The following is a 57,671-nucleotide window of genomic DNA, read 5'->3' as shown; positions in this document are numbered from 1 at the left end:
GATCACCATCGTGACTACGATCGGTTTCATCGACCTAACGGATTCCACCAGCTATAGCTACTTGGTATTGATGTCAACAGGCCGCCGAATTGGCATGGCCTTGCTTATGATGCCGATCCAAACTGCAGGCTTGAACCAACTGCCACCAAGGCTTGGTCCACATGGTACAGCAATATCCAACACGGTCAGACAAGTTGCTGGCGCTGTAGGTACTTCATTGCTCGTGAGTGTAATGACCAGTCGTACAACGACCCATGTGCAAGATATGATAACGACTGGTGCAGCCAAAGGCTTAACCCAGCAACAGCTTGCAACGGAGTCCATGATTCAGGGAATCAATGATGCTTATGTGGTCATTATCGGTATCGCTGTCCTCGGATTGGCACTTTCCTTCTTTATTAAACGTACGAAACAAGCCAAAGAGGAAGAATCCAAACAAGCTGTGAGACAAAAAGTTTCAATGAATTCGAATTAAGCGTGAATTACAGTGAGCAGATGATAGTTAGTCTTTCACATACCATACAAACAGCGGCAGAACGGTCGTCCAAGAAACGTCCGTTCTGCCGCTGTTTTTTGGTTTTCACTTTCCCTTATGCGGGATGAATAACATGAGCTGTTTCATTTGGTTTGACCCATCGTCATCAGCATCCCTATTCAATCCCCGAGCTTCGCCAAATCATCCTGCAGGTTGGCAAGCCGGGTGTGAAGGGTTTCAATCCATGCCTCTACCCGATCCAAATCCGACTGGGATTGAAGCCGCTCCTCATTCGCCTTTTTCAACTCTTCTTCTGTAACACTGATCTGGTACTCCAGATAGATGATATCCGACGAACTTATATCATCGTTTAAACGCTGTGAATACGTCATAGTTCACCTCTCTACAATTCATCCATTGCTTTACCAATATCATATGGAAGGATATCGATGTCCAGCTCCAACCCAAGTGCCAATTTTGCTAACTGACTGCCTATGAAAGGACCCATTGTTAAGCCGGAGGCTCCAAGCCCATTCGCCGTTATAAGGCCATGCCAACCTGGAACAGCACCCATCACCGGCAGAAAACCGGGTGTGAACGGGCGGAAGCCGACCCTAACCTCCTGAAAAGTGCTGTCTGCCAGACCTGGTGCCAATTCTAATCCCTTGTTGAGAACTTCCTGCATGCCACCCGCAGTTATTCTTGTATCGTAGCCTTCAACATCATTTTCATGCGTCGCTCCTATAACGATCTTCTGACGGTCAAAGGCTAAGAGATATTGATCAGAAGGCGGTGTGACTACAGGCCATGTGCCTGTATTTTGATGTTCAGATACCTGTAAATGCATGATTTGCGCTTTTTGATAATGAACCTTAAAGTCTATACCGAGAGGCTTCAGCAATTCATTGGCCCATGCCCCGGCACACACAATAACTTTGTCAGCCAGCATGCTTGTACCATCAACAACGACTCCAGTTATACGGTTGGAATTCAAATCATATTGAAGCGCAGCATCTCCGTGGATGAGTACGGCCCCATTTCTTTGTGCTGATCGGATCAAGGCATCACGCAACGCACGTCCATCTATACGGGCGGCACCGCTAATATATACAGCGTGATAACCCTCTACCAGCAGTGGGAACTGCGCAAGGGTTTCCTCTTCATTCAGCCGGGTAATTTCACCGATCTCTGGTGCATCCGTTCTTCGTAGATGTGCCCGTTCCTCCATCTTGTCGATTTTCTCCATATCATTATGAATACTTAGGGCACCGACTTGAGCATATCCTGTTTCTGTTTCCCCTTCGCTTTCAAGCTCTTCAATCAACCCTGGGTAAAAACGTGCGCCAGCCTTAGCCAACTGATACCATGCCTGATTACGTCGCTGTGATAACCACGGGCAGATAATGCCTGCGGCAGCATCCGTAGCCTGACCTTGATCTTTGCGGTCCACCAGGATAACCTCTGCATCCATTTTAGCTAATTGATAGGCTGTCGATGCCCCGAGAATTCCTGATCCAATAATGATGACTTTCTTCATGATTACATCCCTTTCCTAAACACTGTATCCATTATAGCGAATACTTCAGGAAAGTATAAAGCTTCACAATTTCACAATGTAGTCGAGTGGCCTTGAGTCTGTTAGACAAGCTGAAACGTGTAGGGTTCAAACCAAAAAAAGTCGCCCGATGGCGACTTCTTATATGTTATTTACTTTTTTTCCATTACAGCAAAGTAATTTTCTTCGTGATCTGCAAAGTTAAATACTCGGCCAGAAGGCAAATCTACAATATCTCCGACCTTGATATTTTTATTGGATAAATCACTACGCAGTTTATCGAAATTTTCCGAGAAAAACATTAACGAAGGTGTACCCAGATTTACTCCAGGAGACATTTGAGCAACCCAATCTTTATTGTGCAAAATCAGGCTTGTTTCTGCGTTCTTGGTTGGAGCAACTTCAATCCATCTCATGCCTTGCCCGTTATCTTCTTCAGAAATCACACTAAATCCAACTTTTTCGGTCCAGAAATTCACTGCTTCATCCTGGTTGTTTACATACAACATAATTTGTCCGACTTTACTAATCATAGACTTGTCCACTCCCTTTTGAGCATGTCTTCCTTAATTCTTATATGATAGCACCTTTTAACCATTTAAATTCGACGAATTTCACATAAGGGGTAATTTCATCCTGATATAATCTCGTTCCTTGGTTAGACCAATATGGAGATGAGAATAGGCAGTGAAATGAGAGACAATACAGAACTCAGGACAAAGGAAGATGCTGTCTCAACCTCCAGCGTATCAAACCTTGAAGCGATCATGGCGGCTACCGCAGACCCCGGGAAGGATACGAGTAAGATTACCATGGTGACATCCGTAGATGACAGACCCATCAGCAAAGCAAACATATACGTAAACAAAGGCAGGGCAATCACTTTTAGCAGCGAAATACTGATTGCATTTTTACTGAGTTTGATTCGATTAATCCCTACGGTTACTCCAATGGCAAACAAGGCTGCACCTGAGGTAATACTCCCGATCTGGTCGAATGAACTTTGCAGTAACTGAGGTGACTGGAAACCAAAGAGTGTCAGAACCACACCCAGCAAGGGTACACAGGCAAGTGGCTCTTTCAAACCATGAAAGATCGAATACATCGTGAGTTTGAACAAACTTTCTCCATCCTCCCCGTTCGTGTCTGCTTCCGTTTTCTTGCCAATCGAACTGACGATTGTAGCAATTGGATCAAGCAGTGCGTTAACCACAATCCCGGTAATCGCAATGGGAATGGTTACTTCCGCGGCACCAAACAGATTGCCCAATACCGGGATTCCCATAAAAGCAAACGAAGGCTGTGTGGCATTTAACGAAAAAATCGAAGATTGGCTTAGATTCACTTTGAAAATGAAACGCATGACCAGTAACAAAACCACATAAAATCCGATGATTCCGAGAAAAATGGTCATGAAGAAGGGCCACTTATCGATCAGCGTCTCTTTCTTCGTTGTGGTGATACCGATGAACAAATGCGCAGGCAAGGCAAACTTGGTGACCATTGTATTTAGACCTTTGGAAGAGGCCGAATTGAATATTTTAAAGTACCCTCCAAAAAAACCAAGTAAAATGACGAAAAAAATCGGAATAAGAATAATGAAAATGTCACTCACTGACATGTTGACCAAGCCTCCATTTATTATCTGGGCATTTGCAACAATTCAACGAATGGTGGATGAATGTTATTCTGCAAAATGCTGATCTGCATATTTTAGGCACAGGCAAGGAACACCTTGTACAATAGGACAGGTATTCTTTGCTTGTGATGTATGTTGTTCCATTCAATGAGTATAGTTAAACTGCTGCGTGGAGCGGTCTGTATACAGGATGCCACATCGCATCGTTGACGGCCTCTTCGATATTGGTCAGTTCTTGAAGAGCTACGCCATCTTCCACTGCAGCTTTCGCGACGGCTACCGCGACTTTATATGAAACAGCTTGCAGATCCTTAACTCTTGGCAGCAGGGGGGCACCTGGCTCTGAAGAATCAACCGAACTCGCTACCGCATTTGCAGCAGCAGTGAACATGTTCTTGGTAAATTTCGAAGCTTTGGACACGATCGCACCAAGCCCAAGACCAGGAAATACAAAAGCATTATTCGATTGACCAATTTCATATGTCGTGTCCTTATATGTCACAGGTTCAAATGGACTGCCAGTGGCAATTAGCGCTTTTCCATCAGTCCATTCAATCAGACTTCTTGGAGCTGCCTCGGCAAGAGATGTTGGATTGGACATCGGCATGATGATCGGGCGATCCACATGTTTTGCCATCTCTTTGACGACTTGTTCATTAAAGGCTCCTGTTACCCCTGAAGTTCCAATAAGGATCGTTGGTTTAATCTGTTTCACAGCTTCCAGTAGGGAAATCTGCCCCTGTTCACCCAAGACCCAGTCCGCAATTTCCGCAGCTTCACGAACAAACGGTTTCTGGAATTCAAATAATCCCTCTGTCTCGTCCGTAAGAATGCCACGATAATCAAATGCCCAGAACCGTTTCTCCGCTTCTCTCTGATCCAGACCTTCTTCCATCATGGCATCACGTATCTGATCCGCGTTACCGATCCCGGCAGCCCCTGGTCCAAATACCAGCACACGCTGTTCCCGAAGAGGTACACCCGTCACTCGAACACCAGACATGACAGCTGCTAGCGTGACGGCTCCGGTCCCTTGAATATCATCATTAAATGTAAGGATATCTTCTCCGTACTTCTGAATAATATTTCTGGCATTCACACTGCCCATGTCTTCCCAGTGAAGCAGAACATTCGGGAACCAATTCATCGTTTCTGTAACAAAAGCTTCTATAAATTGATCATATCTCTCACCGCGAATGCGTTCATGGCGATTACCGACATATAACGGATCATTCAGTAATGTGGGATTATTGGTTCCAACATCCAATACCACCGGAAGTACACGGCTAGGATCAACACCAACGGCAGCAGTATACACCGCAAGTTTACCGATTGCGATATTGATACCTCCTACACCCCAGTCTCCGATACCCAGAATGCTTTCCGAGTCAGTCACTACAATCAGATCAATGTCTCCGGCATGCAAACCGCTGTTACGGAAGGCCTCTTCCAGCCCGTCCATATCATTAATGGTGAGATATACTCCGCCTGGTCTGTGATACTGATGGCTATATTCCTGAATCGCCTGGCCAACCGTAGGTGTATATACAATCGGCAGCATTTCACTAAGATGATCTTTCAATAAACGGTAGAACAGTACAATATTTCGGTTAAACAGATCATTAAGCATAATGCTTTTGCGCAAATTATCAGATTCGTTTTGCAACTGCTGATATACTCGGCTCACCTGTTCTTCAATATTTAAAACCATTGGCGGCAAAATGCCGTTCAGGTTAAGCTCTCTTCTTTCTTCTTCGGTAAAAGCGACACCCTTGTTCAAAATCGGGTTGGCTAAGACTTCTTTACCTTTCAAAGCGGTTTTCAACTGTCCATTGGGATCAACAAAAAATGTGTTCATAACAAGTAGCCTTCTTTCATGATATCTCTTTGGTGTATTTTTATCACTATATATAATTTAGTAAGTGAATTGCCTTCCGGTGACAAGTATATGACAATTTATATATAATGTAAATGTGTATTCTGAAACTTTCATGAAAGAAGTTTGATTTTTATTCGATAAATAAAATTGATCGCTTCAATATTTTCCAAGAAAATCATTTTATCAGCACTCCGTACGATCACTCAGTATAGATAGCCCAAAAAATCGAGTTCACCCTCATTCCATTCCATTGATCCTACTTCCTTAATCATTAATCCCTCAACGTTTTGCGTCCCAATCCCAATCGTAGTTAAGGTTACGTTATCCATTTTCAACCACTTACATATGTTGTTTACAGATCTGAATCCACCTCTTACATAGAGATCTGTTTGATCTGCAAATAAGAGTACAAAATCAACATTTCCCTTGGACAGCTTGTCCACTTCACCAAGCAAACTGGAAGCGATTCCTTGAGAGCGGTATGTAGCCGAGACACACAGGTCGATTATGCCTAATACTCTTATGGCTTTACCATCTAAATTCATTATTCTATAATCTAATCCTATATGCCCTACCAATTGATGATCTGGGGTGAATGCCAATAATCTGCAGTGTGGGACTTGTTTGAAAAACATCCTGTCTTTGGGATATATATCAGGAAAACTGGTAACAAGCAATTCTTGCAGACGCGCTGAGCATCCTTCATTCAGTTCCATATCATAAGTTCTCATTAATTTCAAGATGATTCCCCCTGCTTAAATCTATTCTTTTCCTAATTTCCTGTACACTAGCCTGACACACCTCTACGTAGATTTTAATTATGTACGTGTCCGGATTATTTTCGGCAAAATAACTGAGTAGTTCGATTGCATACGCATGTCCACATATCATCAGCCCTTCCTCTTCGATGTATTGTTTGAGAAGAGAGTAAGTCTGGGGCATACTTTCATATGATCCTCGATGGTTCATGACGGCATACTTTCCCTGCGGTTTGATGAATATCGATTCCCCTTCAATTGGACCTTCTATTTTATTGCAAAAGTATTCCGGATAATACTGCCCTGCCTCAAAACACTCTTGAGATACTATGGTCCACAGTGGGAACTCGTAGTCAATCCGTTGTTCTTCGCAATGGTTGCGATGTTTGATCAATTTGTGGGAGAACTCCTTGTCGCCATCACCCTGCTCCAGTTGCACCACAATAAAATACTCTTCCTCACATTCTTCAATCTGCGGACCTTCAGATGAGACAGTCATGGCTTGCTGCGTCATTACAATGGCGCCGTTCAAGAGTTTCTGCATGTGTTTGATTCGAAGTCGCTCCACCTCAAGATCCTTCAATTTCTGTTCAAATAGCTCGATCAAGAGTGGCGTATTCTGATTTTGAATAAATGTCTTAATTTCCTGTAGTGAACTGCCTGCCTTCTTCAATACATGGATGATATCAAGCACATAAAATTGCTGAACACCGTAGAAACGATAACCTTTGGAATTCGTATATTCCGGCTTTAACAGCCCAATCTCGTCATAATGAAACAAAGTATGCTTGGTAACTCCGCACATTCTTGCAAATTCACTGGTTGTAAATTGTTGTGAGTGGTTACTCGACATCATGCATTCCTCCGTTTGGATCTGTGGAAAAAAAGGTTTTGACTATAGGGTTACCCTATAGTTTATGATTTAAAAATGCAAGTTATCTATTTAGATTGTTGGAGGGAAACATGTCAAAGTTAAAACGTTGGATGATTCTTGTTATCGTATCAAGTGCACTATTACTCATTGTGATGGATATGACCATCCTGTACACCGCTTTACCCAGCTTAACCCATGATTTAGGGGCGTCAGCTTCAGAAAAATTATGGATTCTGAATGGTTACTCCCTCGTCATGGCGGGGCTTCTGCCTGCAATGGGAACGCTCGGGGACCGTCTGGGTCATAAAAAAATATTTACCCTGGGATTGCTCGTATTTTCTGTCGCTTCTCTTGCTGCAGCCTTTTCTCCAGTACCAGCTGTGCTGGTCATGAGTAGAATTCTCCTTGCAGTGGGCGCATCCATGATGATGCCAGCAACATTGTCGATCATCAGGGTTACCTTTACGAATGAGCGAGAACTCGCACTCGCGATCGGAATTTGGGGTTCCATTGCATCAGGTGGCGCAGGACTGGGACCGATTGTCGGCGGACTGCTTCTTCAACATTTCTGGTGGGGCTCTGTGTTTCTGATTAACCTGCCCATTGCCATCCTCGCGTTTATATTCGCCTTGAAAATGATTCCTAAACATCAAGGTGATACGTCGAAAAAGTGGGATTTCATCAGCTCTATTCAGATCATGATTGCCATGGTGGGAATCATCTATTCCATTAAGGAATTCACAAGACGCGAAGGATCTCTAGCATTAGCCATCATCGCTGCAATGATAGGTGTTCTGTCCCTTATCATCTTTATTCGCCGTCAGAATAACAGTTCCAACCCGCTTCTGGATCTGTCCTTGTTCAAAATTCCAAGATTCAGCACCGGCTTTATCACCGCACTGGTCGGCTTGTTTGCACAAATGGGTGTGCAATATATGGTCACTCAGCGCCTTCAGCTTGTGGAAGGCATGTCACCGCTTCAAGCTGGGCTGTTCACCGTATCCATACCTGTTGCAGCACTCATTGCCGGTCCCGTTACCGGGTCCATCATGCACCGTGTGGATGTCGTATATATCAAAAGCTTCTCTCTCTTGATCGCCGGTCTTGGCATGGGAATTTATCTGATGCAGTTCAATGCAGGGTTTACCGGGCAGGTTCTCGGTTTGGCACTGCTTGGCGCCGGTCTTGGGTCAGGGATGACAGCTGCATCCCATTCCATTATGAGTTATGCACCTCCTCACAAAGCGGGTATGGCCGCATCGATTGAGGAAGTGGGTTATGAGCTGGGCGGCGCATCAGGTATTGCCATCATCGGAAGCATGTCGACTCTTGTCTACACGCTGGCTATGAAGATTCCTGCGGGGATTAGTGTCCCTGCTAATGTGAAGGACAGTCTGGATGAAGCTCTTCTCGCCGCCGAAAGCTTACCCGCTGAGTCTGCTGAATCGCTCAAAAATGCCGCCTTTGCTGCTTTTGACCAATCCTTCTTTGTCGTCATTGCAGGCGTAACCGTATTTTTGCTTCTTGCTGCTCTAATCATGAGTTGGGTGGCCTTGCGATTGAAACGAGCAAAAAATAAAACGGTTGAAGTATAAATGTAATTTATTTCATCTAATGAATCGAGGTATATACGGTCATGTGGTTTGAAATAACCAATGGAATAATTATATTAATCGGTATCACTCTTATTTATCTGGTCGTTAGAAAAATGTCAAAAGAAGAAGATTGAATGCTTAGCTAATCGACACCAAAAAACCGCTCATAAAGCGGTCTTCTGGTGTCGATTTTTAATTATAGACATGCCCTGTAGCTGTATACTGACTTTTCGCAAGCTCTTTGCGCAGATATTGCCCCGTATAGCTTGGCTCGCACTCAACCACCTGCTCAGGTGTGCCCGTACACAGAATGTTCCCGCCATTGTTGCCGCCCTCGGGTCCCAGATCAATAAGGTAATCTGCATTTTTGATCACATCCAGGTTATGTTCGATGACCACCACGGTATTCCCCTCATCAGCCAACACATGAAGAATATGGATGAGCTGCTGCACATCAGCGACATGAAGCCCTGTCGTGGGTTCATCCATGACATATAACGTCGAGCCTGTGGCTGGCTTCAGCAGTTCGGAGGCAAGTTTGACCCGCTGAGCTTCTCCACCCGATAAAGTGGTTGAGGACTGGCCCAGCTTCACATAACCCAAGCCCACTTTACAGAGCGCTTCAATTTTCTTGCGTATTTTAGGAACATTTCCGAAAAAAACAACGGCTTCGTCCGCAGTCATCTCCAAAATGTCTGCGATGCTTTTTCCTTTGTAATGAACTTCCAGCGTTTCCCGATTATATCGCTTCCCCTTGCAAACATCACAAGGTACGTACACATCAGGCAGGAAATGCATTCCGATCCGCATCAATCCATCACCGGTACAAGCTTCACATCGCCCTCCCCTGATATTAAATGAAAACCGCCCCGGGCCATATGCTCGCACTTTAGCTTCATTGGTCATGGCAAACAAGGAACGAATGTTATCAAAAAGACCGGTGTATGTGGCCGGGTTGGAACGGGGAGTCCGCCCAATAGGACTCTGATCGATATTAATAATTTTATCCAGATGGTGTATCCCATCGATCTGCTCATGTTTGCCTGCACGCGTGTGAGCTCGATGAAGAATCGCTGCCAGCTTTTTATATAATATTTCGTTCACCAGACTGGACTTTCCCGAACCCGACACACCTGTAACACAGGTAATCGTTCCCAGCGGGATCGAGACGGTGATGTCTTTGAGATTATTTTCTGCTGCGCCGGTAATCGTCAGATGGTGTCCATTGCCTGGACGACGATTATCCGGCACTGGAATCCACTTTTGATACGACAAATATTGACCGGTTAACGAACGTTGTTCGGAAGTGATCTGTTCGAGTGTTCCCTGAGCAACAACCTCTCCTCCGTTGATACCTGCGCCCGGACCAATATCAATAATCCAGTCCGCTTGCCGCATCGTATCCTCGTCGTGCTCTACCACGATGACGGTGTTCCCCAAGTCACGCATTTCCTTCAACGCGGATAACAAACGTTCATTGTCTCTCTGATGCAGGCCGATTGATGGTTCATCCAAAATGTACAAGACGCCAGTTAAACGCGATCCGATCTGGGTAGCCAAACGGATACGCTGACTCTCCCCGCCTGAAAGTGTTCCGGCAGTCCGGGATAACGTTAAGTATTCCAGGCCTACATTTTTCAGAAATACGAGTCGATCTACAACCTCGGTTGTAATCGGGGCAGCAATTTTGGCTTTCGCCGAAGATAGATGCATGTTTTCGATAAAATGAATGGCCTCTGTAACCGACAGCTTACAGAAATCTGAAATGTTCAACTCACAGACCGTTACAGCCAGCAGCATCGGTGCCAGTCGATCTCCGTGACAATCGTGGCAAGCCAAGGCTGACATGTAGCCTTCAAGCTCTTTCCGCATCGTATCCGATTGGGTTTCCCGGTAGCGTCGATCCAGATTGTTAACGATGCCTTCGAATGCCTGATGCAACATCTTCTCCCGACGATTGCTTTCCCAACGCAGTTCAAGTTTCTCACCATGAGTACCATAAAAGAGCATATCCATTGCTTCCTCCGAGAACTGATCAAGCGGAGTATCGAGATCGAATCCAGCCCTTTTGCCGATGGCTTCATAATACATTTTGCAATAGGAGTTACTCTCTGCATTTCCCCATCCGGTAGCTTTGATCGCACCTGAATTCAGCGTTCGGCTCAGATCTGGAGCGACTTTGCCCGGGTCCACCTTGAGATGGAATCCAAGTCCTGAGCAGGTAGGACAGGCACCATATTGATTGTTGAACGAGAACATGCTAGGCGATAGCTCCGGAAGTGAGAATCCGCAATGAGGACAAGCGAAGCTCTGGGAGAACAACAGATCCTCACCTCGATCCATTCGTTGAATCACAACCGTATCACCCGACAACGAGATGGCGGTTTCAAGTGAGTCCGTCAGTCTCTGTGAGTCTCCCTCTTTGACAACCAGCCGATCTACCACAATCCCGATGGTATGCTTCCTGTTCTTGTCGAGTTGAATCTCTTCCGACAGATTCATAACAGCACCATCCACACGTACACGTGCATACCCATTCATTCTGGCTTGTTCAAAAACAGGCTGATGCTCCCCTTTTTTATCCTGCACGATGGGTGCCAGCACCATATATTTTGTGCCTTGAGGAAGCTTATTTACCTGATCCACGATCTGGTCGACAGACTGCCGCGTAACTTCACCTTTACACGTTGGACAGTGTGGTGTTCCAACCCTCGCCCACAGTAAGCGCAAATAATCATAAATTTCAGTTACGGTACCAACGGTAGAACGTGGGTTGTTGGATGTCGTCTTTTGTTCGATGGCAATTGCCGGGGACAGGCCCTCGATCGAGTCAACATCCGGTTTGTTGATCTGTCCAAGGAATTGTCTGGCATAGGAAGACAGGGATTCAACATAACGCATCTGCCCTTCGGCATATAACGTATCGAAAGCCAAACTCGATTTTCCCGAACCGCTGACCCCCGTGATCACCACGATTTGATCACGAGGAATTTGAATATCGATATTTTTCAGATTGTGCTCCCGTGCTCCATGAACTTGAATAAAATTGCGCATGCACTGTTCCTCCTACTGTTCCCTTCAATACATACTGAACGTTCAACCTGTATTATTTCAGTATAATCCCCGGATTTTATCTTTATCTATGAGCGTTGAACTCAAGCTGACGCTTCTCGATGTCCTCTTTCACATACGTGGCAGCATCTTCAGCAGATATATTTAACACATGCATCAGCTCATTGATCAGCATCTCTTTAGCCATGCTTAGTATGGATCTGTCATTCGTATTCAGTTTCAAACTGTAGTCTTTCGCGCACAACATATCCCTGATGATGCCAAAATGATCTTGAAGTAGCCCAGACTCCAGTTTCATCTGCAGAAGAGGACGGCGTTGAGATGGGTCCAAAGGAAACTTTGTAGGCTCTCCAAAAAAAAGGGTCCTGGCATTCAACAGGGAATCTGCGTTGGATAACGGACGAATATGTTTTTGCAATGCCCTCTGCTCCGGAATGTACAGGCGAAGTTCCTGCTTCGGAAAATACAGGTTATAGTAACACTGCTGGTTGTCTGGTCCATGGCCCTGCTCTACAGATTCAAGAATACAGACGCCATACAGTGGATAAAATAAACTTTTTTGAGATTGCTCCATGCAAAGCCCCCATTTCCTTCAGTACACTTGCTACAGCCTTGAGGAACGAAGCCCAGTACACGATTCGCGTAACTGAGCTTCACACTGGCATTCCCCATCCATTAGTCTACTTTGGCACCGTAAGAGCGTATAAATAGTATCGCTTGTTCTCGATCCATGCGTGCGCCTTTGATATCCAATGATTTCAGATCTATTCCTTCCAGATTGGCCCCTCGCAGATCTGCTCCCTGCAATTTGGCTCTGCTCAAAACCACTCTCGTCAGGTCACAATCTCTCAAATCCGCTTTAGCGAGATCCGTGTCCGTAAAGTCCGCTTCAAAGAAACGAATTCCACGCAGATCCTGTTTTCCCAATCGAGTATGTCTCAGATTCGTGTAAGACCAGTCGCCCTGGCTCAGAGTGATACCATCCATTTGCGCACCTGAGAAGTCTGAACCTGTCATCTTGCAGGAAGTGAATTTGGAAGCAAAGAGATTTGCACCTCCAAATGAACAGTTTTCAAAAGCAGATTCCCTATGAATGGAACCATTCATGGAAGCACCTTTAAAGTCACATTCGATGAACCGGCAGTTACTTGTTTCGATTTCTTCCATAGAAGCATTCATGAATGTACACTGTTTGAAAATACAGCTTATGAGTTCTCCATATCGCAAATCACGTCCTTCAAAGTGTACTGCTTCATATTCCTGATCCTTATATTGATACACCACGTACACCTCATCTTGTTTGTTTATCAGGTCTTCACCATTAAAAGAACTTTTTATAATATACCACACACCTGTCAAGTACCTGCTTAAACGTCAAGAAAAGTCAAGTCACTTTTTTTCAAAAAAAACATCTGGAATATAAAGAAAAGACGCATCATGCGTCTCTACTTTAAATCGTAATCCACTCTATTGGTCTGCACTTAGACCTATAACTTACGTCTTGATATGCTACCAAGCAGCAATAGGAATGCCAGGCCAGCAGTGATCAGAGAGATGGTATGCAGTCCATTCGAATGAATGGCTCCACCGAAGGTTATGCCCAGTAAACTGGTAGACAAGATGCTCCCAATTGAGCGGAACGTTACATATAATCCTGAAGCCGCTCCGGTTTCTTCCGGTGAAGTAACATCATACAGAGCTGTTTGCAGACCCATGTTGTTGAATCCATTGGGAATGCCCAGTGCGGCATTCACTAGAAGAATCAAAAGAATCGAACTATTTTCACCAAGCAGCAATAACAGAAGTGTACTTGCGACCAATAGAAGGTTTCCCACGATGATGGTTGTGCGATAACCAAAACGTTTATTGCATTTGACAGCTACTGAAGTCATGATCACACCTAACCCTGCCAGAGGAAGCATAAGCAAGCCGGTTGTTTTGGGATCATATCCCTTCACTTGATCAAGCCATAGCGGTATACAGAAAAACAGAGAATAGAAAACAATATTAACTCCGATATATTGAGCATATACAAATCTTAGCCGCCGATTAGAAGCAATCATCTGAATATTAATGAATGGGCTGGTTGCACGTTTTTCCCACCAACCAAGAGCAACCCCTGTAATCAGGGAAACCATGAGCAGCCACCAGGACATGCCATTCGACAAAGACAGCAGGAACAGCACCAGCGTTGTCAGCATGATGATAAAAAGTCCGATTCCCGGAATATCCATACGTCTCCATACAGGTATAACCGTTCTTTCGTTTGCATTCATTATCTCTTGCACAACATGGTCTTTGGGCAGCCATGCACGGGCAATCCACAGCGTAGCCAAGGTGATGGGTATGTTAATCCAGAAAATGGATTGCCAACCAACAGAGCCGACCAGAATCCCCCCCAGTGTGGGACCAAATGCAGCCATGACATTAGCCATAATAGAAACCAGAGCAAGTGCTGAAGCAATTCGGTTAGGATCATCCTTGGCTCCCTGCTGTGTGGCAGCGGATCGCAACATGGACATGCCTGCGGGGAAAGCAACGGCACTGCCCAAAGCTTGTATGATTCGCATGGTCAGGAGCGTACCGAAGTTCGGGGCCCATATGGCCACCAAACTGCTGAGCAGAACAAGGGACAGTCCACCCAGGAAGATTCTTTTAGCTCCAAAGAGATCTGAGAGCTTGCCCGCAAGCGAAGGTCCAATGGCTCCTGCCAGATAGAAACCGGAAAGCAACCAGGTCACCGTAGCAAGATTCACCTGGAATTCTGTTCCGATCCTGAGGAGCGCAACAGAAATCATGGATGAATTCAATGGATTCAGTAGCACACCGAGTGCAACCACCCATGCTATTTTTCGGATAAGCTTATCGGGATTGGCCTTGGGTTGGATCGAAGATTGAGTTGTTATTGGTGTCATCGTAGAGCCTCCGTTTTGAGAATGCTCCAAGTATAATTCAGTTTTTTGATTAGAAAAAATATATATATTCGTATAATATAATAATAAAATCACTATGAATAAAAGGTGGATTAGCAATGGATATCGCCCATTTGAAATATTTTCAAACGGTGGCTCGCACCGAACACATGACGAAGGCTGCCCATGAACTGCATATGGCACAACCGGCACTAAGTATGATCATTTCCCGTTTGGAGGACGAAGTGGGGGTTCCGTTGTTCGATCGTGTCGGCAGAAAAATTCGCTTGAATGCTTACGGCAAAGCCTATCTAAAGCGGGTCAATCAGTCCCTGACCAATCTGGAAGAAGGAAGAAGAGAAGTAATGGAGTTAGCCGGTTATGAACAAGGCAAAATCTCACTGGCTACGACCACATTGAATCGTTTAACGAAATTGTTATCTGCTTACCTGACTCGATATCCGGATGTGAACTTCAAGATCACGCAAGCTTCGACCGTGAAGGAAAAACTGCAATTGCTTGAACAGTCCGAAATTGATTTCTTTCTGACATCCCAGTGCATTGATCGTGCGGATATTAAGCATATCCCCCTAGTAACGGAAGAAATCTTGCTTACAGTTCCGTCAATGCACCCGCTTGCTGGTCGCGACCGGATTTCACTTACAGAGCTGGCCAATGAGGATTTCATTTCCCTTAAACAAGGATATTCATTTCGGGAAATAACGGATATGTATTGCAGACATGCCGGTTTCCTTCCCCATATCATATGTGAAGGAGACGAACCTGCTGCCATTGCAGGTCTCGTGCAAGCCGGATTGGGAATAGCCTTTGCTCCCGCAGCTTCGCAGAGAGAAGACGATACGCTCTCCTACCTTCATATTGATGGTGCTGATTGTCAATTGACGTTCTATCTTGCCTGGGTGGAGGGACGTTATCTGTCGCGCACTGCCCAAAACTTTCGTGATTATGTCATAGCATATTTCGCGGCACTAGGCTCTGTTTGACTATAGATGACTGCAAAGAAGCCCACACCATTGTACTTTTCTAGGGTGAGCTTTAATTACATGAAGTCTCCAGTCTTCTTCTCCTATTCCTAAGAGAATCCGGCTAACGATTGTGGAATGGCTTTTATAATGGGAAGCTTATTCATCTCTGTCACTTCGATAGGTAGCTGAAATTGCACTAAAACCTAGCAGCAGGTTGGTTTAGTGAAATGCCCTCAACGATCACGTTCACAGTATCAATGGTTAACCCGGTCAGATGTTCAACATGCACTCTCACATTATGTTGCAATTCCCTGCATACCTCATGCGCTTTCGTTCCATAATGCACTACAACCTTTAAGTTAATCTCTAGTCTGGATTCTACGTTGCGGATGGCTATGCCATTTTGCAGGCTTTTCCCACTCCACTTTTTGGTAATCGCCTCTACAAGCCCTGTCGACATGGAGGAAATCTCACTGGTGGTACTTACGATTTTGCCGACAATTTTAGAGATGACATCATCCGATATTTGAATGCTTCCCAGAACATTTTGAATTAACATGGGGTATCCTCCTATATACGTCGTGAAAACGATAGACAAATCTATCATTTAATATAAATATAAATCATCTGTGATCTGATTTCAACTTTTCAATTCACTCCACAGATCTCTTACCTCGTAACCAAAAGAGCTTGGATCCGAAGAGGTATATCCTTAAAACTAAAAAAGCTGCGATAATCGCAGCTTTTGATCGGTGTGTACTATTGTTGTCCTACAACTTTTAGTTCATGTGAAAATTGAATTCACGTGTATTTCAATGCAATTTTAATCGGGAAACGTGAAGAGGATTCGCTCCCTATCTCTCTCTTTTCTTCTTGCACAATCCACTGTCTGCCAATCATTGATTGCAACAATTCAATCTCTTGCAAGGTCAAGTGAATATGTTTCAGTGACAGATCTTCCTGTATGAAATCCCGCTCTACCTTTAGGTCAAACCGGAAATCAAGCAGTCTTTTCAAGCCATTAATATGCAAAAACTTGAACTCGTAGCCACTTTGTATCGCTTCATCCCAATGTTCTCCGATATCAGTTGCTGTCTGGAGTCTTTCATCGAAATCCATTGCAGGTTCCTTGACCTTGGATAACAGCAGGGAGTAATCTCTTCGCTGTAAACAATCAATGATCACTTCGCTCGGTTCACCACTTGTCAGTGCATTCTCCACAAGCAGGGCTACAGGAATAGACAGTTGAGTACTACTCATATCTTTCCCTCCTCATCCCTTAAATATCGATTAAACCAGGCGTTAACCTGTTCAAAGCTATCCACGCGAAGCGAAGGTTTACCGCTTTTGAGCAAGCTGTGGTTGGAGCCCGGATAACGAATCAGTTTGGTTTTTTTGCCGTATCGTTTTAACGTGGTGTATAATTCCTCCGCTTGCGCAATCGGTGTCCGATAGTCCTGCTCTCCATGCATGATCAGAAGTGGCGTTTCAATGTGGTGTGCATGGGCAAGAGGTGAGCGGGACCACAGGAACTCAGCGTTTTCGACGGGATTGCCCCCAACGACTCCCTCGACATAGGAGATTCCAATATCGCTCGTTCCATACATGGACAACCAGTTAGAGATGCAACGCTGGGTTACAGCTGCCTTGAAGCGGTTGGTATGAGCCACGATCCAGTTGGTCATTACCCCTCCATAACTGCCACCTGCTACACCCAGACGTGATGCATCAAGGAAATCATAGGTAGCCAGGGCATAATCAACAGCTTCCATCAGATCCCGGTAATCGCCTCCGGCAAAGTCACCACGGCAAGCTCTGGCAAATTCCTGACCGTATCCCATACTTCCGCGAGGATTGACCCATAATACAGCGTAGCCTTGCGCAGCGAGAGTCTGCATCTCATGACTGAATGTTCCTGTGTACATCGCATGAGGTCCGCCATGAATCTGCAATATCAGTGGGATCTTCCCATTGGATTCACGTATTGCCGGAGTGGCTAACCAACCTTGAATCCGCCATCCATCGGAAGACTTAAATTCAATCCGTTCAGGCATATTCACTGTTAATTCGGCCATGAATTCATCATTTCGGCGGGTGAGTCTGAACATTTCACCACTGCCGATATCCACGCGATATAACTCTCCAGGATGTCCATCCGTCAACGCAGCGATAACCAGCGACGTACCATCTGGCGTTAAGGTATACTGATACACATCCTTTTCATCACCGCCTGTCACGGATTGACACTCCCCATCGTCTTGAATGCGGTACACATCCACATTCCCGTTATGCGTCCCGAGTACATATACACCATGTTCCGGTTGATGGACATCCGAGATTGGCGAAGGAGATGGACCTGCTGACTTCATGTCTCCCAGCGCCGCGTTACCAAGCTGCATATCTACTTGTGCTGTGATTGGCCTGGGTACACCTCGATGAACGGGGACTGCGTATAATCTGTTATGGCTCCCGCTTCCGTACTTGCGATCACTGGCGATCAGGATCAGCTGTTGTCCGTCGGGTGAGTAGGAGAACTGGCTCACCAGCAGACTGGAGTCCGTCACTTTGAAGGGATCATTCTCTCCCAATCGAATGCTATATACATCGTTAAAGTACAGCAGATCTGCATCCAGTTCCTCATCCTCCACTTGCTTGGATATGAAGGAAAGGCTCTGGCTATCTGGCGACCAAGCCGGAGCACTGATATTCCATAGCCCGGAAGTCAACTGTGTGATCTCCCCACTTTTGATTTCATATACAAACAAATGGCTGTGCTGACCATCCCACCAGCCGGAACCTTCCGCCTTCGGCGTTGTACGCTCGAAAACCTTACCTCGAAGCACAGATGCAGACTCCTGATGCACGTCTGCTTTCTTCTGTGTGTCCTCCGTATGCACTTTGCTGGCGAATGCAATGTACTGCCCGTTCGGCGACCAGATATAACTCAATATTTTACGTGCGGGAGATATAAGCATGACTGGCTCTTTTTGATCTGATTCGAGCGTCCACAGTCCTTTGCCACCATCAACTGAGCGAATGAATGTAAGCTGTGTCCCATCCGGTGACCACGCAGGCGAGGAATCCTTCGTTCCATCGGTCAGTGCAATGTCTTCAGCACCATCGAGCGAGATTCCCCGAATCTGCGTGTTATATTCGTTTTTATCCCGATCAATGGTTTGCTCCACATAAGCCACTTGTCCGTTCAGACTGATCACTGGCTGGCTTATCCAACGATAGTGAACCAGATCCTCCGGCATAATTGGTCTTTGATTCATAGTCGTGGCTCCCTTCTCCGCTCTCTTATTTACTGGTTGTATCGGTCCGTGGATCAAGCACATCACGCAGCCAATCTCCCAGGAAAATAACGCCAAGTACAGTAAATGTAATGGCTAGTCCCGGGAAAGTAGCGACCCACCAGCTTGTAGCCACATATTGTCTGCCATCACTGAGCATGCCCCCCCAGGATACATCGGGTGGTTTGATACCCAGACCCAGGAAACTGAGTGAAGCTTCCATTATAATTGTAGTGCCGACATTCATACCGCAGATCACGATAAAGGATGACAGGATATTTGGCAAAATGTGCTTCAGAATCAACCTTCCATTCTTGGCACCGATCGATCTGGCCGCATGAACAAAATCTCGCTCCTTGATACTGAGAACCTCACTTCTTACCACACGCGTGAATGGAACCCAGTTCGTCACACCGATTACAAAGATCAGCGTCGTAATACCCGGGCCCACAATCGCCATCACAACCAGCATAAACAGAATGGTCGGAATCGCCATGAATGCATCGCCTACCCGCATGATGACAGCATCGAGCCATTTCCCGTAGAATCCGGATACCAGCCCCAGAATGGCTCCAATCATTCCTGACACAATTACCGAACCCATGCCCACGATTAAGGAGACCCGGGCACCATATACAATTCGGCTCCACATATCTCTGCCGAGATTATCCGTACCCAGCCAGTATTCGGCCGTTCCTCCCTCAAGCCATGCAGGTGGTTTAAGACGGTTCAACGGATTAACCGCTGCGGGATCATGACTCGTCAATAGAGGTGCACCTATGGCGATTAACACAACCAACAATACAAGCACAGCACCAAACATTCCGGTCTTGCTGATGATCAGTTGTCGCCAGATGTAACGAACTCCCGTTGGTACACGTCCATTGTCTTGTTCCTGTTCTGTACCCGGAATTGGCATTTCATTGCTGCCTGTCATCGATTGCACCTCCTTCTAGTCGTATTTGATGCGCGGATCAAGCAGCCTGTAGGCTACATCCGTCAAAACGTTGATTACCACAACGATAACGGCAATGACAAACACCGCTGCCTGTACAATCGCCATATCATGTGTGTTGACTGCAACAACCAGCAACTGACCCAGTCCAGGCCAGGAGAATACCGTTTCCGTAATCAAGGTTCCCCCGATCAGGCTTGTAAATTGCAAACTCATAATCGTCACGACCGGAATCAGTCCATTGCGAAACGCATGTTTTCCAATGACAACCATTCGGCTGAGTCCCTTACTGCGTGCTGTTCGAATATAGTCCTGGTTCAGAATCTCCAGCATGCTCGAACGAATCAGCCGGGTCATCTGTGCTGCCAGTCCGACGCCAAGTGTGAACGCGGGCAGGATTAGATGCGACAATCCTCCGCGGCCAGATACCGGCAATACTCCCAGCATGACGGAGAACAACAGGATGAGCATGATCCCCATCCAGAAGTTTGGCATGGCCTTACCTATTACGGATATTCCTGAAATAATGAGATCGGTAAACGTATTCCGTTTGACAGCTGAAATGACGCCAAGCGGCACAGCCATAAGTACGGCAAAAACCATAGCGGCTACAGCCAGTTCAAAGCTGGCAGGCAATCTCTCCAGCACAAGCTGTAATGCAGGCTGACCATAGCGAAAAGACTGACCAAAATCTCCCTGTACCGCACTGCCCAGAAACTTCAAGTATTGCGTATATAAAGGCTGATCCAATCCGAGTGCCTGCGTCAATACAGCGCGATCTTCAGCAGTAGCCGTTTCGGGTAACATCAGCGCAACCGGATCACCAGTGACCCGTACCAAAATGAACACAATTAATGAAACAATGAATAGCACCGGTATGATCTGCAGTAATGACTTAAGTACGTATTTGCCCATTCCTCGTTCACCTCCCTTGTTAAAAAAGAACGGCAGGAACATGGTTATCCAGTCCCTGCCGTTCACGGCCTATCTTTGCAATGACAGGTCGTTATACTCGATATTACTGTGCAACAGGTGTAATCTCATCAGCATAGAACATCTCGTCACTGCGCGGCGCGAAGTTCACTTTGGCATTCGTTCCGTAGACACCTTCCATCTGATACAGATATACGGCTGGGCGCTCCTCAGCGAAGATTTGCTGTACTTGCTGATACTCTTTCTCACGAGCCGCAGGGTCCATGTTCACCAATGCAGATTGAAGCAATTTCTCTACTTCCGGATTATTGTAATCCGACTCTCCTTTTGCTTCTTCCACCATATAACGATTGTAGTTATTTGAAGCATCGAACAAGGAGTTACCAATACCGATCATGAAGATTTCTTTGAATGATTTGGAACTGTAACGTTCACTGAAGGCACTTGCTTCAAGAACATCCAGGTTAATCTTGAAGCCTACTTGCTCCAGCATGGCTGCGACTACTTCAGCCGGCTCTTTGTACTGTGAGGATACCGAGATGGTCATCTCCGCTTCACCTTCCGCATATCCTGCTTCCTGCAACAGTTGTTTCGCCTTCTCTTGGTCATAAAGCGATGTTTTGTACAATGAAGGATCAGCACCAAAATTACCCGGAGTTACGGACGTACGAGTTACGATACCTGCTCCGCCAGCAATGCTGTCTACAATTCCCTGTTTGTCGATAGCCAGGTCAATCGCTTCACGGACTTTCGGATCAGCCGTGATACTGCCTTCCGTCTGGCGGAAGATCAACTGAAGCACACGCTGAATTGGCGCTTTGACAATCTTCTTGTCCGCTTCGCCTTCGATCCGGGCAATGTCTGTGGACGGAATGGACGCCGCAACATCCACCCCGCCAGCAAGCAATTCGGATACACGTGTGGAAGCTTCAGGGATTACACGGAATACCACTTCATTCCATTTTGGTTCACCGTCGAAGTAGTTCTCGTTTTTCACAAGTTCCACACGATCATCTTTGGTCCATTTGCTGAACTTGTAAGGGCCTGTTCCTACCGGTTGTTTCAGGAATGCATCAAACCCGTTATCTGTAATATATTTGGCGGGCAAAATGCCAGCCCCCATCTTGGACAAACGATTCAAGAGCAGCGGATCGGGTCCGTCCGTAATAATGTCTACGGTATATTCATCCACCGCTTTAACTTCTACGATATTTTTGAAATAACTATATTGTTTGAGTGTCTCGTCCTTGGCTACGCGCTCCAGCGTGTATTTTACATCTGCCGAAGTGAACGGGTCGCCATTGTGGAAGGTAACTCCTTCACGCAGCTTGAATCTCCATGTTGTATCATCTACCTGATCCCATGTAGTCGCAAGTCCAGCAACCTTTTTCTGTTCACTGTCATTTTTGATCAAATAATCGAAAACGTTAACCAGAACCGCTTCACTCGACGTGTTATTGTTGTTGTGCGGATCGAAACTCTCAATATCCGTAGCTGCGGCGATCGTCAAGGTTGTGCTCACATTGCCGCCGTTGCCCGTTCCACCTGCTGCTGAATTGTTATCCGTGCCGGTACTCGTTCCTCCGCAAGCGCACAGTACCAATACTACAGCGAGTAATGTGATCCACATGCTTGTCCATTGTTTCTTTTTCATTGTGCAATCTCCCCCTCAGAAGTTGTATTTCTTGCCAGGAATTCAAGTGCTACTGCTGACAGTAATCCCACACCATAAGGCATCACCGTCTCATCGAGATCAAACATGGGATGGTGGAGCGGATACCTTGTCCGTTCCTCATCATTCCCGGAACCCAGCCGGAAAAAGACACCCGGAATCTGTTCACAATAAAAAGCGAAATCTTCTCCCCCCGTGGATGGTTTAATATAGCTCCATCCCTTTTGCGCATTAACCTGGTCGCAAGTCTCTGTTAACAGGTCGACCATGCCCAGATCATTCACAACGACCGGGTACCCATCCCCATAAGTAACTTCATACCCTGCTCCGAAGGAACTGCACACACCGCTGACAACCTGCTCGATCAGTGCTGGCATCCGTTCACGAATCGCAGGTGAGAGTGTACGAACTGTACCGATCATCTCCACTTCAGGCGCTATGGCTGTTCCCATGTAACCTCCGGTGATTTTGCCAATCGTGACCACAACGGGTTCAAGTGGATCGACCATACGACTGACGAGATTCTGCAAAGCGGTAATGACCTGCGCAGACACGGCAATGGCATCGATTCCTTCATGCGGACGAGCCGCATGTCCGCCCTTGCCAAGCACTCTGATCACTAAAGGGTCAGCAGATGCAAAGGCCACGCCCTGACTCACACCGACTGTTCCTGTGTCCTGTCCAGGGGCCATGTGCAAGCCAGCTATTGCATTGACCTTCGGATTTTCCAGTACACCGTCCTGGATCATGGCTCTTGCACCTGCAAGTCCCTCTTCTGCCGGCTGGAAAATGAATTTGATGTTGCCTGACTTGGGTCTTCCCAGGCCAGTAAGCAACTGGGCTGCCCCCATCAGGATGGAGGTATGCGCGTCATGTCCACACAGATGCGCTTTACCTTCCACTTCCGAGCGGTATTCCACCGCTTTCTGATCCTGGATCGGCAAGGCATCCATGTCTGCGCGCAAGGCAATGGTTGGTCCATCTGTCTCTCCGCGAAGCAGGCCTGTAACCCCGGTCTTTCCGACATGGCGTGTAACTTCCAGTCCCAGGCTTTCCAGGTGCTCGGCTACGATGGAGGATGTGCGAAGCTCCTCGTAACCTATTTCCGGATGGCGATGCAAATCTCTGCGCCATGCACTTAGCTGGTCTTGTAGTGGCTGAGCCAACTGGATTAGTTCTGAACGATTCATTCGCTGTCATTCCCTTCTTTTTCATCTGAATCTGAAACCAATCGGGCATAGATCGCGTCAGCCGAGAATTCAATATGTTTTTTCATCGTCTCCCGGGACTTGAGGCTGTCATGTGCTTTCAGTGCTTCAAGAATCTCCATATGTACACCGTGGTTGACAGAACGTATCCGATCATTATAAGGCATCAAGTCCAGCGCCGGATTAATTTTGGTTCGGATCTGTCTGACGGCTTTCTCGCAATACGGATTGCCCGATGCTTTGGCTATGGTCAGATGAAATTTCACATCCAGCGCCCTGAACCATTCCCTTGTACAGTGAGGCTCTATACTTTGTTCCATATAACCCTCAAGCAGTTCCAGTTCACCTGCGGTGATCCGCTCAGCAGCCAGAAAAGCTCCCTCTGGCTCAATGATGGTTCGGAATTCAAACACCTTCAGCATCTGTGCCCAATCCCGTTTAATTTCTTCTCTCGTGCGTTTATGCGAATTGGCTGTCAGAGGCAGTACAAACGTTCCGCCTTTGGCACCCACCCGTTTCTCAATCAAACCTTTGTCTTCCAGTGAGGAGAGAGCCTCTCGAACCGTAATGCGGCTTACGTTAAAAATCTCTGCCAGATCTCGCTCGGCTGGAAGTTGTTCTTCACTCATTAATTCTTTCAAAATAATGGCTTCTTCCAGTTGTTCTCTAATGAATTCACTGACCTTTTTGGTGGTTACCTTCTCAAAACGAAATGAAAACGTACTGGACATCTAAACACTCCGATCTGTATATGGTCTAGATCTTATACCATTAATATAATTCCGACTAAACTTATATGCAATACTTTTTTTAAACAAATTGATTAATAATTTTTGAACAAGCTTGAAATCGGATCAGTTGGGTAAAAAAAAGACACATCTGCATCAGCAGATGCATCTTATCCGATTCGGGTTTGCGGCACTCAAGCTTGCCATAAATTCAACTAAAAATATTCACACTGGCCACTACGATGACAGAACAACCTTCCGATCGCTGTTATCCCCGAATTTCTTTGATTCCCTTTTCTCAAGGGGAAAATCCAGTGATAAAGGCGAACGCTTCGCTTTTTCAGGTTTTTTCTGTCCTCTCCGTTTCTGTGTAAATGATTAGTTCAACTTATATAGCTCTCTCTTCCTATAGCTTCTTATTGGCAAATGGTCTGAAATCCTCTGTAACCGCTAATCGTTTACTCCCTTGTAGATAAAAGGTATCATCCGCTCTCCAGGTGTGACTTTTTTTGTTCTGTCTCCGGTGATAGACATAATTGAAAGGTGAGGTAGCATACGATTTGAATCCTCTCTTTCGGCATTGCCTCAGGAAGGTTACATCCTCCCCAATCGAGCGGTCCGTAAAGCGGACTTTTTTCAAGACCTCTCTTTTGAACAGCAAAGTGCCCCCTTGTACAAATTCCACCGGTTTATTCTTTTCTGCGGGAGATCTGACCAACAGTGTCTTCGATGCACCCAAATAAACCAGGCACGAATGTTTGCCCACAATATCACTTTTGGTTCGTCTGAGTTCTCTCACCTGTTCTGTCAAATAAAATGGCGAATAGTAGTCATCATCATCAAATTTGGCAATCAACGAAAAACGGGCTCTTGTCATTCCGGCATTCAGGCTTTGTCCTAACGATATGTTCTCCGGAACTTGATATACTTGGACATTGGCGAGGTTTCGAACCCGGTTTTGGTATAAACCGAGATTCATGCTGTCCTGATTCAGGACAATGATCAGTTCTTTGCTTTTGCAACGTTGCCGACTGTAATTCTGCAAGATGTTGTCAAAAAATTGTGGCCGATTGGTACACACAACAATGGAAACGCCGTGATTCACTTTGTTTTTAGTCAAAACATACCCTCTTTTCAGCTCATTTTTCTCTCATCATATGTGCCAAAATAGAGTCTGGTATGGACCAATAGCTAGCAACCAAAACACCAAAAAACCCTCTGTCCCCAAATAACAGGACAAAGGGTTCTGTAATTCATGCTATACTTCGCTGGCGTTATTAAAATACACTGCCTTGCCCGTGCGGGCGGATTCATAGATCGCTTCCAGAATTTGAGATACAACCAGCGCTTGTTTCGGTGTGACGACCGGCTCCTGATCATTCTCGATCGCTTCAATCCACTTTCTCATCTCGACATCCGGTGCGCTTTCTGATTTTCCTTCATAAAAGGCCACTCCATCCGAACTGAGCTCAATCTCGTTGGTATACAAACGACTGAACTTCTCACCGTTGATACGCAGCCCGTTCTTCATGTCCGCTCCCGCTTCGGTCCCGCTCAAACTGCATTTGGCCTCATCCACGTCCAGTGAGTTAAGTGCCCAACTGGATTCCAGCATGATGGTTGCCCCATTTTCCATGACAATCATACCGAAGGCTGAATCCTCTACCGAAAATTGTTTCGGGTCCCACGGCCCCCAGGCATTGGCCGCATTTTCTCGTTGCGAGAGTTCATGATGGGTTGTTCCCAGAACGACTTTGGGCTTGTAGTTATCCATCATCCAGAGGGTCAAATCGAGGGCGTGCGTACCAATGTCAATCAATGGACCGCCGCCTTGTTTCTCCTCATCCAGAAAGACACCCCAAGTTGGTACCGCTCTACGTCTAATCGCATGTGCTTTGGCAAAATAAATGGAACCCAGTTCGCCAGCTTCACACAGCTTCTTCAAATACTGACTGTCTTCTCTAAAACGGTTGTTGTATCCGATTGTCAATTTCTTGCCGGTACGCTCTGCGGCTTCCAGCATTTTTTGCGCTTCAGCGGATGTCTTCGCCATCGGCTTCTCACACATCACATGTTTGCCTGCCTCCAGGGCGGCAATAGAAATTTCGGCATGAGAGATATTCGGTGTAAGCACATGCACAATATCCAGGGACTCATCCTTGAGCAATTCAAGGTAATCGGTGTATACTTCGGATTCCGCAGAACCATATTTCTGTTTGGCTTCGGTTGCACGTTCCTGGACGATATCACAAAAAGCAACCAGTTCAACATTGTCCAATTTACTCAGACTTGGCAGATGTTTACCATTCGCGATTCCACCACAGCCAATAATTCCAATCCGGTACACTTTACTCATATCATTCACCCTCACTTAAGTATTGGTTGTTTCATTTTACGAAAAGCCGACGGGGTCATCCCCAGACGTTTGCGGAATACCGCATGCAAATAATTAGCATTGTTGAACCCTGAAGCGAGAGCGATCTGTTCAATAGAATTATTACTCTCCTCCAGATTGCGGCACACGGCGCGTAGACGAATATCCTCCAGTACGCGGCTGAACGGCATCTCCGGCTGTACTTGATAGAAAATTCGCTGTAACTGCCTGCCGCTGATGTGAAGCTTCTCGGCTACATGCTCCAGCGTGACCACCGTAGGGTGATTCGCCTCCATATACTGCACAGCATAATCATAGCGATACACGGACATATCCCGGACAGGGGCTTCTGGTCGAATGCCCCCGGTATCGTAAGCTCGCACGGTTTTGAGTAATATGCTGATGACCAGTTGCTTGATCGATGTATAATATCCTATTAACTTGTGATCACATGCCTCATAGGCTTCCAAAAAACAGTTCATGGCCCGATGATAATCATTCACTGGTGTGTGCGGAAGCGTTCTCAGCTTCTCGATCATTTCCTCCGATTCAGCGACTTCCCAAGGATCGACATGCTCTCTTGCCTTGTGAACGATATCCACATGAAGACATAATTCATCCATGTCCTCCTCGGCGTCCGCCTCCTGATAATGAACGACACCTGGCCCAGTCAAATACAGCATGCCTTCCGAAAGTGGATAGGTCTGATCATCCATAATGACTTTGCCTTTGCCTCTCGGGATAAAATGAAATTCGAACTCCGCATGATTATGGAAATCCACAACTCGGCCCGCTGGAAAGGAAGTCAGATGAAATCGCATCACGCGAATCTCATAATGTCCCCAAACGATTGAAATATCCAGTCTCTCCAGGAGATCCTGCCGTTCAAGCATTTTCTCATAAGCATACAGGCTCAAGATTGCATACCTCCTTAATGAAACCTAGCCCTTCAACTCATTCAGAGCGATTCTGCGCCCTTCTTTGGCAGAGAGATTCGCAGCTTCCATCAACCGCGTTAACTCCATCGCGATCTGCACGTTTTCGGTTGCATCCGTATCATTTTGTATATGTGCAACCCACTGATTGAATGCGCTTTCTATTTTATCTGCCAAAGGAAGTTCAGTCCACTCTTCATATTGTCCCTGTGTTGCTTTCGTGCGAATCAACAACTTCCCTTCAGGTGTCCCGTACAGAAGGGTGCCTTCCGTACCATGAACCTCAATTGTAAATGGAGAATGGCTGTTCACAAAACCCGCTTCGACAACGCCAATTGCTCCAGAATCCGTAAACAAGGTGGCGACTGCATTATCTTCCACTTCTTTTCCTGTAATATATCCAAAGTTCCCGTTAACCCCAGTGACTTCCTGACCCAGAAACAATTTGGCGAGATACATTGGATGGCAGCCCAGATCAATCAGTGCACCGCCCTGACAATCCTTCAGATCATAGAAGTGTTCAGGTAACCAGTTTGAAATTGCTCCATCATGCGATAAACGCGCTCTAACATAAGTCACTTTACCAAGCAATCCTTGGTTAAGCACATCCTGAATCGCTAATGTGTATCCTTCATTCAGGCGTGGTAAGGAGACTGTCATCTTGACCTGGCTTGCCTTTACCTCATTCAGGATTCGGTTGGATTCTGCCTGTGTCGAAGCAATCACTTTCTCTGTAAAAATGTGTTTACCTGCCTTTGCAGCAGCGGTGATTACCTCTTCATGAATGCGGGTTGGCGCATCTACAATAACGGCATCGATGTCGTCTTTGCCCAGCATATCTTCGAGTGAAGCATAGAATGGTACGTTTAAGCGGTCAGCGGCTTCCTGTCCCCGCTTGGCATCTTCATCCCACACGGCTGCGATGACTGTATCCTCATGTTCCTGTGCCTGCTTGATGTAATCCCAGGCATGAACATGCCATAGGCTAATTTTCCCGATTCGAATGGTCACTATTGTCTTACCTCCATACTATATAATATTCTGACATTTATCTATAAGTTATCACAGACTTGATCTATTTTTAATAGAAACTCACGACAATTAATGTATAAAATTACGACATATTATAGTGTTAGAAGTTAATGCCCAATAACAGGATTTGATTTGAATTTCAGGATTGATCATGCAGATAGTCATTGAAACTCAATTCTCCATCCCTTCAAGTGCTCTTCGCCATAAGCCATGGCAAAGTGTTGAAACAGCCGCTGTAATGTTGTCATCTGCTCCGAAATAACTCCCCTGTTCGTTCTAACTATAAATACGGTACAAGTATCATTGTCTCTCATGTTGTTTATAATCGACGCGCTCTTTACACTCATTTTGTTTATTGGTTTAGGTGTGAAAATGAGCGTCTTTTTTATAGGCTACCCCATTCACCCGACCGACGATGGAAGCATGTGACCATTTCAGAATCATTGTGCTAATCCCAATATGGATGCATGGAAACACAAGCCCATTCAGAAATTGAACAGTCAGGGTGAGCGGAACGCTCGTCGAATACCCTACAATGGCTGTGCAGAAAGCGCCTGCGATCATACCTATCGCAAGAAGAACCTGCGGCGGAACCCGTTTCGCGAAGACAGCTACGATTCCGCCACCAATCAGCATGGCTGCGCCATTCACCATCAGCAGATATTGCAGGAACTCCTTACTCCTGCCCAGCCGCTCCGTTACAATAAACAAGTTGAGAGCTTGGGCGACGCCAACAGCGAGTCCCGCGAGAATAAACGCGAGTCCGAGCATACGCAGCACTTGGCTTTGCCAGACATAGCGGAAGCCTTCAATGAATTCTTTACGGAACTGCCCTTTTACAGCGGCCGTTTGAGCTTCCATATTATCCTCTGGCAGACGAATAAGGACGAGTGCGGAGAGCAAAAAAACCACACCCATGACAGCGATCGATGTTTCAAGACCAAACATGCTGTATATGAAGGTGCCCAGCATCGGCCCAAGCACCATAAAGATGGCCATCAGCGATTGGAACAGAGCCATCCCTTGCTGCAGCTGTTCTTCAGCCACATGATACTTAAACAATCGCATGCTTGAAGGCTGGGAGAACTGCGAAAGAATTGCCGAGATGAATGCGACAAGGTAGACTGATTGCCAAGAACCGTAATGTATGGTCAGTAGTACTACGAATACCGATACCGCGGATAATAAATCGCACCAGATCATCGTTCGCTTCGGCCGCCAGCGGTCGGCGAATGTACCTCCTACGAATGAAAAAACAAAAATAGGTGCGAATTCTGCTACGCTGATTAGTGAAATGGCGTATGGATCATTGTTTGTTCTTTCCGCAACATACAGGAGAATAGCGAAATTATGTACCCAGATGCCGATCTGCAGGAGCACGCTTGATAATAAAATCGTCTGCAGAAACCGATTGCGAAACAGGCTTAATGCATTGGTGCCCTTTTCATGCCTATTCAATCTTTTCAACCTCCAATTTGTCATAAAGATGCCCATCCTAAGTAATGATATGACGTCTCCTTTCAATTCTTAATTATATGGACATCATCGTCGTTCACCTCCTACTAAAGACTGAATTTACAGAGTACATATCCCAAAACTAACCGTTTCCTATAGATTCTTGGTGGACTCCCCTCCTGAGCCAGACTGACATGGTGTGAGTATGACGGATTGAACGTCATTGACCGGGGTCATGCTCCAACGCCACTTGCTCCCATGAAGGTACAATAGACTAAGGGTGAAGTAATCATCCGTAAGGAGGGTGTTTTTTTGAATAGAGGTGGCCTACCAGATATATGAAGTTAGATCCAGTTCTTTTGGTCTACCTTAATTTGTTATAGAAAAATATTCCTGGGTCTGATAGACTATAGTATAATTGACCATCAGGAGGACATTATAAATGAAAATAGTAACAGGCATATTGTTGACCGCTGCATTTCTGACTCTCACGGCATGCTCATCTACGCCAACCACTGCAACAAACGACACGCAATCAGGTAACACAAGTGCTGCAACGACGGCTACGACTACAGAAACACCTAAAGAACCTGTCGAACCAAAAGAAGAAGTTGAAGCCGTTGCGTCTATCAAAAAAGGCGAAACTGTTACAATCGAAGATTTCGCTGACATAACCGTGACTTCGAATAAGATTGCTAAAAAGATAGAGCCATCCAAACCAGGTAGATTTTATACATACTATCAATCAAAAGAAGCGGACTCTAGCTATTTTGCACTGATCCTCAAAGCGAAAAATTTGAGTACGGAAGGTATTACCGCAGACAAAATCGCGGAGGTCAGTCTGAAATACGACAATAAGTATGATTATGATACGTTTAGTACGATTGAAAAACGGGGCGGCGAAGACTTTACCTATACGAACATTACTGATATAGACCCGCTCAAAACCGGAACGATTTACTATCTTGTAGAGATCCCGAATGAAGTGGCCAAAAGCGATAAACCGTTGAAAGCAGAAATTAAAATTCAGGATCAAACGTTTGAATATACAGTAAGATAAATACTTCATTCCAGATTAATCAAGAAGCCTTCGTTTGGTACTCAACTGAACGAAGGCTTCTTGATTATTAAAACGCTCGTTGTCATACAATTCAATGCCAATGGCAGGAAGGTGTTTGAATGGGACTGCTTTTGGTTTTCAATACGAACATTTACCCAAGGCCCTGCTGTTCAACCTGGCTTGAACGTATAGTCCGGTAACAAACTCATGTTGCCGGGTGACATCCTGGAGCTCTGTAAGCGTATCGCCCCATGTTCAACGGGGCTTCACATATCCAAACATGATTTTTTGTAGGTCATGGGAACTGTTTTTGTTACGAGGTCCAAGCCCCTAAAGCCGCAACGTTCTCCCGGTTCCCCCCATCGTAAAGCAACCACAAAAAAAGGCCAACCAGTAATTACTGGCTAACCTGATAATACGAAAAAGCTGCTTGAATAGTGATTTCTAATGAAGAAAAATCTGTTCGTCGACATTACGCTATCATGAAAGAGTGCTCTGCTGTTTGTAATTACACACTCAACTCAGTTTATAACCTTGTGTAACGATCTTGTACCCGGACACCATCTGATTGTGCCCCTCCAGCAGAGGGGCTTTAACACGTTCCAGCACATCACTCTCGTAAACAGAGGCACATTCAAATCCGGGTTGCACGTTTAATTCAACGGGTTCGGAGCTCAAATTATACCAGCGGACAATCAAATCTCCGCTTTCCTCTGCTATTTTCAACGTGGAGAACGCCAGTGTTGAACCTTCCTCATGCCATGCCAGCCATTGCTTCGTCATAGGCAGTTCTACCTTCTGCCCATCTGCTCCGTCATGACCTTCTTGCTCAAATGTATACATAAGTGCCCCTAGCTGCACAGTCGTCCACGGTATCGGATACATATAGGCGGTTGCACAAGCTCCTGACTTTACTGCATCGCCTGCAAATGGAATAATCGCATATTCCACGCTCTGAGGCCCCAGACATTGGGCTTCCGGTGTCTCAAACACACCCCAATCTCCCAGCTCTGAAGAGGCACGAAGTAGCGTAACCGCAATCGTACTGCCCTCATCATTCTGCACTATTTCGTATTCGTTCAGTCCCTTGTTCGCAATCATCAAACCTTGGTCACCATCCGTCACATGTACAAACGCTTGCTGGTGCTGCGCATTGCTCGGATTCACCCATTCCTTGGCCGGTGTATTGGAACGTTTGACCACTTCAAAAATGGAATCCGCATAATGATCCTCCGTCACCAATCCGGATGGAAAGAGTGCGCGCAGTTGATGATCCTTAGCCTGATTGTTAAAGTCAGTCTTTACCTTGACCATATTACTGCCTGCTTCCAACGTATACGTTGTCGTAATCACCAGCGGAACGGTGTTCTTGACTCGCTGCGCCTTCCGTTCTGTAAAAGGAACCATTTGGCGCTTCTCCAGCTCGAACAGTTCATTTGCTCCAGCAGGAATATCCCAGCGTAATACACTTTCCATAACTGCCCGATACGGAGACTGCTCCACGATCCGCAGGTCAGCCTTCAGATGCTCTGTGGTCAGAGTGGTTTCTCCCTCAGGTTGACGATATACGTATTCATTGCCGATATCACCGGTATTCTCATAAGCATTTAATCCCCTGTATACAGCACCGGAGATCTTATCTTCAATCGTTGCCGTTCCATTCTCTTCAATCGTCGCCCGCAAATGACCGTTCTCCATCATCATTCCCTGTACCTGCATGACATCGCGTGCAGCCGGCAAATCAGCAATCTCTGCTTGCTTCTGAACCGGAATGAGCGCATACGTCTGATATCCCAGAGAAGGTACATTCACCGCCTGGAAAATGATCCTTACTTTACGAGCCATATATGGTTGCCGGAAGCGGTCCTTGGGAAGTTCATAGCCGAAATGTGCACCGAGATCCTTGATTTCTGCCGAATACGTACGTCCATCCGAATCGACCAATTGATACGCTGGCAGTGCATTCTGTTCCAGCTTCTGCGCAAGCGCCTGCGGACTGGGGCCTTCCGGGAAAAATGCTTTGTCAACAATCAGGTCCATCTCAATGATCCCGTTGCGATTCCATCCACTCGTGTTGAACACGGTGAAAAGGACGGCATCCTCTCCCCAGACTTCAGATGGCTGCACACGAATAGACTCTGCAATGGCCTGAGCGCTTTGCGAAACCAATTTCTCTGCAAGCTGTCTGCTCTTGGCGAAGCGGGTCACCATCTCACGGTGAACCTCATCTACACTGCATCCGCAGATGCTGTCATGCGGGTGGTTCTGCATCAGCATCTTCCAGGCATGTGTCAACAGATGGTGCGGATAAGCTTTTACCCCGGCGATGTGGGCCATGGCCGCCAAAGGCTCGGCTACTTTTTCCAGCAATGTCTGCCCCTGCTGATTCAACTGCTTCAGATACACCCGGGCGGAGGCCGTATTCACCAGTGTTCCCCAACCATCCGTGTGCTGACTGCGAAGCTCGCCTTCAATCGTCGCCAGATGCTCAGGAACATCCTTCGTAACCACCTCAATGTAATCGTCAAAATTGGAGTGGATAAATTCCACATCAGGATATAAGGCAGCCGCCGTACGTAAAGCTTCAGGCAGATCCGTCTGGATCGGCTGGTGATCACAACCATTCATGAACAACAGATGCGGAGTCGAGGCGAACTTCTCGGCATCCTCCAGATTTTTATCCCAATATGTCCGAGCTTTCTCCGGGTCGACCGGAACTTCCATCCCGTTGCAGTACCAATTCGCGAACAAAATACCGAGCACTTCCGAACCATCCGGCGAACGCCAGATCATCTCGGAATAGGGAGATTCGTAACTGTCTGCATCCACCACGGCATTATTGAATCCGGTAGGCTTCACCCCGCGTCCAAAGATCGCGTTATGAATGTCTGCTTGCTGCAAAATCTGCGGTGCCTGTCCCATATTTCCGAATGAGTCTGGGAAGTATCCGGTTTTGGATATTACACCCAAAGGACGAGCATCCCGGTGACCAATGAGCAGATTACGCAAGTTGGCCTCACTGCTGGTCAGAAACTCATCCTGTAGCACATACCATGGACCAAAATGAATGCGCCCCTCGCGAATGTAACGGTCGAGTCTCTCCTGCTGCTCTGGCCGAACCTGTAAATAGTCCTCACGAATAATCGTCTGCCCATCCAGATGGAAATAACGATATTCCGGGTCCTGATCAAGCGTGTCCAGCAATTTATCCATCAGCTCAATGAGCAATACATGATGGTGTTCATAAGGCATATACCATTCGCGGTCCCAATGGGTATGCGAGATGAGATGTGCTGTTTTTTGGGTTGTCATATTGTTGCGTACCTCCTGTGATTAACCTTTGGTGGCCCCACCCATGCTGAAGCCCTTGGACATGTAACGCTGGGAGAAGATATATAGCACAACCGAAGGCATCGTATAAAGCAGTGAAAATGCAGCCAATCTGCCGTATTCAACCATACCGTGGCTGCCGAAGAATTGATAAATCGTGACCGATGCCGGAAGTTTCTCCGGTGTCTGGAGCAGGATGTATGGAACAAAAAAGTTGCCCCAGCTGCCCGAAAAGGTGAATATCGCTATCGTTGCAATTCCGGGCAGCATCAGCGGTGCCACAATCCTGCGCAAGCCATTCCATACGGATGCGCCATCGATCCATGCCGATTCTTCCAGATCAATCGGCACCGAATCCATGAAATTTTTCATCATCCAGATTCCATATGGAAGGGATGATGCGGTCAGAAACAGCATCGTGGCGATGATGGAGTTTTGCATTTTGAAGAACAGAAACATTTGAAATACCGGAACCATCACGGCAGTAATTGGAAGAGCTGTCATGAACAGAATGGATAGTAGGAAGCTTTTTTTGAACCTCATTTCGTAACGGGATAAAGGATAAGCAGCAAGAACAGATACCAGAACAACCAATAACGCTTGCCCTCCCGACAGAATCAGGCCAACACCGAATGAACGAAGATTGCTCGAATCCCCGAGCACATCCTTGAAATTTTGAATGGTCCAGGTACTGGGCATTTTGATGCCCTGTTGCGCGTTTGGGTCAAATGAAGCCAGAATGATCCATAATAGCGGCAATAAAAAACAGAGTCCTAGAAAGACTAGAATCCCGTACTGGATTTTGCGTTGAAGCCCATGTTTGACCATAGGGATCGAACCTCCTTCATGGTTACACTTTCACTTTCATGGATCGCATGTAGAACAGGCTGGCGATAATACCGATGAACAGTGGCACCAGTGATATGGCTGTGCCGTATCCAAACTGATAGTTTACAAAGGCCTGGTTGTACATGAAGATCGGCAAGGTTTGTGTCGAAGTACCCGGGCCTCCACCTGTCATCGTATAGATCAGTGTGAACACACCCAGCGTCTGTAGAGTGACCAGCATCATGTTGGTGACGATAGACCCTTTTACCATTGGTATAGTAATGTGTCTGACAATCTGGAACCCGGTGGCACTGTCAATAATCGCAGCCTCTTCCACTTCCTTCGGGATATCATCCAGAGCCGACTGATAGACCATCATCGAAAAGGCCGTTCCGTGCCAGATATTCGCAATAATTACGCTGACCATGGGGAAACTGAATAACCAGGAGATCGGACTCGCGCCAAACCAGCCGAGAATCTGATTCAGCGAACCATTGTCACTGAAAAAGGCAACCATACAGAAAGCCACGACAATCTCGGGTGTCACCCAACCCGCAATGACGATGATGCCAATGACCCGGCGGAACGTCACATTTTTTTCCTTCATTAGAAGAGCCAGAATGAACCCCAGCAATACCTGACCAATCACTGCGGAGAAGATGAGAAAGACCAGCGTGCGCCAGACACTAATCCGGAAGTCCGGATCTTGAAACATGTTGATGAAATTCTGGAATCCGACAAACTCCAAACTCTTCGCTGCCGCCCCGGTCAGAGCCATATTCGTAAAGGCAAAACAGATCGTCAGAATGATGGGAACAATGAAAAACACAAGTAATAGCAGTACGGAAGGCATTAGAAACAGAAATGCGCCTGGTGCTTTCCTTTTCATAAGTCACTCTCCATTCGAACCGGAAAAAGGGGAGATTGTCCCTCCCCCTCCGAATATATCGATATCCTTATTTCTCTTCGATGCTGTCCGCGCCAAGGGAACGGGATACATTGTCCTTCAATTGCGTAATTCCCTCTTCCGGTGTCAGCTTGCCAGAGGCGATACTTTCAACAATGCTTTGCAATTGGGCGGATACCGTTGCATATTGATCGTTCGCCGGACGGAAGTGGGCCACATTCAATAGTTCCTGTGCTTCTTTCGTAAATGGACGATCCGTATAACCTTCCACTTCGGTGGAATCATTACGTGGGCTGAGGCTGCCTTCCGCTACTACGCGCGCAGTCGCATTTTCCTTATTCATTAGAAACTCGATAAATTTCCAGGCCGCTTCCTTGTTTTTGGCTTGTGCAGGAACAGACCAGGCCCATCCTCCAGACATCGTAGTTGCTCCAGGCTCTTCCCCATTTTGTGTCGGGAATGGCGCAAAGCCCATTTTCTCTTCCACATTGGCGATTGGAGCAGCGCCGTTCTCGGCCCACGTTGAACCTGCCCAGCTACCATCTACGGCCATCGCCAATTTGCCTTGTGGAAACTGTTGCTGGAACGCGATACTGCCAGCCTGACCATTCAGGGCGACCTGCATGGTAGGACCTGTTTTGTCCGTGTTAAACACCTGGTCTATGAATTTGAAGGAATCCAGCAGTCCCGGGCTGTTAACCACCCATTTCTTGCTGGTGTCGTCATACAGTGTATCCGCCGTGCCATAAAGCAGCATTTCCAGTGTTTGCATCGTTACACCTTCACCGTTTGCTTTGCCCACGATCAGATTAAGCGGCGTCACACCCGGCAGCTTTTGTTTGATGGTACGTGCTGCTTCGAGTACTTCTGCCCAGCTTGCAGGTTTAAAAGGAACTTCAAGTCCTGCTTGTTGAAACAGTTCCTTGTTATACCAGATCCCACGTGTATCCGAGGTAGCCGGAACGCCATACACCTTGCCGTCTTCTCCGGTAACCCCTGCCTTCAGGTTGTCGATGATGTGCTCTTCCCAATCGGACCATCCCTTGACCTGTGTATCCAGCGGCTCCAGATATCCCGCAGCAGCATCGGATTTGATGATGGACGTGTCTTCGGCAATGACATCAGGCGCCGTATCCGGCGATTTCATCTGCAACACCATTTTGGACGTATAATCGCCCTCACTCGCCAGTACAGGTGCAATGTTAATTTGGATATCCGGGTTCTGCTTCTCAAATTCATCCACCAGACCCGAGTTAAAAAATTTCGTCAGGGTGTCTTCCGATCCGGAAGAACGGAACGATACGGTAACTTCCTTCTTCCCGTCACTGGTTGTGCCTGTGCTGGATGAACCGCTGCTTGAACAAGCGGTGGTGAGCAGGAGCAAGGACGTCATAACAACAACGATTGGCATTTTGAATGAAAACTTATTCATGGTTCAGTCTCCTCTGTCGGAATGGTCTGAATTCCGATGGTTATAATGTACTCGCAGGTTTCCTCTTGCTCGCCTATCCTATTTCTGTACGCAATCCTATTTCTCTACGCGAAATCCGCAATAATCCATCATCAGTTCACTAAAGAGCATGTTGGACCATGAAAACCAGGGACGTGTATATTCATGTGGATCATTAGCCGAGAAGCCTTCATGAGTCAGTCCGGTATCAGCATCCGTCTTATGGATGAGTTGGAGCAATCGCAGTTTTTCGTTGCGATCCGCCGTAGTCAGCCCCTGCATTGATAAGGAGATATGCCAGATGTACCCTTCAGGCGTATGTGGACTGCCTATACCGGAGGCTGCTGTTCCCTCATAAAAATACGGGTTGTCCGAGGATAGAATAAAGCGGCGTGTATTCTGATACACCTCGTCGTTCTCATCCACATATCCGAGATAAGGTAAAGACAGCAGACTCGGCACATTGGCATCATCCATCAGATTGTAATTGCCCATACCATCCGTTTCGTACGCATATATGGTTCCGTATTGCGGATGTTCTACGGTACCGTAATCCTGAATCCCTTTGTTGATCTGTTCAGCCAACTGCTGAGCTGTTGCCGCCATGGTTGTATCCTGATAAACGGTTTCCGCAATTTCCTGTAAATAACGAAGCGCCACAACGGCGAACATATTGGCTGGAATCAGATAACCGTATTCGCACCGATCATCGCTGGGGCGGAATCCCGACCAGGTCATGCCTGTATAAGTCGTTTCGGTGCCTCGTCCCTCCCGGCTGAGCGTATCTGTTTCGGGAGCATCCAGACGCTGGAACGTATAGGGTGATTTCGTCTCATGATGCTGCTCCACTTGCCATAATTGCATGATGAGCTTGGCTGCTTTGCGAAATGTATCGTTGAATTGACTTGTTCTGCCCGTGTTCTTCCACAAGAGATAACTAAGCTGAATCGGATAAGCCAGAGAATCGATCTCATACTTCCGTTCCCAGATCCAATCATTCATCTGCGTCAGATCTGCTTGGTGCCCTTTCCCACTTTCCGTCTCATTAAAAGCGTTTGCATAAGGGTCAAGGAGAATATAATTCAGTTGACGTTCGACCAGTCCAGCGATCATGTCGGCGATACCTTCATCCTTTGAAGCGAGAACCAGATAAGGTCTGACCTGAGCAGCAGAATCACGCAACCACATGGCCGGGATATCCCCCGTAATCACAAAAGTAGTTCCATCTTGCTTGCGTTGAATCGTAGTCAGCATCGTATTGGTAAAACAATTTTTGAACATTTGGTTGAGTTCCGGATGATCCGGCATACGTTCGTTAACCTGCTCAATCATGCCGTAGATCGAGGGCGAGATTTCTTGATCAGCTCTGGGTGTCAGCATGTAGTCCTCCTTATGTAATCCAGTTTATTAACCGCTTTCATCATCCTAAAACGAATGTAATGTTATGTCAATATATTTATTTATATATTAGCATGTTATTTGAATCGCCAGCTAACAAATGGTATGTCGTATTTCGAACCTCTCTACATTCGAACAACACAAAAAAGGGACCTCGTTTACACGAAGTCCCTGATTGAAAAAAATGAATATGAACCGCTAGAAATTAGGCTATTGTTTCACAGGACTCGTCGATTTCCCCTTCACCAAGCGGGCAGGCATTACGACCCTGTTCACTGCGATTTCGTTGTTATGCATACTTTGCAGCACCATCTCAAATGCTTGTTTTCCCATATCAAACTGGCTTTGTCTCATATGTGTTATACGGCATCCTTCGACAGCATCTGGACTATCGAAGCAAATGATAGACAAATCTTCCGGAATGTTAAGACCGAGACGATCGGCAGCCTGTTCTGCAAGTAAAGCAATATGGTACTCCGCAGCAAAAAGTGCTGTAATCTGCGGGTACTTTTGTAAATGTTCCACAAGCGTCTCCACATCTCGGACCTCGACTTGAGGATCGAACACACTTGGCAGTGTCGAAAGAAACGATTCTAACCACAGTTCCCTGTTCACCAGCACCTCTTGATCATGATGAGCCTCTATAATACCTTCAATTCGTTCTTCGATCGGTGTGGTGTTCGCCGGAGGCTGTGTTAGAAAAGCGATGTGTCGGTGGCCCAGGTCGAACAAATAATTCGCCGCTTCTTTAGCCGCGCCTGTGTTATCCGTGCTGACAGATGAGGCCGGAATTCCTTTCAGGTACCGATCAATCAGGACAAACGGAAACTTGTTAACCACCAGTTTAAGAATCTCATCGCTGAAGTATTCACCCTGTGCAGGGAAGATAACCAATCCGTCCACGCCCAGTTCCAGCAGCTCTTGAATACTCTGTTCCTCCTGCTCGGGAACCCCAAAGGATCGCCTTAAAACGAGGAAGCAATCATGCTCTCGCGAAGCTTCTTCCATGCCATATAACAGTTCAGTACCATACATGTCACTGAAGTTGGTAATGACCAGACCAATGAGCAGCTTTCTCTCCGGATCTTTAACCGCCGCTCGCTGAGCAGGTCTGTTTGATCTCTCCTGTACCGTATCGGCTACAAAAGAACCCCGACCCGGCTGACGAACAATTAATTGTTCATTCGCCAACATCTCAAGCGCTTTTTTGGTCGTAATCCTGCTAACTCCGAATTCATCACATAATTCCTTTTCCGATGGAACACGCTCACCAACTTGATATTGATGAAGCTGTATACGTTCTCGCAAGGCTTCAAAGATCTGTTCATACATCGGCTTGGATGCCGAGTCTTTCCCCAATACAAGCACCTCCATAAATACCCATACTTCTCATGTTCTACATCCTAATATATCATGTTATATCATTAATGTGAAGAAAGGAGAAGCAGATGGCTTGTCTAATTTCGCTATACAAACAACCGTCCTGGTTAGCAAACCGGGACGGTTGTTTGTCAATATTTCATTTTTGGCTCGTTCATCTCCTGAACCCGTTCATTTCTGCACTCGTTTAAGGTAGCTGACCCTCGCCCTCGGTAGACGCCGGGCTTAGTTCTGGATCTACAGTGGAATCTTGATCTGATTCCGGATCTGGTTGTTGTTCTTGTCCTGTCGATACGAACAACCGCCCTGGTGCTTCCGCTTCCACTTTGTTGCCTGCTGTATCCTGAGCGCGAATCACAATGACCCCACCCTCAAGTACCAATGAGGAAGGTGTGGTGTACGTGCCTGTATAATGACCAGGTTCCGTTTCCACCAATGGAATCTCAGCCGCGCCTTCGGCATTCAGATTCAATGGTAACTGAATTCGGAAAGATGCTTGCAGACCAGGTTTACTGTCAAATGAAACCGTTACACTCTCTCCTGCTGTAACCCGAACATTTTCAGCCGGAGATATATTCGTAAGTTCAGGCAATGCCGTTTCCACATAAACGGTGCGGGTTACGGTTGTTTTGTTGCCAGCGATATCGATCGCTGTTACTGTAATCGTGTTCTTGCCTTCGTTCACCAATACTCGGTGATTGAAGCTTCTGTCTTTTTCCAATTTTATAGTTTGTCCGTTAATGATGACCTTTTCTAGGAATTGATCCACCACATTCCCCGTTACATGAACGACCTCTGCATTGATACGACTCTCTTGAGCTGGTGTGAGAATCGTTAACTGCGGTGATGTCTGATCCAGAATAATCACGACAGGGAGCGAACGGTCCGTTGTTTTTCCGTTCACTACTGCCTCAGCAGTAAATGCATTAATCCCTGGACGAAGTTTCACACCGAGTGTGAACTTTCCATTCGCCACTGTAGTTGTTCCCGCCAAATCCTTACCATTGTAGATCTTGATTTGGGCTCCATTCGCCGGAGATGTTCCCGACACGGTGAAGTTTGGTTGATTCGTATGTGTCTTAGCGGGTGGCGTGATAACGGGTGCATTCACCGGATATCTCACCACTGCACGAATCATATAGTTGCCTTCTTCTGCCGGTGCAGTTGTCCAGGCACCACTTACACGCTGCCAGCTTCGCCCTGCGTTTGTGCCCGTTTCATCGGTTGCCAGACCCGGTGCGCTCGTTCCGACCGCAGTCTGCACATACACGATATAGAAGTCACCATTTACAATAACTGGTTCCGGAAATTCTACGGTTGTCCACTGATCGTTGCGCAATGCCGTGCCATCAAATGGTCCAGCCAGCTGTCGTCCAGGAGCTCCGCCAGCACCCGATGCATCATAAACGGCATATTGGAATGCCGTTCCTCCCGGTGCAGGCCACTCTGTATTCCAGAATCGGAACGATGCACCTGTAAGCTGTGCTGTCTCCATTTCTGGCGTCATACGAACAGCCCAAGCATTATCGGCTGCTACAAAGGCTCTGGCATTTTCAGCTGTTCCATCATCGTATGCAATTTCTCCAGGGAAGCCAATAAATGGCTTCAACGCAATATTTACTTCGGCTGTGCCATCTCCAGGTACTGTCACATCCACAGTTTTACTGTAATAATCAGCAGCCCGGATGGACAGGGTGTAGCTTCCTTCCAGCACCTGAATAACGAAGCTGCCATCTGAACCTGTGCGAACTTCACCTACCTTGGCATCTTCCATCACGAGAACGGAAGCATCCGCCAACGGTTGGCCCGTCCGCTCATCCGTGACTACACCTTCAATCTGTCCATGCGGGATCGCCTCCAGATTGAAGTTGGCTTTAGCCCCACTGCCATCTGTGATTGTTACCTGCTGTGTTCGAGGATAATATCCATATGCCTCAGCTTTTAACGTGTATTCACCTGCCACATGAGTGAAGCTGTATTGTCCTGTGGTTGGATCTGTCTTCACCGAACGTCCGGTTTCCAGCACGGTAACCGTTGCACTGGCAGGCAGGCTTTGCGGATTAACCGAACCTGTTCCTGGTTTTTCAGCATCGGGTTGTTGTTGTTTTGATTTGTTGAATTCCGCTTTGTCTGTTCGTGTAATTTTGTACCAAGGATTCTCATAGGACGGTTTCGGCTTGTCACTGTTAAGTACAACAGCACTATCCGTCGTTACCGTCTCCGTAGCAATACCCAGTACACGGAAATCATCAATGAACCAGCCTGTCTTCACCACACTGTTGTCCGAGGTCAGACGGAACCGGAATTGAACTTCATTACCGGTAAGTGCCTCCAGGTCATAAAATACCGGTGTCCATTGTTTTCCGTTTGTACTGTGCGAGAACTTGCCCAGTTCTGACCATGTGGTTCCACCATCCTTGGTGACTTCCACATATCCGTAATCGTATCCGCTCTCAATCTCGTACCAATGATTAAACGTGAGTGTTCCTTCGGACACGTCATTCAAATCAACTACCGGAGATACGAGCGAATAGTTCGAGCCGCTCTCGTACGTATTGTCGAGATCGGTCGCCCAGACATTCGGCGGAGAAACTGCGCTCGCAGGTCCATTGACCGGAATACCACGTTCCCATTCATCTTTGGTTCCCGAATGAGTCCAGCCTTGATCATCACTGCCATCGAAATGATCGATGTAGATATCCTCAGGCACCTCCACTGTAATGGAGACCTCATTCGACTTGTCGCTTTCATTGCCACTATAATCGAGTGCGGCAACAGTATAGTAATAGGTGGAGTCCGTCACGGTAGCCGTATCCGTAAACGTCGTTCCTGTTGTACTTCCAATGGATTCATAACCTGTACCCGAAGTTGTGGAACGATATACGATATAGGATTCGAGATCCTCATCGTCCGGTCCAGTCCAGCTCAAGGCTACATTGCCCAGAATATCAGCACTCGCAGTCAATCCCGCGGGAGCCCCCGGAGCAAGATCATCCAATTCTTGTACAGAGAAATCATCCATGTACCAGCCAGCTTTTTGCACCGAATTATCGCTGGTCAGATTAAATTTTATGAATACCTGTTGTCCTGCATAATCTCTCAAATCCACATATTGTGTCTTCCAATCTCCCCCGGTACCCGTAAAACTCAAGAGCTCTTCAAACACAAATTCACTTTCTTCACTAGCGATATACACTTTACCAAAATCAATATTGTTCTCCAGATCGAACCAATGCTTGAAGGATAACAATGCCCCTTCAGTACTTTCAGTAAGATCAATGGGTGGTGCGAGCAGATAGGCGTTACTATTTGCTGCATACGTACCTTGCAGATTTGTTGCGATCACCTTGTCACCAGAGTATGCACTTCCAGGACCACTGGTTGGTGTCCCCCATGCCCAGGTATTCGCTTCTCCACCCGAGGTAAAGCCCAGATTGTCGTCCTCAAAATCTTGAATATATCCGGGTTGGACACCATTGGATACAGCCAGTTTGTACACTTGGCTCTCAAATCCGTTATTACCATAATCATTAACTCGGATGTAGTACTCCAAGCCTTGAGGCTCGATTAGAAATGCTGGAATCGTTGCTGCATATGTCCCATCTTTGCTATCCCCTGTTATACGATTCATTGGCAGATAGACGTACTGGCTTGTACCTGTTGTTTTGGCAAAAGCTTCAACGGAGATTACACCTACATTATCGGTAACATGAGCAGTTATAGGAATATCAATGCCTGTGAAGGCAGAATTGACGGGCGTATGTTCCAGTACAGGTTCTTCCAAATCATCACCTGCGGTGACAACCCTTCCGGATACTGTACCAATTCCTTCGAGTACGGAACCTACAGCATCCAATGCATTAATGATACCGTGACCGTAACCGTTGTTTGGCGTGGTTGGATACTGATTGTCCGTTCTCGGAGTAGCTGTTTCCATAATAATCTGTTCCAATTGATCTACGTTAAGGGAATGATTGGCTTGAAGCAGCAGTGCGGCAAGTGCTGTTGTATGGGGTCCTGCCATTGACGTGCCGTTCCAGCCACCCTCATACGCTCCGCCTGGAACGGATGAACGGATGTTGACACCTGGGGCCGATACTTCTGGCTTAATTTCATCATAAGGAGAAGGTCCAAGAAGGGAGAATGAACCAAGGTTACCGTTAATGTCCGTAGCTCCAGTAGCGAAGCTTTCCGGGTAGTTGGCCGGATTGGCTACAGAACCGGCTCCGCCCGGATTAGTCAGTGTCACATTCCCCGCTGAGAACTCGGGAAAGATCTGTGCATCGCGCCATGCCTGAACCATCGGACGGAACCACTCGTCCAATCCTGCACCGCCACCCCAGGAATTGTTGACAACATCCGGGGCAAGCTCAGGGTGCAGGTTACCTTCGGCATCCACCGGAGCGATTAGCCACTGTCCGCCATCCAAAATAATGGCATCTGTTGTTTGCGGATTGAATATCCGGACACCAATCCATTTCGCACCGGGAGCAACCCCGATCTGGTTGGTGCCGTCCGCTTCGGAGCCTACCATCGTACCCATCGTGTGGGTACCATGCCCGTCTCCGTCCGCAGGAAGGGAAGCATTACTGTGCGGATCATACCAGCTCAGCTCGGGATCAACGATATTGCCCGAAGCATCCAGTCCCCGCCATTTGCTGCGAAGTGCCGGATGGGTATAATCCACACCGCTGTCCAGATTGGCAACGACAATTCCTGTTCCATCGATGCCCCGATCCCACACGGCTGGCGCATTAATATAATCAATATTCCATTCCACATTCTCGGTCAGAAGCTTGTCCTTCGCAGCAGACTCCTTGTCTTTGACACCCACTGCAGAGTTTGTAGCCGGCGTTTGGACAGCATCCTTGGCTGGCGCCGCACTCGCCGCTTCTCTACTCACTTCCGCTTTCTGTAAGTATCGTGTTTCATTCGGTAGAATCTTCTCTACCTCAGGCAGCAGGGCAATCTGTTCCATGACTTCTTTGGTACTCGTTACTGCCAGTGAATTAACGATAAAATAGCTTTTATATTCTTTGACCTTGCCCAGGCCAACTTCCTTTTCGAGATAACTTTCCAATGTATATTGTGTACGTGAGGCCGTTTCCCGCAGAGAGCTGACGACCGAATTACGAACGGACAGCTTTGTTGCAGATGCCGTTTGTTTGGCGATGGTCGCCTTCTGCATAGCTTGTTTGGAGACGGCCGCCGTATCCACCTGTTCTTTCATTTTCACCAAATAAGTAACATATTCACTACCCTCAAATTCTTTGGTCAACTTGGCGTTTACTTTGGATTCCGAAACGTTGGTCAGTCCAGATTTCATATCCATTTTGGATGATGTGGAGTTTTCAGCTGAAACCGGATGAATGATTGAAAATGCAAGGAGAAGCGACAGGCCCATGGAGATAGGCTTGCGTAACCGATTAATTTTTATCAAACTTTTCCACTCCCTTTACCCGGTTTTGTAATTTAGTCTGGTACTAGTGCCCTTCTCTGCGAAATAAAACGGTAAAACGGCCTTTCTTGCGGACGAAATAAACGCCCTGGCTTTCACATAAAGCCTCACCTCCTTTAACAGGTCTGGTTACGGGACAATATGAGTCGGTAGCAGATAGTATAGATCTTAGAAGTTTAAGAAGAGGAAAGATGTTGGTTCAGTCATGAAGAGTGAATGTCAATAAGCATTCATATAGGAGGGTGATCACGAGCGTTAGCAGAACGCTTGCTAAGGAGTAATGAATCTAAAGATTAGGAGTAGTTCGAGTGATGTAGAAACTCTTAAATTACACATAATATACAATTTGGAATTTAATTGGATTTTTATGATATAGTATAATGTCATCATATGAGATATACAAGCATTTTTATTGAAAAATTTAGAAATTAAGACTATATAATCCTTTTATGTGTCTGACGTCTCTTACAATATTGAATTATTCTTTCATATTTACGCATAATTAAAAGAATCAATTGGCTCCAACTGATTCTTTGTTACTATTATTAATTTCACAAGACTGCGTTAAGTCTCTGTCACTTCGCATAAAAAAAGACCAAAGCGATAATTCGCATTAGCCTCTATATTCTATCAGGTAAGATTAGTCCAACTCTATTTTAAAAACGACAGGTGATTTGCTTTGCACTTTCGTTGTGGTAATGGTCAGGGCCTCTTCTGTTCTTTCCCATTTCGGTGTATCTTCGAAACCCAAGACCTCGATGTCCTTAATGATGCCATGAAAATGATGAGACATCTCCTTCAGGGACTTCACATGCACAATACCATCCTCTGGATAAGCAAGAACCGTGACATAAAGGTAGCTTTCTTTTACCGTAAAACGGATATCTTCACTCGTAAATACCTTGGTCTCCCCATCCGTGAATTGCCCTTCCTTCACCTCTGTTGGACCTTCGCCAAACGTACGCCAGAATGACGTATCATAGATCGCTTCTCCGTTCACATCCAACCACTTGCCGATCGCCAGCAGAATGTCCCGATCTTCATCCGGTATGCTGCCATCTGCTCTGGGTCCAATGTTCAGAAGAAGACTGCCATTTTTGCTTACAATATCAACGAGATCTCTGATGATCTCATCGGCGGTTTTATAGTTGTTATTTTCCGTGTAGCACCATGAATTTTTAGCGACAGCCGTGTCCGTTTGCCAAAAATAGGGCTTGAGATCAGCGAACTGTCCCCGCTCTACATCTGGAACGGCACAGCCAAACATATAGGCCTCATGTTTATAATTGATGGCTACAGGCTTGCCCCATTCTTCACCTTTGTTATAATAATAGGCAGCGAATTTCTTAAGATAAGGTTTGAACGCAATCGTTTGAATCCACCAATCGAAATAGAAGACCTTCGGCTGATATTGATCCACCAGTTCACAGCAGCGAATCAGCCAATCTTCCAGATACTCCTCGGTTGGAGGTGAACCATACAGATCATGATGATCCGGTTCCGGCATGGCAGGCCAATAGAAATCCCCACGCTTGAGGGGTTCCTTGATATCTGAATCAAACTCCTTCCCGTGAGACATGAAGAACCAATGCTCTGCACGGTGGGACGATACACATAGGGTTAGCCCCTGCTTCTCATACGCAGCCTTCATCTCACCAAGAAGATCCCGTTTGGGGCCCATTATATATGTGTTATAGTGAGAGATAGAGCTCTTGTACATCTGAAAACCATCATGGTGCTCAGCCACAGGCATAACATACCTGGCTCCGGCCTGTTTGAATAACGTTGCCCATTCGTCTGCATCGAACTTCTCTGCACGAAACATCGGAATGAAGTCTTTATATCCAAACTCCTTATGGGGTCCATACACCTCAAGGTGATGTTCGTAAGCTTTGGTGCCTTGTATGTACATATTTCGCGAATACCATTCGCTATCATAGGCTGGTACAGAATATAGCCCCCAGTGGATGAATATGCCAAATTTCGCTTTTGGGTACCATTCGGGAACTTGAAAAGCGCTAAGCGAACTCCAGTTGTCCTTGAATTTACCGCTCTCAATCGTTGCTTCAATCTGTTGCAAATATTCGTTTTTGTCCATGAAATGTTCTCATCCCTTCTGTTATCGTCTGTAGTTGTATTGTAGTGCTACGGCCGAGGGATAGACATGCAGAACACTAACTTTTAGATGGACAATAATAACCTTGTATGGAGATGAAAAGTATGAATCACCAAACTTTGCTTACGAACTACCTGTCTAATCTCCAAGTCGAATTATTCATGGTCAATTACAATCGGTGCGACACCGATTGGCGGGATCTGGATTACACGCCCGATTACAGCAAGTTTTATTTCATATGCGAAGGTGAAGGTTGGCTCAAGATTGGGGATAAGGAGTATTACCCTGCGCCTAATCAGCTAATTTTAATGCCTGAGGGGATCAAACAGTCCTACTCTGCCATTAACGACCGTCCTTTTCTCAAATATTGGTGTCACTTTAGCGCGAAGGTTGGGGGAATCAATTTGTTCCAAATTCTGAAATTCCCACACATCTGTACGATAGATCAACCTGAGATGATACAAGGAATCTTCAGCAGCATCCTTACATATGCAAAATCCGATGAAGTCTATGCCGATATGATGGCCAAGAGCAAACTGACCGAGTTACTATCCCACTATCTAATGAATCTGGATCTGGATCAGATCTCTTTTATTAACGTGCCTGTCATGGAGAAACTGTCTGCCATTCTGGCTTATATTGATTCCAACATCGAAGAGAATATTTCGGTTCAGGACCTGGCCCAGATCGCCTACATGCATCCGAATTATTTCATTCGGTTCTTCAAACAGCAGATCGGTGTTCCTCCGATCCTCTATATTACTGGCAAAAAAATCGATAAAGCCAAGGAACTGCTGACCTGCACCCCGAACACGATAACCGCCATCGCCGAGCATCTCGGATTCAGTGATTTGTATTATTTCTCCAGACAGTTCAAAAAGCATACAGGACTTACTCCCACGGAGTACCGTAAACAAACGACGGTACTAACAACGTAAGACGTAAGCCCTGATGCTTGGATTTTCCACTTAAATCAAGATCGATACGACACTTTTAGCTTCCAGTTGAAAGCTTAACAGTTCTCCCTCACGCATCTTAATCTGCACATTTTCCGTATCTTCTCCATCATTGAAGAGCACTACCGCAACAGAACCATCGGTATTCTTAAAGGCAACGGAATACATGGATGCCTCACTACAGGACGATTCAATCCGAACAGCCTTTGGACGGATCAAAGCACTGAAATGAGCCAGAGCATAATAATCAAGTGTATATGTCAGTTCCTTCGTTTGCTGGTTGACCTGCACGATGCCGCGACACGTACTTTGTCCAAAGCCGGGAACCGTAGGTCCGTTGTTCTCATCAAGTGCCATATTCCAGAGTACAAACGACTTGCTGTAATGACGAAGGATCTGTATCCCCGTTCGCATCACATTGGAGAAGGCTTGCTCAAATGGCGGAATCCAATCCCCGCCTGAGCCTTCGGTAAAATGAACCTCTTTACCAGCAAAAGCTTCATACACCGCAGTTTGTGCCGAGGCTTCACCTCCGTACCAGTGCCAGGCAACGCCATCCACTACCTCACCCGCTTGTTCAAGCACGGTCATCGGATAATCCGGTCGATCCCAGTTGTGATCGTAACAGAGAATTTTGGTTTGAATATCGTTTCGTACAAAAGCAGGTTTGAGATGATTTTTAATGAATTCAGCTTGTGCTTCGGCTGGCATCAACATGCCTGGATAATGCCCTGGTTCATAGAGCGCCTCATTCTGAGGTGTAATTGCATGGATCGGTAATCCATGGGTTGCGTAAGCTTGGATATACTTCACAAAGTACTCGGCATAAGCGGGATACCATTCGTTCTTCAATTGTCCAGTAATCATCGAGCCGCTCGTCTTCATCCACCCTGGTGCACTCCAAGGTGAAGCAAACAACTTCAGTTCGGGATTCAATTCCAGCGCCTTTTGCGTTAAAGGAATAATGTCCTCATCATCATGTGCAATACTGAACTGGGTTAGTTTCGGATCACTCTCACCCTCAGGCAGATCGTTATAACTGTACACCGTTCTGGCATAGTCCGAAGCCCCCATCGGATTGCGGATGACCGACAACCCAATGCCTTCCTTCGGATGAAACAGCTTGGTCATCACTTCATCCCGCTGTTCTTCATTCAATATCTGGTTGATCAGGTATGCAGATGAATCGGTAAAAGAAGCCCCAAAACCATCGATCTCCTGATACGTTTGATGATCATTCAGATGGACCACTATCGGCTTTGTGCCAGAAACAATCGGTTTCAATTGTTCTTTGGAAACAGACACGAATAATTCATGTTTTCCGGTAGATTTATAGATCTTAACTTGAGTCATATGGCTTTCCTCCGAATCCCTTATTATTGAATACCTAATTTCTCTTTGTTCAGTTTCATCTTCTCACTCCGCACCTTCACGATCTCTTCCCAACGATTCTCACCCAAAAATGACTTATAAGCTGCAAGTGCATGATCAAAGGAAGCGTCATCCTTGGAACGTAACATACTCACCAATGTTGAATTCCATTTTGTGTTGATCGCAGACAGCGCACGGGCTTCCTGTGTCCCTTGATCCGGACTAATATTCTCCAGAATGAAATGCGATTTCAGCTTGCCTTTTCCCCACTCCTGCATTTGTTTGATGGCTTCCGGGAAGGCATCTGCACTGAGCGCCTTGTGACGGTCATGGCCAAAGAACATAAATTCGCCCATCCGGTAATCTTTTTTAAATTGATCCGCATTATGCAGCTGCATGTCTTTCACGGCAGGCAGCAACTCAATGGTACCGTCTGCTTTCGTTTGATAGGTCTCGCCTTCAATACCGTAGTTCATCAGGGTCTGACCTTCTTCACTCAGCAAGTACGTGAAAATCTGAATTGCCTTGGCCGGGTCTTTGCAGTCCTTGGAGATGAAGTTGATCATCCAGCCTGTAATACCGGACTGATTCAGGGTTGGCGCATTGCCCTTGGTACTCTGTGGCCCATCAATCGCAACATATTCTTTGCCTTCATTGGCGCTCAAATAAATTTGCAGATTTCCTCCCTGTTGAGGTGTGCCATCCAGCAGCATCGTTGCATATTTTCCAGATTTTACTTTCTCCTCAAAAGCAGTACCATCATCAGCAAAGCTGTCATCACTGATATTCCCGTCTCTGTACACCGTGTTTAGCGTCTTCAGCCAGGTGAGGTAATCTTCATCCAGATTACGATCATAGAATTCTCCATTCTCGTTCTCCAGCGGAACACCAATGAAGTCTTGTAACGTATCTCCGAGTGAGCCCGTTCCTTCACCTACGGCATTAAAGCCGAATGGAATTAGTGCCGGGAACTTCTCTTTGATCTGTTTCATGGCACTCTGGAATTCCTCTGGCGTTCCAATGATAGGACTCCCCAAAGCTTCGTACACATCCTTACGGATGATAAATGCCGTTTTGGCTGGAATGTTACCGCTATCATAATCAGCTTGCGTATTCGAATAGTTGGGGTATCCATAGGTTTTTCCATCCGCCAACTGGAACCAGTTCAAGGTATCGGCAGCAGCGACTTTGTTAAAGTAAGGATCATATTTCTCCGCCAGATCATTCAGCGGCATCGCCCAAGTTGCGGCTTTTTGCACGACAGGAGAGTTGGAGTCAAACACCGTGAGCATGTCAGGCATATCTCCACCAGCGAAAAATGTATTTAACTTGGTATCATCACCTGTAATGAATTTGATATTGATGTTCAGATCCTCTTTGATCTTTTTGGTGACAATATCCTTGCCAAAATCCGTGTTCCACCAGTCTGCATTGACATACCATGTCAGGTCTGTAGCCTCTTCCTTCTTATCTAGCTGCCAGGCTGGTTTGGACGGATCGATCGTATAACGGTCTTCAATGGAAACCCAATTCCCCTCTTTTGAGCCTCCAGAACCTCCGCTGCAACCTGTGATCATGAGCACGGCTGTCAGCAGAGCTGCACATAGCTTAACTCCCTTTTTGCCTGCTGCCTTGTTCATCTTTAACATCTTGTTTCCTCCTCGAATGGGATGTGGAATGCTGTGGTGATCTGGTTATGAACTTCACTTGTATCTGCCATTACTCTTTGACTGCTCCAAGCATCATCCCCGAGATAAAGTATCTTTGAAGGATGGGATAGATCAGTATGATCGGCAGTGTTGTAATCACAATGGTGGCTAGTTGCACGCCTTTGGTTGTCGTTTCGATGACAGCTGAGCCCCCGATATTTTGCATCGATTGCGTCTGGGACTGAACAATAATCTCATATAACATCATCTGAAGTGGATATAGAGACTGATCGGTAATGTACAGCTTGGTTGTCATAAAGTCGTTCCATTGCCCTACCCCATTGAACAACGCGATGGTTGCCATGGCTGGCATGGAGAGCGGGATGAAGATTTTCAGGAAAATATGCCAATCCCCTGCACCATCGATCTTGGCCGACTCCTCCAGAGAATCCGGTACATTTCGGAAGAAATTCATGAGAATGACAACATCATAAAAGCTGAATAGTGCCGGAATAATGTACACCCAGAAGCTGTTAAGCAGACCCAGTGATTTGATTAACAGATACGTCGGGATCATTCCGCCCGAGAAGAACATCGTGATGACACCCATTGCAACGTATAATTTACGGCCACGTATGTACTTTTTGCTCAGACCATAACCGACCATAGCACAGAAGAACACATGCGTAGCGACTCCGATGGTTGTTTTGGAAACAGATATAAAAAACGCCTGCCAAATGTTCGGATCGTTGAACACCGCTCTATAGTTCTCCAGCGAGAACTCTGGTGACCAGAAGATGAATCCACCTTCTGCCAGCGCCTTGCCTGAGCTAAAAGAAGAGATGATGACATTCCATAGTGGGACTACAATAATTATAGTACAGATGATCAGCAAAACCATATTTAAGGTATCAAAGATCCGACTATCGAGATCTTCTTTAGCCGCCTTTCCATTCACACGGGATGCCTCCTTCTACAACACAGATTGATTATCGTTTAATTTGCTCGTTATTTTGTTCGCAGTGACTAGCAGAATGACAGATATGATCGAGACTCCCAAACCCACCGCGGTAGCATAAGAAAAGTCACCCTGTGACATCCCCATTCGATAGACATACGAATTGATAACTTCTGCTTTGTCACGGTTCTGAGAATTCATCAAGACCAAGGTCTGATCCAGATTGGAGCCCAATAAACCGCTTACAGTAAGAATCAGATTAAGGCTAATAATGAATCTCATGTTAGGTATCGTGATATTCCAGATTTGTCGGAGACGGTTGGCTCCATCGATTTTGGCTGCTTCATAATACGTGGGATCGATCTTGGACATGATGGCCAAATATAGAATCGTGCCCCAGCCTGCCTCTTTCCAGATATCCGATAAGGTTGCAATCCACCAGTACTTGCCTGCATCCAGCAAAATATTTTGCGGCTGTGAGATCAGTCCCAAGCTGAGCAGTAATTGGTTGAACAGTCCCGTTGTTGAAAACCAGGTAATGAGCATGCCGCCCAGTACGATCCAAGACAAAAAGTGAGGCAGATATGAAACCGTTTGCACAAACTTTTTGAAGCGTCCGCTGTTTAATTCATATATCATGATTGCGAGGATAATAGGAATGACGAATCCAATTCCCAATTTCAAAAAGCTGATCCCCAGCGTGTTTACAACCGCATCCCAGAAGTATTTATCCGATAAAATGATTCTGAAATTGTCCAAACCTACCCATGGGGCCGTAGCCAGCGTATCAATGACCGTGTAATTTTTGAAGGCAATCGTCAACCCGTATATCGGGATGTAACAGAAAATAATCATAAAGATGATGCCGGGAATAATCATGGACTGAATTTCCCATTGTCTTCGATAATCCACGATGAACTCTTTCATCCGTTGTTTAATTGGCTTCTTTCCTCCGGGTTTAACAGGTTTCTGACCGGCTGACATCTCTGCGGCTAATTTGCTCACGTTCTTTTGCTCCCCTCCATCTTGATCATCTTATAAAAACGTTTTTATTTTCAAGCATAAAAACCCCCTTGACTCACTTTAAGATTAAAAAAAAGACCGGAGATCATCCATCCGTTATGTACGATAATTACTCCGGTCGATCTTCACATGACTTGAACCCCGAACGATAAGTTCGCCCGTCAGTTTCTGTGCAACGCCTTGTTCCTTGTTCTTGATCATGCCAACCAGATGATTGACCGCCAGGATGCCCTGCCGTGCAATCTGGTTCCTCACCGTACTTAACGGCGGGGAAAAATACTGGGCGATATCAATGTCGTCAAAGCCCACGACGCTTACATCTTGAGGAACTTCAAAACCAAGTGACTTCAGCGCATGAATGCAGCCAATTGCACTTAGATCATTCCCTGCCAGAAAAGCATCGGGCAGCTTGCCAGGATGAAGATGGAGGAACGATTTTACCGCACTGTAGGTACCCTCTTCCTCAAAATAACCCTGTATGATGTAATCTTCATCAATCGGAAGCTGACATTCACGTAAAGCTGCCAGATAACCATCTCTGCGCTGTACACTGTCAAACATCGTGTCCACACCCGAAATATAGGCAATGTTCTTGTGCCCCAGTCCAATCAAATACTTGGTTGCTTCGTAACCTGCCACATAGGAGTCAAAGATGACACTTCCCATCGTGTCGCTCTGATAGACCCGATCCAGAAAAACAGCCTTGATCTTGTCTTGCTCCATGGCGTCAATGTCCTGTTCATCGATTCGAAGCTCTTCGTAGATGATCACGCCATCCACACGCCGGCCCAGAATATTACTCATAATGACCTGTTTATCCTTGGTAACAAATACATTCAATCCGTAACCAAGACGATCACATTCGCGAGACATCGACTCCACAAGCTTATAGAAATATGGACCTGATACACTTGTGGTGAAAAAGCCCAGCATTTTGGTTTGCCCGGACTTCAACAGCTTGCCATTCAGGTTGGGCACGTAATTTAAACGCTCTGCCACCTTGAGTACATGCGATTTCGTCTCCGGGTTCAACACATTCACACCATTCAAGGCATTGGAAACGGTAGAAATGGATACGCCTGCTTCTCTTGCAACATCTTTAATCGTAATCTTAGCCATAATTGTTGGTCCTTTACTATAAAAACGTTTTTATATATTTTAAATTAGCATAAAACCGTTTTCATGGCAACACTTTTTAGAAATACATGCTATGAATCTGTTGCAACTGCTCTTCCAGTCGTTCAAAACGAACGAAACGATCCGCTCGAATGTACTCCTTCTGCTCAAGTAACATGATCATAGGGGATCATCCTTTTCCGTCCATTGGCGTCAGTCGACCCAGTCGGGTAACATCCTGATTGGGTCGACTGCTGCTATTTTATAACGCTACTTATTTCCAATCTCTCTTTCGGAGGTAGGATTCAAATACAAATGTTCCAAAGGGCAGTAAGCCCGCTACCAAGCCCATCAACCAGCGTGTAACTCTCCATTTCTTCACAACGGCAAGATGCACAAGTGCAATCAGATATAACGGAAATAGAATCCCGTGAATCATGCCCATAATGGTTACAGGGGAGGACATATCGGCAAAATATTTTAACGGCATGGCAATAAAAATCAACAGCAACAATGATACTCCTTCCCAAATACCTGCAATTCTGAATCGACCTGTCACTGTCTTCATAACGTCCAATCTCACCTTTCCAGTGGCTAGTTTGTGAAATATGTAACTTGTAACTCTTGTTCAGTATACCGCATGACTCCAGTTCAAATATGCTTCAAATTTGAATAATTATTGAATGGATGAATCAGCTGAAACAGCTTGCACTATCAAAAAACGTGACTGTCGCGGCTCAGTTAGGTGGTAGCACGCTCAATCAGTTGATATTCCAGTTGCCGAGGCTGTAGTTCCTGATGACCAAGCACTGCCCATAATCGATGAAAAGCCTGAGTAGCCTGTTCTGCAATTGGATTATGTATAGTAGTGATTCCAAGAACTCGGGACAACTCAATATCATCAAAGCCAACAATGGCGAGCTGCTCTGGAACCTGTATATTTTGTTTGCGTGCTTCACACAAAATTCCGATCGCGGCGTAATCATTCGAACATAACACTGCCTGTGGAAGTTCTGGCCCCTCTGCTATTCTCCGCATCGCTTCTTCTCCATCCGATGAAGTGAACACCGAATATTGATAGGCTTCATGCAACACAGGCAGACCCCTCGCCTCCATATACGACTCATAGGCTTTGCGTCGGCTCTGAGTATTCAGACTTTCTGTCCTGCCAAATACATTCGCAATTCGCGTGTATCCTCTCGTCACCAGATGCTCAAGAGCTAACTTGTAACCCTCTGCCTGATCCATGGCTACCGAAGGGATCTCATCATTACCCATCCGTTGCCATGAGACAATCGGTCCATACTCGCAATACGGCTTCAATTTCTGGGGATCATTTACACAGGCAATGATGACCAGTCCATCCACTCGTTTACTTCGTAAGTCTTCAAAAGCTTGCAACTCTATTTCTTTATCACCGCGCGAGGTATAAATAATCGTTTGAAAGCCAAAATCCATCGCCGTATCAATAAATTGATTCATAAACGTGAGAATAATCTCACTCGTGGTGGAAGTCACAATCCCAATCTGCTTGGTCTGCCCTGTCGATAAGGATACCGCATTCCGGTTCGGAATATAATTCAACTGTTTCATGATATTCGTTATGATTTGTCTTGCTTCGTTACTGACGTGCGGGGAGTGATTAATCACTCTGGATACGGTTGCTCTAGAATAACCCGACCGTTTCATAATCTCATCAAACTTGGACATTGTAACTCCTTTCTTACTGCCAAACTATGCTGCTTAACAGTATGCCTCATAAAAAGGTTAAAAGTAAAACTTGACGTGTAACCCGTTACAACGTTTAAGCTTTCTTTAGGCAGTCCTGCTGTTAATCTACCAACCAATTCATGACGAATGGAGCGATACACATGAGCAACTCTCAACATCAATCATTTAACTTCCCTCCGAATTTCCTGTGGGGTGGTGCCATTGCTGCCAACCAGGCAGAAGGCGCATATAATCAAGGTGGCAAAGGATGGTCCGTTCAAGACGTTACTCCCAAAGGCGGTTTTGGTGTTGTAACACCGGAACCAACTGAGGATAACATGAAGCTCGTAGGTATCGATTTCTATCATCGTTACAAGGAAGATGTGAAATTGTTTGCCGAGATGGGATTCAAGGTATTCCGTACTTCCATCGCATGGTCCCGCATCTTCCCTAAAGGCGATGAGCTAGAGCCAAATGAAGAAGGTCTCCAATTCTACGATGATCTGTTTGACGAATGTCACAAATATGGTATCGAACCACTGGTCACCCTTTCCCACTATGAGACACCTTTGCATTTATCCAAGGAATATGATGGCTGGGTCAATCGGAAGATGATTGGATTCTACGAGCG

At 46.2% G+C, this 57,671-nt stretch carries 45 protein-coding genes (2 of these 45 only partly in view); 6 read left to right on the top strand and 39 right to left on the bottom strand.

Going from position 1 to position 57,671, the window contains the following annotated elements:
* Positions 1-475: the end of a DHA2 family efflux MFS transporter permease subunit gene (locus ACR32F_RS14245; protein WP_440119850.1), read on the top strand. The gene continues 1,010 nt to the left of window position 1, outside the view; the window shows 475 of its 1,485 coding nt (coding positions 1,011-1,485); the start codon falls outside the window, past its left edge; it ends in the stop codon at positions 473-475.
* 179 nt (positions 476-654) lie between these two features.
* On the opposite strand, the gene ACR32F_RS14240 is transcribed toward ACR32F_RS14245, so the two are convergent.
* From ACR32F_RS14240 to ACR32F_RS14210, 7 genes are all read right to left on the bottom strand, one after another.
* Entirely contained in the window at positions 655-867 is a 213-nt protein-coding gene (locus ACR32F_RS14240; RefSeq protein WP_440119322.1) for a hypothetical protein, read from the bottom strand.
* 11 nt (positions 868-878) lie between these two features.
* Positions 879-2,012, bottom strand: coding sequence for an NAD(P)/FAD-dependent oxidoreductase (locus ACR32F_RS14235; protein WP_440119321.1), 1,134 nt, complete (start codon positions 2,010-2,012; stop codon positions 879-881).
* 170 nt (positions 2,013-2,182) lie between these two features.
* Positions 2,183-2,563 (bottom strand): VOC family protein, encoded by a 381-nt coding sequence (locus ACR32F_RS14230; RefSeq protein WP_440119320.1) that lies wholly within the window; start codon positions 2,561-2,563, stop codon positions 2,183-2,185.
* Positions 2,564-2,688: 125 nt separating this feature from the next.
* Positions 2,689-3,651, bottom strand: coding sequence for an AEC family transporter (locus ACR32F_RS14225; RefSeq protein WP_440119319.1), 963 nt, complete (start codon positions 3,649-3,651; stop codon positions 2,689-2,691).
* Positions 3,652-3,826: 175 nt separating this feature from the next.
* Entirely contained in the window at positions 3,827-5,527 is a 1,701-nt protein-coding gene (locus tag ACR32F_RS14220; RefSeq protein WP_440119318.1) for an NAD-dependent malic enzyme, read from the bottom strand.
* Positions 5,528-5,751: 224 nt separating this feature from the next.
* On the bottom strand, positions 5,752-6,279 hold the full coding sequence (locus tag ACR32F_RS14215; RefSeq protein ID WP_440119849.1) for a GNAT family N-acetyltransferase: 528 nt from the start codon (positions 6,277-6,279) through the stop codon (positions 5,752-5,754).
* Complete coding sequence (locus ACR32F_RS14210) at positions 6,266-7,162, bottom strand: MerR family transcriptional regulator (RefSeq protein WP_440119317.1); 897 nt, start codon at positions 7,160-7,162, stop codon at positions 6,266-6,268. The genes ACR32F_RS14215 and ACR32F_RS14210 overlap by 14 nt, the downstream gene beginning before the upstream one ends.
* A 107-nt stretch (positions 7,163-7,269) precedes the next feature.
* On the opposite strand from ACR32F_RS14210, the gene ACR32F_RS14205 reads away from it, so the two are divergent.
* Entirely contained in the window at positions 7,270-8,775 is a 1,506-nt protein-coding gene (locus ACR32F_RS14205) for an MFS transporter (protein WP_440119316.1), read from the top strand.
* 192 nt (positions 8,776-8,967) lie between these two features.
* Here the strand turns inward: ACR32F_RS14205 and uvrA are convergent, their stop codons facing one another.
* The 4 genes from uvrA to ACR32F_RS14185 form a co-directional block, all read right to left on the bottom strand.
* Complete coding sequence (uvrA, locus tag ACR32F_RS14200) at positions 8,968-11,829, bottom strand: excinuclease ABC subunit UvrA (protein WP_440119315.1); 2,862 nt, start codon at positions 11,827-11,829, stop codon at positions 8,968-8,970.
* Between the two features lie 82 nt (positions 11,830-11,911).
* Entirely contained in the window at positions 11,912-12,421 is a 510-nt protein-coding gene (locus ACR32F_RS14195) for a hypothetical protein (RefSeq protein WP_440119314.1), read from the bottom strand.
* Positions 12,422-12,522: 101 nt separating this feature from the next.
* A complete protein-coding gene (locus ACR32F_RS14190) occupies positions 12,523-13,128 on the bottom strand; it encodes a pentapeptide repeat-containing protein (RefSeq protein WP_440119312.1) in 606 nt (201 codons plus the stop codon).
* 206 nt (positions 13,129-13,334) lie between these two features.
* Positions 13,335-14,762 carry an MFS transporter gene (locus tag ACR32F_RS14185; RefSeq protein ID WP_440119311.1) on the bottom strand — a complete coding sequence of 476 codons (1,428 nt, stop codon included), beginning with the start codon at positions 14,760-14,762 and terminating at the stop codon, positions 13,335-13,337.
* Positions 14,763-14,878: 116 nt separating this feature from the next.
* Between ACR32F_RS14185 and ACR32F_RS14180 the strand changes: the two genes are divergently transcribed.
* Positions 14,879-15,763 carry a LysR family transcriptional regulator gene (locus ACR32F_RS14180; RefSeq protein ID WP_440119310.1) on the top strand — a complete coding sequence of 295 codons (885 nt, stop codon included), beginning with the start codon at positions 14,879-14,881 and terminating at the stop codon, positions 15,761-15,763.
* Positions 15,764-15,941: 178 nt separating this feature from the next.
* Here the strand turns inward: ACR32F_RS14180 and ACR32F_RS14175 are convergent, their stop codons facing one another.
* The 13 genes from ACR32F_RS14175 to ACR32F_RS14115 form a co-directional block, all read right to left on the bottom strand.
* Complete coding sequence (locus ACR32F_RS14175) at positions 15,942-16,304, bottom strand: Asp23/Gls24 family envelope stress response protein (protein WP_440119309.1); 363 nt, start codon at positions 16,302-16,304, stop codon at positions 15,942-15,944.
* Between the two features lie 242 nt (positions 16,305-16,546).
* Positions 16,547-17,005 (bottom strand): hypothetical protein, encoded by a 459-nt coding sequence (locus tag ACR32F_RS14170; RefSeq protein WP_440119308.1) that lies wholly within the window; start codon positions 17,003-17,005, stop codon positions 16,547-16,549.
* On the bottom strand, positions 17,002-19,020 hold the full coding sequence (locus tag ACR32F_RS14165) for a prolyl oligopeptidase family serine peptidase (protein ID WP_440119307.1): 2,019 nt from the start codon (positions 19,018-19,020) through the stop codon (positions 17,002-17,004). The genes ACR32F_RS14170 and ACR32F_RS14165 overlap by 4 nt, the downstream gene beginning before the upstream one ends.
* Positions 19,021-19,045: 25 nt before the next feature.
* Positions 19,046-19,975, bottom strand: a complete 930-nt coding sequence (locus ACR32F_RS14160; RefSeq protein WP_440119306.1) for an ABC transporter permease — start codon at positions 19,973-19,975, stop codon at positions 19,046-19,048.
* Between the two features lie 15 nt (positions 19,976-19,990).
* A complete protein-coding gene (locus ACR32F_RS14155; RefSeq protein WP_440119305.1) occupies positions 19,991-20,908 on the bottom strand; it encodes an ABC transporter permease in 918 nt (305 codons plus the stop codon).
* A gap of 103 nt (positions 20,909-21,011) precedes the next feature.
* Positions 21,012-22,580 (bottom strand): ABC transporter substrate-binding protein, encoded by a 1,569-nt coding sequence (locus tag ACR32F_RS14150; protein WP_440119304.1) that lies wholly within the window; start codon positions 22,578-22,580, stop codon positions 21,012-21,014.
* Complete coding sequence (locus ACR32F_RS14145) at positions 22,577-23,788, bottom strand: M20 metallopeptidase family protein (protein ID WP_440119303.1); 1,212 nt, start codon at positions 23,786-23,788, stop codon at positions 22,577-22,579. The genes ACR32F_RS14150 and ACR32F_RS14145 overlap by 4 nt, the downstream gene beginning before the upstream one ends.
* Positions 23,785-24,537, bottom strand: coding sequence for a FadR/GntR family transcriptional regulator (locus ACR32F_RS14140; protein WP_440119302.1), 753 nt, complete (start codon positions 24,535-24,537; stop codon positions 23,785-23,787). The genes ACR32F_RS14145 and ACR32F_RS14140 overlap by 4 nt, the downstream gene beginning before the upstream one ends.
* Positions 24,538-24,940: 403 nt before the next feature.
* The gene (locus ACR32F_RS14135) at positions 24,941-25,654 is read right to left on the bottom strand and encodes a glycosyltransferase family 2 protein (RefSeq protein WP_440119301.1); all 714 of its coding nucleotides are present in this window, start codon (positions 25,652-25,654) and stop codon (positions 24,941-24,943) included.
* Between the two features lie 138 nt (positions 25,655-25,792).
* Entirely contained in the window at positions 25,793-26,890 is a 1,098-nt protein-coding gene (locus ACR32F_RS14130; RefSeq protein WP_440119300.1) for a Gfo/Idh/MocA family protein, read from the bottom strand.
* A gap of 11 nt (positions 26,891-26,901) precedes the next feature.
* On the bottom strand, positions 26,902-27,825 hold the full coding sequence (locus ACR32F_RS14125) for an AraC family transcriptional regulator (RefSeq protein ID WP_440119299.1): 924 nt from the start codon (positions 27,823-27,825) through the stop codon (positions 26,902-26,904).
* Positions 27,826-27,849: 24 nt separating this feature from the next.
* Positions 27,850-28,854 (bottom strand): Gfo/Idh/MocA family protein, encoded by a 1,005-nt coding sequence (locus ACR32F_RS14120; protein WP_440119297.1) that lies wholly within the window; start codon positions 28,852-28,854, stop codon positions 27,850-27,852.
* Between the two features lie 381 nt (positions 28,855-29,235).
* Positions 29,236-30,333 (bottom strand): MFS transporter, encoded by a 1,098-nt coding sequence (locus ACR32F_RS14115; protein ID WP_440119296.1) that lies wholly within the window; start codon positions 30,331-30,333, stop codon positions 29,236-29,238.
* A 439-nt stretch (positions 30,334-30,772) separates the two neighbouring features.
* On the opposite strand from ACR32F_RS14115, the gene ACR32F_RS14110 reads away from it, so the two are divergent.
* Complete coding sequence (locus ACR32F_RS14110; RefSeq protein WP_440119295.1) at positions 30,773-31,390, top strand: bZIP transcription factor; 618 nt, start codon at positions 30,773-30,775, stop codon at positions 31,388-31,390.
* A gap of 516 nt (positions 31,391-31,906) precedes the next feature.
* Here ACR32F_RS14110 and ACR32F_RS14105 read toward each other — a convergent pair.
* The 8 genes from ACR32F_RS14105 to ACR32F_RS14070 all read right to left on the bottom strand — a co-directional run bounded on the left by ACR32F_RS14105 (position 31,907) and on the right by ACR32F_RS14070 (position 48,239).
* On the bottom strand, positions 31,907-34,702 hold the full coding sequence (locus ACR32F_RS14105) for an alpha-mannosidase (RefSeq protein WP_440119294.1): 2,796 nt from the start codon (positions 34,700-34,702) through the stop codon (positions 31,907-31,909).
* A gap of 21 nt (positions 34,703-34,723) precedes the next feature.
* The gene (locus ACR32F_RS14100; RefSeq protein WP_440119293.1) at positions 34,724-35,548 is read right to left on the bottom strand and encodes a carbohydrate ABC transporter permease; all 825 of its coding nucleotides are present in this window, start codon (positions 35,546-35,548) and stop codon (positions 34,724-34,726) included.
* Positions 35,549-35,570: 22 nt separating this feature from the next.
* Positions 35,571-36,437: a carbohydrate ABC transporter permease gene (locus ACR32F_RS14095; RefSeq protein ID WP_440119292.1), complete on the bottom strand. Its 867-nt coding sequence runs from the start codon at positions 36,435-36,437 to the stop codon at positions 35,571-35,573.
* Between the two features lie 67 nt (positions 36,438-36,504).
* Positions 36,505-37,887 carry an extracellular solute-binding protein gene (locus ACR32F_RS14090; protein ID WP_440119290.1) on the bottom strand — a complete coding sequence of 461 codons (1,383 nt, stop codon included), beginning with the start codon at positions 37,885-37,887 and terminating at the stop codon, positions 36,505-36,507.
* 96 nt (positions 37,888-37,983) lie between these two features.
* The gene (locus tag ACR32F_RS14085; RefSeq protein WP_440119289.1) at positions 37,984-39,285 is read right to left on the bottom strand and encodes a glycoside hydrolase family 125 protein; all 1,302 of its coding nucleotides are present in this window, start codon (positions 39,283-39,285) and stop codon (positions 37,984-37,986) included.
* 228 nt (positions 39,286-39,513) lie between these two features.
* A complete protein-coding gene (locus ACR32F_RS14080) occupies positions 39,514-40,671 on the bottom strand; it encodes a GntR family transcriptional regulator (RefSeq protein WP_440119848.1) in 1,158 nt (385 codons plus the stop codon).
* 199 nt (positions 40,672-40,870) lie between these two features.
* Positions 40,871-46,123, bottom strand: coding sequence for a S8 family serine peptidase (locus ACR32F_RS14075; RefSeq protein WP_440119288.1), 5,253 nt, complete (start codon positions 46,121-46,123; stop codon positions 40,871-40,873).
* A gap of 658 nt (positions 46,124-46,781) precedes the next feature.
* Positions 46,782-48,239, bottom strand: coding sequence for an alpha-L-fucosidase (locus ACR32F_RS14070; RefSeq protein WP_440119287.1), 1,458 nt, complete (start codon positions 48,237-48,239; stop codon positions 46,782-46,784).
* A 122-nt stretch (positions 48,240-48,361) separates the two neighbouring features.
* Here ACR32F_RS14070 and ACR32F_RS14065 point away from each other — a divergent pair, with 122 nt between their 5' ends.
* Positions 48,362-49,195 carry an AraC family transcriptional regulator gene (locus tag ACR32F_RS14065; protein ID WP_440119286.1) on the top strand — a complete coding sequence of 278 codons (834 nt, stop codon included), beginning with the start codon at positions 48,362-48,364 and terminating at the stop codon, positions 49,193-49,195.
* 30 nt (positions 49,196-49,225) lie between these two features.
* On the opposite strand, the gene ACR32F_RS14060 is transcribed toward ACR32F_RS14065, so the two are convergent.
* From ACR32F_RS14060 to ACR32F_RS14030, 7 genes are all read right to left on the bottom strand, one after another.
* On the bottom strand, positions 49,226-50,566 hold the full coding sequence (locus ACR32F_RS14060) for a glycoside hydrolase family 30 protein (protein WP_440119285.1): 1,341 nt from the start codon (positions 50,564-50,566) through the stop codon (positions 49,226-49,228).
* 23 nt (positions 50,567-50,589) lie between these two features.
* Positions 50,590-52,233, bottom strand: coding sequence for a sugar ABC transporter substrate-binding protein (locus ACR32F_RS14055; protein WP_440119284.1), 1,644 nt, complete (start codon positions 52,231-52,233; stop codon positions 50,590-50,592).
* A 70-nt stretch (positions 52,234-52,303) separates the two neighbouring features.
* Positions 52,304-53,191 carry a carbohydrate ABC transporter permease gene (locus tag ACR32F_RS14050; protein ID WP_440119283.1) on the bottom strand — a complete coding sequence of 296 codons (888 nt, stop codon included), beginning with the start codon at positions 53,189-53,191 and terminating at the stop codon, positions 52,304-52,306.
* Between the two features lie 15 nt (positions 53,192-53,206).
* Positions 53,207-54,196, bottom strand: coding sequence for an ABC transporter permease (locus ACR32F_RS14045; protein WP_440119282.1), 990 nt, complete (start codon positions 54,194-54,196; stop codon positions 53,207-53,209).
* A gap of 114 nt (positions 54,197-54,310) precedes the next feature.
* The gene (locus ACR32F_RS14040; protein ID WP_440119280.1) at positions 54,311-55,333 is read right to left on the bottom strand and encodes a LacI family DNA-binding transcriptional regulator; all 1,023 of its coding nucleotides are present in this window, start codon (positions 55,331-55,333) and stop codon (positions 54,311-54,313) included.
* A 271-nt stretch (positions 55,334-55,604) separates the two neighbouring features.
* On the bottom strand, positions 55,605-55,898 hold the full coding sequence (locus ACR32F_RS14035) for a DUF3817 domain-containing protein (protein ID WP_440119279.1): 294 nt from the start codon (positions 55,896-55,898) through the stop codon (positions 55,605-55,607).
* 173 nt (positions 55,899-56,071) lie between these two features.
* Positions 56,072-57,040: a LacI family DNA-binding transcriptional regulator gene (locus ACR32F_RS14030; RefSeq protein ID WP_440119278.1), complete on the bottom strand. Its 969-nt coding sequence runs from the start codon at positions 57,038-57,040 to the stop codon at positions 56,072-56,074.
* A gap of 161 nt (positions 57,041-57,201) precedes the next feature.
* On the opposite strand from ACR32F_RS14030, the gene ACR32F_RS14025 reads away from it, so the two are divergent.
* A protein-coding gene (locus ACR32F_RS14025; RefSeq protein ID WP_440119277.1) for a glycoside hydrolase family 1 protein crosses the window boundary here: on the top strand, positions 57,202-57,671 show its 5' end (the start). Its footprint extends 964 nt past the window's final position; only the first 470 of its 1,434 coding nucleotides appear in the window; the start codon lies at positions 57,202-57,204; its stop codon lies off the right edge, out of view.

The sequence above is a fragment of the Paenibacillus hebaui genome (genome assembly GCF_051934385.1).
Classification (GTDB): Bacteria; Bacillota; Bacilli; order Paenibacillales; family Paenibacillaceae; genus Paenibacillus.
This window is presented reverse-complemented; position numbering and strand designations above follow the sequence as displayed.

Coding starts and splice junctions, on each gene's coding strand:
- ACR32F_RS14240 (WP_440119322.1), bottom strand. CDS start 867: ATGACGTATTCACAGCGTTTAAACGATGATATAAGTTCGTCGGATATC.
- ACR32F_RS14235 (WP_440119321.1), bottom strand. CDS start 2,012: ATGAAGAAAGTCATCATTATTGGATCAGGAATTCTCGGGGCATCGACA.
- ACR32F_RS14230 (WP_440119320.1), bottom strand. CDS start 2,563: ATGATTAGTAAAGTCGGACAAATTATGTTGTATGTAAACAACCAGGAT.
- ACR32F_RS14225 (WP_440119319.1), bottom strand. CDS start 3,651: ATGTCAGTGAGTGACATTTTCATTATTCTTATTCCGATTTTTTTCGTC.
- ACR32F_RS14220 (WP_440119318.1), bottom strand. CDS start 5,527: ATGAACACATTTTTTGTTGATCCCAATGGACAGTTGAAAACCGCTTTG.
- ACR32F_RS14215 (WP_440119849.1), bottom strand. CDS start 6,279: ATGAGAACTTATGATATGGAACTGAATGAAGGATGCTCAGCGCGTCTG.
- ACR32F_RS14210 (WP_440119317.1), bottom strand. CDS start 7,162: ATGATGTCGAGTAACCACTCACAACAATTTACAACCAGTGAATTTGCA.
- ACR32F_RS14205 (WP_440119316.1), top strand. CDS start 7,270: ATGTCAAAGTTAAAACGTTGGATGATTCTTGTTATCGTATCAAGTGCA.
- uvrA (WP_440119315.1), bottom strand. CDS start 11,829: ATGCGCAATTTTATTCAAGTTCATGGAGCACGGGAGCACAATCTGAAA.
- ACR32F_RS14195 (WP_440119314.1), bottom strand. CDS start 12,421: ATGGAGCAATCTCAAAAAAGTTTATTTTATCCACTGTATGGCGTCTGT.
- ACR32F_RS14185 (WP_440119311.1), bottom strand. CDS start 14,762: ATGACACCAATAACAACTCAATCTTCGATCCAACCCAAGGCCAATCCC.
- ACR32F_RS14180 (WP_440119310.1), top strand. CDS start 14,879: ATGGATATCGCCCATTTGAAATATTTTCAAACGGTGGCTCGCACCGAA.
- ACR32F_RS14175 (WP_440119309.1), bottom strand. CDS start 16,304: ATGTTAATTCAAAATGTTCTGGGAAGCATTCAAATATCGGATGATGTC.
- ACR32F_RS14170 (WP_440119308.1), bottom strand. CDS start 17,005: ATGAGTAGTACTCAACTGTCTATTCCTGTAGCCCTGCTTGTGGAGAAT.
- ACR32F_RS14165 (WP_440119307.1), bottom strand. CDS start 19,020: ATGAATCAAAGACCAATTATGCCGGAGGATCTGGTTCACTATCGTTGG.
- ACR32F_RS14160 (WP_440119306.1), bottom strand. CDS start 19,975: ATGACAGGCAGCAATGAAATGCCAATTCCGGGTACAGAACAGGAACAA.
- ACR32F_RS14155 (WP_440119305.1), bottom strand. CDS start 20,908: ATGGGCAAATACGTACTTAAGTCATTACTGCAGATCATACCGGTGCTA.
- ACR32F_RS14150 (WP_440119304.1), bottom strand. CDS start 22,580: ATGAAAAAGAAACAATGGACAAGCATGTGGATCACATTACTCGCTGTA.
- ACR32F_RS14145 (WP_440119303.1), bottom strand. CDS start 23,788: ATGAATCGTTCAGAACTAATCCAGTTGGCTCAGCCACTACAAGACCAG.
- ACR32F_RS14140 (WP_440119302.1), bottom strand. CDS start 24,537: ATGTCCAGTACGTTTTCATTTCGTTTTGAGAAGGTAACCACCAAAAAG.
- ACR32F_RS14130 (WP_440119300.1), bottom strand. CDS start 26,890: ATGAGTAAAGTGTACCGGATTGGAATTATTGGCTGTGGTGGAATCGCG.
- ACR32F_RS14110 (WP_440119295.1), top strand. CDS start 30,773: ATGAAAATAGTAACAGGCATATTGTTGACCGCTGCATTTCTGACTCTC.
- ACR32F_RS14105 (WP_440119294.1), bottom strand. CDS start 34,702: ATGACAACCCAAAAAACAGCACATCTCATCTCGCATACCCATTGGGAC.
- ACR32F_RS14100 (WP_440119293.1), bottom strand. CDS start 35,548: ATGGTCAAACATGGGCTTCAACGCAAAATCCAGTACGGGATTCTAGTC.
- ACR32F_RS14095 (WP_440119292.1), bottom strand. CDS start 36,437: ATGAAAAGGAAAGCACCAGGCGCATTTCTGTTTCTAATGCCTTCCGTA.
- ACR32F_RS14090 (WP_440119290.1), bottom strand. CDS start 37,887: ATGAATAAGTTTTCATTCAAAATGCCAATCGTTGTTGTTATGACGTCC.
- ACR32F_RS14085 (WP_440119289.1), bottom strand. CDS start 39,285: ATGCTGACACCCAGAGCTGATCAAGAAATCTCGCCCTCGATCTACGGC.
- ACR32F_RS14070 (WP_440119287.1), bottom strand. CDS start 48,239: ATGGACAAAAACGAATATTTGCAACAGATTGAAGCAACGATTGAGAGC.
- ACR32F_RS14065 (WP_440119286.1), top strand. CDS start 48,362: ATGAATCACCAAACTTTGCTTACGAACTACCTGTCTAATCTCCAAGTC.
- ACR32F_RS14060 (WP_440119285.1), bottom strand. CDS start 50,566: ATGACTCAAGTTAAGATCTATAAATCTACCGGAAAACATGAATTATTC.
- ACR32F_RS14055 (WP_440119284.1), bottom strand. CDS start 52,233: ATGTTAAAGATGAACAAGGCAGCAGGCAAAAAGGGAGTTAAGCTATGT.
- ACR32F_RS14040 (WP_440119280.1), bottom strand. CDS start 55,333: ATGGCTAAGATTACGATTAAAGATGTTGCAAGAGAAGCAGGCGTATCC.
- ACR32F_RS14035 (WP_440119279.1), bottom strand. CDS start 55,898: ATGAAGACAGTGACAGGTCGATTCAGAATTGCAGGTATTTGGGAAGGA.
- ACR32F_RS14030 (WP_440119278.1), bottom strand. CDS start 57,040: ATGTCCAAGTTTGATGAGATTATGAAACGGTCGGGTTATTCTAGAGCA.